Consider the following 57,523-nt stretch of genomic DNA (forward strand, 5'->3'; position numbering starts at 1 on the left):
GCGAGGAGGCCGAAAGTGACCATTGCCGGGTGTCCCCCGAAGCCAGCACCCACTGGCCGGTCTTGGCGATACCGATCGGGATCACATCGTACTTGTCGTAGTCGATCGCGCCGAGAACGCCCGCAGCCGTCACGCAGCTGACGGCGTGTTCGCTGGAACGGCCCCCGAACAACACGGCGACGCGGGGTTTGGCGTGGCCGGACCCGGCGATCTTGTTCACTTGTTCTTCCAACACAGTCAGTAATCGCCTTCGGATTTCAGGTCCCGGGCCAGCAGCAGCGGTCCCAGTTCGTCAACGGACAATTTTCCGGCCAGCACCGCGACCACCGCCGCCGTGATAGGCATTTCGACGCCTAGCTTTCCGGCGAGTTCATGCACGGCCTGGCCGGATTTGATGCCTTCGGCCGTCTGGGTCATTTCCGCGGTCACCTGTTCCAGGGTCAGCCCCTTGCCGAGCAGGCGTCCGGCGGTGTGGTTCCGGGACAGCGGCGAGGAGCAGGTGGCCACGAGGTCCCCCAGGCCGGCCAGTCCGGCCATTGTCTGCGCTTCCCCGCCGAGGGCCAGGGCGAGCCTGGATGTTTCCGCGAGGCCCCGGGTAATGACGGAGGCCTTCGTGTTGTCGCCCATGCTCTTGCCTTCGCAGATACCCACAGCGAGGGCGATGATGTTCTTCACGATGCCGCCGATTTCCACGCCGACGACGTCAGTGGTGGTGTACGGGCGGAAATACGGTGCAGTGCAGGTGCGGGCGATCCATGCCGACACTTCGGCGTCCGAACAGGCCACCACCGACGCGGTGGGCTCCTCACGGGCAATTTCCATGGCAAGGTTCGGTCCGGACACCACCGCAATCCGGTCCGCTTTGATGCCCAGTTCCTCGCAGATGACTTCGCTCATGCGGGCATCCGAACTAAGTTCCAGGCCCTTCATGAGGGAGACCACAAAGGCGTCCGGCGATATCAGGGGCCGCCACTCCCGCAGCTGCAGCCGCAGCGACTGCGCCGGAACTGCCAGCACCACCAGCTCGGCCCCCGCGAGCACTTCCGCCACGTCAGTGGAAGCCGTGATGCTGTGGGGCAGGTCGATGTCCTTGAGGTACTGCGGGTTCCTGTGGGCGGTGTTGATCTGCTCGACAACCTCGCTGCGCCGTCCCCAGAGCCGGATGCTCCGCTGGACACCGGAGGCCGTGGCCGCGTCCGCGAGGATCTTGGCAAAGGTGGTGCCCCAGGAGCCGGCGCCGAGGACGGCGACGGACGTCGCTGAGCCCGCTGCGGTCTGTTCAGGGGTCATGTGCCGGGCCGATCGATGTTGCGTCCGTGTGTGCTCTGGTTGTGGGCGGCCGGATCCCATCGCACCGCGGGAGGCTGTTCCGACCGCAGGGTCGCCAGCAGCCCGGTGATGGCATCCATGATGACGGCGGTGGCGGCCGTCAGCGTGGCCTTGTCCAGAGGCCGGCCTTCAAAGGCACTGAGGTCCACGGGATCGCCCACCAGGACCCTGGAGGTGCTTCGGGGGAAAAGATGGAAGCGCTTCGCATAGCGCGGGAATACATGGTGGGCTCCCCAGTGGGCCATGGGTACAACCGGGATGCCGCTTTCCAGGGCCATCCTGGCAGCGCCCGTGTGCCCCTTCATGGGCCACAGCCCGGGGTCCCGGGTCAGGGTGCCTTCGGGGTAGATGATGATGGCACCGCCTTCGTCCACCACTTCCCTGGCGACATTCAGCGAACGGTTGGCACCCGCCGTCGAGCGTTCCACTGGAATCTGCTTGGTGGCGCGCAGCACGAACCCAAGGACCGGAACCTTGAAGAGGCCGCCCTTGGCAAGGAAGTGCGGCATCCGCTTCTGGTTGTACAGCATGTGCCCGATGACCAGCGGGTCGATCTCCGTGCAGTGGTTGGGGGCGGCGATGAAGCCGCCCGCCGGAAGCTTTTCCAGCCCTTCCCACTTCTTGTTCATGAGCACGTTCATCACGGGCCTGACGATCCCGGCGACGATGACAAAGGTGATGCGGCTCTTGGCCGTTTCCTTCACTGGGACCCCGTTACTTGGCTGAGGTGATGTCGAAATCGGCGCCCAGGCCGGCGAGCTTCTCGGTGAAGCGCTCATAGCCGCGGTTAATGATGTCGATTCCGGTCACGCGGGACGTGCCGGTGGCGGCAAGTGCGGCGATGAGGTGGCTGAAACCGCCCCGGAGGTCCGGAACGTCGATGTCGGTGCCCTTGAGCTGCGTGGGACCCGAGATGACGGCCGAGTGCAGGAAGTTGCGCTGGCCGAAGCGGCACGGCACGCTGCCGAGGCATTCCCGGTGAACCTGGATGTTGGCGCCCATCCGGATGAGCGCGTCCGTGAAGCCGAAACGGTTCTCGTAGACGGTCTCGTGGACGATGGACACACCCTCGGCCTGGGTCAGTGCCACAACAAGGGGTTGCTGCCAGTCCGTCATGAACCCGGGGTGCACGTCGGTTTCCAGGACGAGCGGGTTCAGTTTGCCGCCGCGGTGGTAGAAACGGATGCCGTCCTCACCGATGTCCATTCCGCCGCCCACTTTGCGGTAGGTGTTCAGGAAGGTCATCATGTCGCGCTGGGAAGCGCCCTCGACGAAGATGTCTCCCCGGGTCACGAGCGCGGCTGATGCCCAGGAGGCGGATTCGTTGCGGTCCGAGAGGGCACGGTGGTTGTAGCCGCCCAGGTCCTTCACGCCTTCAATCCGGATGGTGCGGTCCGTCTGGACGCTGATGATCGCGCCCATCTTCTGCAGCACGGCAATGAGGTCGATGATTTCCGGTTCCGTGGCGGCACCGGAAAGCTCCGTGATGCCTTCGGCCCGTGTGGCGCTGAGGAGTACCTGCTCGGTGGCTCCCACTGACGGGTACGGCAGTGAGATCTTGGCGCCCTGAAGTCCCTTGGGCGCGGAAATGTGGATGCCGCCCGGACGCTTCTCGACGACGGCACCGAACTGGCGAAGGACGTTCAGGTGGTAGTCGATGGGGCGGTCGCCGATTTTGCAGCCGCCCAGGTCGGGAATGAACGCCTCGCCAATGGCGTGGATCAGCGGCCCGCACAGCAGGATGGGAATCCTGGAGTCGCCGGCGTGTGCATCGATCGCGGTGCTGGATGCGGTCTTGGCGCCCTTCGGATCCAGGGTCAGGTCCCCCGTAACCGGGTCCTTTTCAACAGTGACGCCGTGGAGCTGGAGCAGGCTGGTGACAACCTCGACGTCCTTGATTTCAGGGACGTTGCGCAGCACGGACGGCTCATTGCCCAGCAGGGCGGCCACCATGGCCTTGGGGACAAGGTTCTTGGCCCCGCGAACGGTGACACGTCCAGTCAGCGGGACGCCTCCGCGGATTGTCAAAACACTACTCATATACCGGTTTCCTCACGACTTCTCGCCCCCAAATCCTTACAAAGGCTCCAGCTAAGCATAGGAGCTTGCGTTACCGATCTGAAATACGGCACGCCCTTCGAAGGGGTCGGCGCGGCCCGGACGGGGCGCCGGGCGGGCCAGGAACGGCTCAGCGCCGACCCGGCCCGCGGCCGGCGGGCGCGCCCCGCCTAGGACAGCCGCGCAGGCAGCGTCTTCGGCTTGAAGGCGGGCCTGGTGGCCTCGTAGGCCGTGATGTCTTCCTCGTGCTGGAGCGTCAGCCCGATGTCGTCCAGGCCTTCCAGGAGGCGCCACCGCGTGTAGTCGTCGATCTCGAACGGCGCCACCACGTTGCCGCATGTCACGGTCTTCGAGACGAGGTCCACGGTCACTTCGGTGCCGGGCGCGTTCTCCAGGACCTTCCAGATGAGTTCAATGTCATCCTGGGCCACTTCGGCGGCCAGCAGACCCTGTTTGCCGGAGTTGCCGCGGAAGATGTCGGCGAACCGGGAGGACAGGACGGTCTTGAAGCCGTAGTCCTTCAAGGCCCACACAGCGTGCTCCCGGGACGACCCGGTGCCGAAGTCCGGTCCGGCCACCAGGACGGACCCCACGTTGAACGGTTCCTGGTTCAGGATGAATGCCGGGTCCTTGCGCCATGCCGCGAACAGTGCGTCTTCGAAGCCTGTGCGGGTGATGCGCTTGAGGTAGACGGCGGGGATGATCTGGTCGGTGTCCACGTTGCTTTGGCGCAGCGGTACGCCGATCCCGGTGTGGGTGCTGAACTTTTCCATGGCGGACTCCTAGGCTGCGTCGGTGCGAATGGCGGCGGTTTCGGGGGCCGGATCCAGGTCCGACGGCGAACTGAGCGTCCCGCGGACGGCCGTGGCTGCGGCCACCACCGGCGAGACGAGGTGCGTGCGGCCGCCCTTGCCCTGGCGCCCCTCGAAGTTGCGGTTGGATGTAGAGGCACAGCGTTCGCCCGGCTCCAGCTGGTCCGGGTTCATGCCCAGGCACATGGAGCAGCCGGCAAAACGCCATTCAGCGCCGAAGTCCTTGAAGACCTTGTCCAGGCCCTCCGCTTCCGCTTCGAGCCGCACGCGGGCCGAGCCCGGAACCACGAGCATGCGGATATTCGGGTCCTTGGTGCGCCCGCGGATGATGTCCGCAGCGGCACGCAGGTCCTCCATCCGCGAGTTGGTGCAGGAGCCCAGGAAGACGGTGTCCACCCGGATGTCCTTCATCGGGGTGCCGGCTTCCAGGCCCATGTACTGCAGCGCCCGTTCCGCCGCGGCCTTGGCGTTTTCATCACCGAAGTCCTCGGGTGAGGGCACCTTGGCGGACAGGGACACGCCCTGGCCGGGGTTGGTCCCCCAGGTCACGAACGGCTCCAGCGTATCGGCGTCGAGGTCCACCTCGACGTCGAATGTTGCGTCGTCCTCGGAGCGGAGCGTGTTCCAGTATTCGACGGCGGCGTCCCACTCGGCGCCCTGCGGTGCGTGCGGACGTCCGAACATGTAGTCGTAGGTGGTCTGGTCCGGGGCCACCAGGCCGGCGCGGGCTCCGGCCTCAATGGACATGTTGCAGATGGTCATCCGGGCTTCCATGGACAGCGCGCGGATCGCGGAGCCGCGGTATTCAAGGACGTAGCCCTGCCCGCCGCCGGTGCCGATCTTCGCGATGACCGCGAGGATGATGTCCTTCGCCGACACGCCGGGACGCAGCGTCCCTTCGACATTGATCGCCATGGTCTTGAACGGCTTCAGGGACAGTGTCTGGGTGGCCATGACATGCTCCACCTCGGACGTGCCGATTCCCATGGCCAGCGCGCCGAAGGCTCCGTGCGTGGAGGTGTGCGAGTCGCCGCACACCACCGTCATGCCGGGCTGCGTGAGCCCGAGTTGCGGGCCCACCACATGGACGATTCCCTGCTCTGCATCGCCCAGGGAATGCAGGCGGACGCCGAATTCCGCACAGTTGTTGCGGAGGGTCTGGATCTGGGTCCGGCTGGTGAGATCGGCGATAGGCTTGTCGATGTCCAGCGTGGGGGTGTTGTGGTCCTCGGTGGCGATGGTGAGGTCCGGGCGGCGCAGCGGGCGGCCGGCCAGGCGGAGCCCTTCGAAGGCCTGCGGCGACGTGACTTCGTGCACCAGGTGAAGGTCGATGTAGAGGAGGTCCGGCTGGGCGTTGGCACCTTCGCCGTCGCCTTTGCGCACCACGTGCGCGTCCCAGACCTTCTCGGCCAATGTCTTTGCCATGGCCATCTCCCTTCACTGCTGTTGGCTGTTTACATCCACTGAACCAGCACGCCCGCGTAATACGCCAGCCAAATGATTTGCATCTCAGATATTGAGACGGCAATATCATTACATGGACAATTCTAGTGGCGTCGGCGTCATCGATAAAGCGGCCCATGTGCTTGACGCACTCGAGGCCGGGCCCACCACCCTGGCGCAGCTGGTGGCGGCCACCGGACTGGCGCGGCCGACTGTGCACAGGCTCGCCCTCGCCCTGGTCCACCACCGGCTTGTCAGCCGCGATATCCAAGGCCGCTTCGTGCTGGGCAGCCGCTTGGTGGAACTCGCCTCCGCCGCCGGCGAGGACAGGCTGATCGCCTCGGCGGGACCGGTCCTGATGCAACTGCGCGACGCAACCGGGGAGAGCGCCCAGATCTTCCGGCGGCAGGGTGACTGGCGCGTATGCGTTGCGTCGGCCGAACGTCCCATCGGGCTCCGCGACACCATCCCCGTTGGTACGCAGCTTTCCATGAAGGCCGGCTCCGCCGCCCAGGTGCTGCTGGCGTGGGAGGACCACGACCGGCTGCTCGAAGGACTGCAGGCGGCGCGCTTCACGCCCACCGTCCTGGCAGGAGTACGACGCCGGGGCTGGGGCCAGAGCCTCGGCGAACGCGAGCCGGGGGTCGCCTCCGTATCGGCCCCTGTGCGGGGCCCGTCCGGGCGTGTCATCGCGGCTGTGTCGATTTCCGGCCCCATTGAGCGCCTGACCCGCCAGCCGGGCCGGCTGCACGCAGAAGTCGTCTGCAATGCTGCCCGGGTGCTGACTGAAGCGCTCCGCAAGAACAACGACTAGTACTCCCCGCGGGCCGAAACCCCTCCCCTGCGGCCGCGTTCGACGGCCCGTGCCGGCGGCGGGCACTAGGCTGTGCCCATGAAGAGCTATGCGGTGTTCCTCCGCGGCATCAACGTGGGCGGAATCAACATCAAGATGGCGGACCTCAAGACCGCCCTGGCGGCACACGGCTTCGAAGGCGTCACGACGCTCCTTGCCAGCGGCAACGTCGTAGTGGCCAGCAGCCTCGGAGCGGCCGCCGTCAAGACGGACGTCGAAGCATGCCTGCGGGAGGCCTTTGGCTACGACGCATGGGTGGTGGTGCTGACCGCCGCCAGGGTGGCCGCGCTGATCGAGGCCTGCCCGTACCCGGCAGAGGACAAGACGACCCACACCTACGTCACCCTCAGTTCGGACACGGCAGTGCTGGACGAGCTGTTCGAGGCCGGTTCCCGGCTGGACGGAACGCAGCAGCAGCGGCTGGGCCCGGAGGCCATGGCCTGGCTGGCACCGGCCGGCGGCACGCTGGACAGCCCGTTCAGCAAGCTGTCGGCAAAGGCCCGCTACAAATCCACCACCACCACGCGCAACCTCCGCACCATGATCAAGGTGCGCGACGCCGCGGCATCACTGGAAAACGGCTAGTCGCGGCGGGCGGATTTCAAGGCCGCATTAAAGGACTTCAGCCTGCTGACTTCCACTTCCACCGGCTCAACCACCAGCCGGTCCGCCACTGCAGCCACGGCAGCCCTCAGCTTCTTTCCTGCTGCGGCTGCCCGCAGCCGCGCGGCTGCAGCGGCGAGGAATTTCCCCGCCACGGCCAGCACAATGCCAAGCAACACTCCCCCGGCAATCATCAGGGTGGGTACCGGCCAGCCCTCCACCCGCGGCACCTCCGGAACCGGAAGCTGAAGATACCCGAGGCCGGCCAGGACCCCGAGCCAGCCCAGGCCGCCCAGCGCCGTCACGAGTGCAAGCCACTGAATGAGGTTGAACACTCCCCACCACCACGACCTCCGTCCGGCAAGCAGCTCGGTCCCGGCGATGGCCTGGTCCAGTGCGTCCGGCAGATGGTCCCGGCCTTCGCGCGCCGCACTGCGGATGGCCGCGCGCCATGGCCCCGGAGCTCCTGCACTCGCTGCATCCGCGAATTCCCGCACGGCAGCGTCCGTCCTGGCGTGTTCCGGAGCCCCCGCCGGCGGCAGCGACGTCCGGTTGACTTCGGATTGTGCGCCCTCGCGGCGCAGGTTCAGCCGCCGCAGCGGGTCCGGACGGAAGCGGACCAGCCAGCGGGTCAGGGGCCATCCGGTGCGCCGGGTGGCTTCATGCCGGTAGGACCGGGACACGGCGTCCACCACCACCGGGACATTGGCGGCAACCGCGAGCTCCTCCGCCAGCTGCGAGCGGGTGCCTGCCTTGACTCCGGCCGCCTCCCCTGTGCCGGATGCCTCTGCGAGTTCCGCCGAGGCTTTGGAAACATCCGCCGCCAGCCGCTGGGACAACGCCTGGCGCTGCACCACCACGTGCCGGATGGCCGCCCGGACCCTGTCCACGCCGGCCCCGGTCAGGGCAGAGGCGCCGAGGACCTGGACCTTGCCCAGGCCGTCCCGGGCGAGGATGGCTTTCAGGGATTCCAGCACCGGCGCGACGTCCGGTTCCGGAAGACGGTCGATCTGGTTGAGGACCACGAGCGTGACTGCCCCGTGCGTAGCAAGAGGCGCGAGAAAGTCGTTGTGCACCGCCGCATCGGCATATTTCTGCGGGTCCAGCACCCAGACCAGGACGTCGACCAGCCCGACCATCCGCTGGACAATCTCGCGGTTGGCCGCCTTCGTTGAGTCAAAGTCGGGCAGGTCCAGCAGGATCAGTCCGGTGGAGTCATCGGCGAATCCCGGCACGGCCGCGGGGTGGTGGCGCTTGCTGACCCCGAGCCAGTCCAGCAGCGGTTCACTGCCCTCCGCTCCCCAGACACCCGCCAACGGTTCCGACGTCGTGGGACGGCGGGCCGCCGCCGTCGCGATTCCGGCGCCGCTGACGGCATTGAAGAGCGAGGACTTGCCGCTGCCCGTCGCCCCGAAAAACCCCACCACGGTGTGGTCCGAAGAGAGCGAACGGCGGGAACTGGCGCGCTCAAGGACCGCGAGCACTTGGTCCAGCGCGTCGTCGGGCAGCACTCCGCCCGCGAGCTCCCGCGCCTCATTGAGGGCTTCCAGCCGGGCGCCAAGCCGTGTGGTTTCACGGGTCCCGCTGTGCCGGCTCATGCCGGCTCCCCAAGTCGCAGCAGTGCTCGGGCATGGCCCGAGAGGGCTTCGGGTGTCACCCCTGCATCGAAGTCAAGGCGGTCAAGGAAACGCTGCTGTTCGGCCTCCAGCAGCTTGCGGCACCGCGAGTTCAGGTCCTCGCGGGCAGTTTGCGCAAGCCGCCGCACTGCGTCCTCGCCGAAGACGGCCTCCAGGAGCCTTTGGCCGACGACGGCGGTACCGCCCGCCACGCCGATCTCCAGTCCGGTGAGCCCGGCAGTCATCGAGAAAACCACAATCATGAGGGCGGCCCCGAGCCCGTTGACCCCGAAGGACAGCCACCGGGCCTGCGTGCGCTTGCCCTGCCCCTCAGTGCGGATGAGCTCCAACAGGGCGCCCTGCCAAGCGCGGATCTCTGCCGCCACCCGGTCCGGGAAGCCTGCGCTGGTGCCTGAAAAGTCGTCCGTACCCAGCAGCTGGCGTCCGGCAGGGTCTGAGCGCCAGCGCCGGTCTGTATCCTCGGCCGCGTTGGCGGCTTCGTCCATGATCACCGCCTGCAGCCCCGTTTCAATGGCTGTTTCCACCTTGACCGCCGGAGCCGGCTCCCCGCGGAAAAACGCACCCATTCGGTCCCGCATACGCCCGATGTTCTGCTCCAGGATACGGAAGAACTCCCCGGTGCCTACGAAATCCTGCCACCGCGCAAGCACTTCGCCGCGCAGCAGGGCCCCGTCCCGCGTAGCGTCCAGAATCCGGGCAGCGGCGTCCCGGTAAGCGGCACGGGCATCTCCGGCCAGGACATCACGCGATTGCTGCTGCTCCAGGGAAGCCTGGGCGAGGGCGGCCACGCGGCCGCCCAGGGCCCGTACAGTGCCGTTCAGTGTCCGACGGGCAATGTCGGCCCTCCCTGCGGCGTCCGCCGCCAGCTCGCGCACCCAGCGCCCGAGGGGCTCCACAGCCGCTGAGGGCAGCATGCCAAGGCCGTCCAGGGTGACCTCCGGAATAATGAACAGGCGTGCTGCGCCGAGGCCCTCCCGCTGGAGCATCGTCCGGAGGTCCGTACTGACCTCCGCTTCGGCGGCCGGCGGCACGCGGTCCAGGACCACCGCCACCATGATGTCCCTGGACGCTGCGTCAAGGAGCAGCTTCCAGGGCACGGCGTCGGCGTAGCGGTTGGCCGTTGTCACGAACACCCAGAGGTCGGCTGCGGCGAGCAATTGACCCGCAAGCTTCCTGTTGTCATCCGAGACGGAGTCCACGTCGGGAGCGTCCAAAAGAGCGATTCCTTGCGGCACCGCCGGGTGGCCCACAAGCACCAGGGAGGAAATTGATGCGGCGTCCGGCGCGGCTCCGGCCCGGTTTGCGGGCAACGGCGTATCCACCACCGTGCCCCTGATGCGGCTCAGGTTCGGCAGCACGCGCTGGTCCTCGAACCACCCGGAGTCCGCCGGGTGGTGAAGCAGGATCGGCTGCCTGGTGGTGGGCCGGATCGCACCCGCCCTGGTGACAGGATGGCCCACAAGGGCGTTGACCAGGGTTGATTTTCCGGCACCGGTTGATCCCCCGACCACCGCCAGCAGCGGAGCGTCCAGGCTGCGGAAGCGCGGAAGGATGTAGTCGTCAAGCTGCGCCAGCGCATTCCTGACATCGAGGCGGGCCGCGTCCGCGCCGGGCAGTGCGAGCGGGAGAACCGCCGCACTAAGGTCGCGGCGGACAGCTTCGAGCAGTTCCACGGCCGCGGCCGCCCGCACATTCTGCGCGGCAGTGCCCGGGGGTGAACTCTCAGATGGGGACGTCACAGCTTCATCATGCCAGTTCGGCCCGGGTCCGGCTCAGGCAACGCCCCGGGAAATCCCCGCCAGGTGGTCATATCCCCCTCGCGGCTCCAGGGGAAAGGACCATTCGGCGGGGAAATGTTGCGGAAACTATCCGGGCAGACAAAAAAGGTCCCGGGCTGCTGCCCGGGACCTTTCTGATGGTGACCCCAGCGGGATTCGAACCCGCGTTACCGCCGTGAGAGGGCAGCGTACTAGGCCGCTATACGATGGGGCCGCGTACTTTCCAGATGGTATTTCGACCATCAAGCTCAGTGATTGTTTCATACACAGAGCCAGTGTTTCAAATCGGACAAGCCGCCTGAAACTCCCGATCCGCCGCATAGAAATGCGGTTTTCTCGGAGCTGGGATACCAGGACTCGAACCTAGAATGACGGTACCAGAAACCGTAGTGTTGCCAATTACACCATATCCCAATGGAACTTTCGGGCTGGATATTCAGGCCTAAACCTTCGCTCCCAGCGCCTCAGCACGAGTAATTACTTTACCCGAGAGTTTTGGCTGGCACAAATCGGGGCGCGCGCGCCCCTTTCGTGCATGGCCAACGGCCTGTGCCAGCCCGCCACCGTCGTCGATATACGCCAAAACCCTTGCAATCCCGGGCCAAATAAGTTTACCCTCGGTAAGTTACCGAAGAGTAACAACATGCCTTGAACGCCCTTGACCGGCAGCTCCACGCCCAAGTCCGGATGTTAGCTGCATCACGGCAGGTGCAGCGGAGCCCGCCCGCGTTCACCAAGATCCGTCGAGAGGAACCGTCCGTGCCACAGAGTCGTGCCACTGCTCCCCTGAAAGCCCGAACCCGCGGCCAGCAGATCGCCACTGCGGTCCTCGCCCTGCTGTTGATCGCCTTGCTGGGTTTCTACACGCTGGTCACCGGCCGCATCACGGACGGCTCCGCCCGGCTCAAGGACGGAGCGGGCCAGGCGTCCGCCGGGGCCGACCGGCTCAAGGACGGCACCGGGAAACTGTCCACAGGCGCCACCCTGGCAGACGCCGGGGCGGGCAGGCTCTCTGACGGGGCGCGGAAGATACACGCGGGTATCACCAACAAGCTCGCTCCCGGCGCAGATAAACTCCAGGCCGGCGCGGACAAACTCGCGGCGGGCGCGGCGAAAATAGAGGCGGACGTCGCCAACAAGCTCGCCCCGGGGGTATATGAAGTCGACGACGGCGCCAGCAAACTGGCTGCCGGTGCGGTGCAGCTCTCCGCGGCACTGACTCCTTCGGAGACCGGCGACGCGGAGAACAACCTGGCCGACGGCGCCGCACAGCTCAGCGGCGGGGCCTTGCGGTTGGAGGCCGGAGCCGGTCAGCTTGCGGCCGGGACAACCCGGCTCAAGGGCTACCGCGGACCCAACGGCAACCCGGAGTCGGGCACAGGCACTGCAGCGCTGGCGCAAGCCCTGGATCTGCTGCAGGCTGCCGCCGATGATCCCGTCCAGGGGCTCGCGCCGCTCGCGGTCGTCAGGGACAAAATTGCAAAAATAGCGGCGGGGGCCCGGCAGATCGACGACGGCGCAGCCCGGCTCCAGTCCGGTGCCACCCGGCTCCATGCAGGCACCGGGGAACTGCAGGCCGGGGCGGGCAGGCTGAACGCAGGCTTCACCACCCTGGGCGGGAAACTCAACAGCCAGGATCCGGCAAATCCCGGGGTTGTCCTCGGCACCAGGCTGCTTGCCGACGGGACCGCCAAAATCAGGGTTGGGATGGACGGCGTACCCGGGAACCCGGACCGGCCGGGCCTGCTGCGGGCCACCGCGAGCATGACTGAGGGCTCCGCCCGGCTTGCCACCGGAACCGCCGCATTAAACGCCGGCATCAAGGGCGATCCGGCCGATCCCGCGAACCCCGGGCTGCTGAGCGGTTCCGAGGCCCTGGCCGCCGGAGCCTCGGAACTCTCGGAGGGGAACACCAAGCTGGCTTCCGGTTCCGAGGCCCTGGCCACCGGGGCGGCCAGGCTTGCGGAAGGCAACGCCAAAATTGCCGCCGGAACAGAAACCCTGCACTCCAGTGCAGCCGCGGTGTCGCCGTCGAACGTCATTGAACAGCCCGACGCCGGAACCGCGGTAGGCCTGGTGGGAGCACTCAGCCTCGGCTCAGTGGGCGCCTTTGTGGCGCTGCGACACCGGCGGAAAGCTGCTGCGCCACAGGCGGAAGGTTGATCACGCCGCCGGCGCTGCTACCCCAGCAGCTCGGCGAGCGATCCAACCTGGTGACCTGAAAAGGCGGACTCGGTTTCGCCGCTTCGATTCAGCCACACACCCAGTAGGCCCGCCGCCGTCGAACCTTCCGCGTCCAGCAGGCGGTTGTCGCCCACATAGAGTGTCTCCGCGGCGCTGCTGCCGAGGAGGCGGACGCCCTCGAGGTAGATGGCCGGGTCCGGCTTGGGCACGCCCACCGTATCCGTCCCCACCAGCACCGTGATCCGTTGCAGGCCGGCAGTATCCAGCTTCACCCGCTGGTAGTCGTGTACGTTGTTGCTCACCGCTCCGTACGGGATTCCGGCGTCGTCAAGGGCGTCCAGGACCGGTGCTACGTCCTCGAAGGCACGGACGTAGCCGTGTTGCAGGGCCGCGTAGGAGGTAACCCAGGCATGGGATTCCTCCCCTTCTTCCAGTTCCACTCCGAAGTGCCCCAGGGCTGCCCGGCCGCGGAGGAGACGCTGCTCGTTGAAGGTCAGCTCACCGGCCAGGTAGCGGTCGTAGAAATGCGTGGTCTCGTGCGTAAAGATGCGCCCGAATTTCTCCCACCCGGCCTGGTCCAGGCCGGGCAGGAGATGTTCGCTGACATCACGCAGCGCCGTGGTCATGGCGTATTCGAGGTCAACCAGGGTGTCATCAATATCAAACAGGACACCCCGGACCACGCCGAAGCCCGTGTGCAGGACACGACCGCCGTCGCCGCGCATGGCCGTCATCAGCCGCGGAAAGCGTGCAGGCGGGCCAGTGAGGATTTCTTGCCCAGGATGACCATGGATTCAAACAACGGCGGGGAAATCCGGCGCCCGGAAATGGCTGTCCGGACGGGACCAAAGGCCAGCCTCGGCTTGATGCCAAGATCCTCCACAAGCGCCTGCTTCAGGGCGGCCTGAATGTTCTCGGCAGTCCAGTCGGCGACGGCGTCCAGGGCTGCGATCGCGGCGTCAAGCACCTCGGTGAGGTTTTCCGGAAGTCCCTTGCGGGCGTCATCCGCGACGTCGATGGCGTCGTCGTTCTTGAACAGGAAGGAAATCATCTCCGGCGCCTCGCCCAGCAAAGCGATGCGCTCCTGGATCAGCGGTGCCGCCTCAGCGAGGATCTCTTCTTCGCGCGCGGTCAGAGTGTCCCCTACCAGGTTGGCTGCGCGGAGGTACGGGACGAGGCGGCCCCTGAAGTCATCCGCTTCGAGCATCCGGATATGGGTGCCGTTGATCGCTTCGGCTTTCTTGATGTCGAAGCGTGCCGGGTTGGCCAGGACGTCGTGGACATCGAAGTGCTCGATGAGCTGTTCCACCGTGAAAATGTCTTCGTCAGCAGACAGGCTCCAGCCCAGCAGGGAAAGGTAGTTGAGCAGGCCCTCCGGAATAAATCCGCGGTCCCGGAGGAGGAACAGGTTGGACTGAGGGTCACGCTTGGACAGCTTCTTGTTGCCCTCCCCCATGACGTAGGGAAGGTGGCCGAACACCGGCATGTAGCTTGCGACGCCGATCTCCATCAGGGCGCGGATCAGCACCACCTGGCGGGGGGTGGAGGAGAGCAGGTCCTCGCCTCGCAGGACGTGGGTGATCCCCATGAGGGCGTCGTCCACGGGGTTCACCAGGGTGTACAGCGGCGAGCCGTCAGCGCGGACAATCACATAGTCCGGGATGCTTCCGGCCTTGAAAGTGATTTCGCCGCGCACCATGTCGGTGAAGGTGACGTCCTCATCGGGCATCCGGACACGGAGCACCGGTTCGCGGCCTTCAGCCTTGAACGCGGCAACCTGCTCGGCGCTCAGGTTGCGGTCAAAGTTGTCGTAGCCCAGCTTCGGGTCTCGGCCGGCAGCCCGGTGGCGTGCTTCCACTTCCTCCGGCGATGAGTAGCACTCGTAGGCGTAGCCGGCTTCCAGCAGTTTGGCCACTACGTCCTTGTAGAGGTCCAGGCGCTGTGACTGGCGGTACGGCTCGTGCGGTCCGCCCGTTTCCACGCCTTCTTCCCATGAAATGCCCAGCCACTTCAGGGCCTCGAGCAACTGCTCGTAGCTCTCCTCCGAATCCCGGGCCGCGTCCGTGTCCTCAATGCGGAAGACAAACGTGCCTTGGGTGTGCCGGGCGTAGGCCCAGTTGAATAGCGCCGTGCGGATCAGGCCCACGTGCGGGGTGCCGGTGGGTGACGGGCAGAACCGCACCCGGACCGGGGTCTCGGTGGTGGCGGCAGGACTGGAGACAGCGTGGGACACAGAAGGAGTAGTCATAGTGACTCCAACTTTACCGCCTGCCCGGAGGGCCTGGCCTCGCTGCTAGCGCCGGACCACCGGGTTGGACAGGCGCCCGATGCCTTCGATCTCGACGTCGAAACGATCGCCGGCCGCCACCAGTCCCACACCGGCAGGCGTGCCGGTCATAATCACGTCGCCGGGAAGCAACGTAAAGGCCTGCGACACCACCGAGACGAGCTCACGGACGCCGCGGATCATCTGGCTCGTGCTGCCGTCCTGGCGAAGTTCACCGTTGAGCCAGCCCTGGATCCGGAGGTCTTCGGTGTCGAGTTCAGTCTCGATCCACGGGCCGAGCGGCGCGGAAGTGTCGAAGCCTTTGGCGCGGGCCCACTGAAGGTCCGTCTTCTGGACATCGCGGGCCGTCAGGTCGTTTCCGCAGGTGTAGCCGAAGATGACGTCGTCGACACGGTCCTCGGGAACGTCCTTGCAGATCCGGCCGATCACCACGCACAGCTCGGCTTCGAAGGAGACCTCGTCCGAGAATTCCGGCAGCACGATGGGATCGTTGGGGCCCACCACCGAGGTATTCGGCTTGAGGAACAGCAGCGGGTGCTGCGGCACGTCGTTGCCGAGCTCCTTGGCGTGCTCAACGAAGTTGCGTCCGACGCCCACCACTTTGCTGCGCGGAATGATGGGGGCAAGCAGCCGCACGTCCTCGAGCTTGTACTTTACGGTGCTGCGTTCAACGCCGTTGAAGAAGGGGTCGCCCTTGATGACAGTGACTTCCTCACTGCCGGACTCGCCTTCGACAACGCCGTAAAGGGGATCAGAATCAGCTACAAAACGGGCGATACGCATGGTTCCAAGCGTACCGTCTCGGGTAGGCGCCCCGGACTCCGGGACTCCCGGACGTATCGCGCGTCGCAGGCCAGCGCCGACGGCGCCGACGGCGCCCGGCCGCGCGGCACAGCCTGTGCCGTTATCCCGGCGGTTCGTGCAGCGTGCTGCTGCCGAGGCGCAGGTAATGCAGCTGCGCGGCCACGGACAGTTCCGCCGCGGGCCGGACGGAAGGATCGACGGCGGCATACACGGCGTCGGCCACCTCGGCCACCTCGGCGCCTGGTCCCAGGTTCTCGAGTGCCGAGCGTATTTGCCCGAGGCGGTCCTCGCGGTGGTCCCGGTAAGCACGGACGATGGTATCCAGGGCGGGCAGCATCGGTCCGTGGGCCGGGAGGACGGTGGCAGGGCCCAGCCGCTCCAGCCTGTCCAGTGAAGCAAGGTAGTCACCCAGCGTGCCGTCGGGATAGTCAAGGACAGTGGTTCCCATGCCCAGGATCGTGTCGCCGGTGAGGACCGAACCGCGCGGACCGTCCTGCGGGAGATGGAAGCAGACCGAATCCGACGTATGGCCGGGGGTCGCCAGCACCCGGATCTCGGTGCCGGCGGCGTGGATGACTTCACCGTCCACCAGCGGGCTTCCTCCGTGGCAGTGCGCAGGATCCTTCGCCCGCACCGGCGCCCCGGTCAGTTCGGCGAAGCGGGCGGCCGCGGCTGTGTGGTCCGCGTGGCGGTGCGTGATCAGGATAAGCTCGACGGCGCCGGCCCGCGCCAGTTCCTGCAGGTGCGGCTCATCCAGCGGTCCCGGATCCACCACAACAGTGCCTGCCGCCCCGGGAGCCGCGATGACATAGGAGTTGGTCCCGTGCAGGCTCATCGGCCCGGGGTTGGGGGCCAGCCTGAAGCGGGCAAGTTCTGTGCTGCTTACCATGGCGCGGGGGTCGTCCGGGATCACAGTTCCATCTTCCCACCGAAGCAGCAACCGCACGAGCGGGGCCTCACGCGAACAGTAGTACCGCGATGACCGCCGGCAGCACGGCTTCGGCAATGGCGCTCGCCCACAGCCGCCGCTCCGACAGCACCAAAATGATGCCCAGCAGTACATGGCCCAGGCTCGTGAAGAGCAACAGCGCCCGTCCGGCGGCGGCATCCGGGCCGGCCAGCATGACGGCGCCAACGATTGCGCCCACTCCCCAGGTCATGTTGTAAAACCCCAGATTGAACGTCCACATGCGAACGGCGTCCATGTCCTCCGGATTGATAAGGAAGAGCCGGTAAAAGCGTTGGTCCCGGAAGAAGAAGGACTCCAGGATTCCCACGAGGATCAGCAGAACTCCGAAGACGACACCCAGAACCTGAAGAAACCCGGTCATGCGCAACATTGTGCCGCTGCGTCCTCGAATCGGCTAGGGTCTTCCGGCCGTCCGGCGCTGGTCCGCCGCCCGGGCCGTGCTTGCCTGGCTGCAACGCCCCTGGCCATCACCCACGACGGCGGCCCCACCCGAAGATGGGGCCGACGTCGAACGCTGCCGGTGACTGAGCGTTGCCGCCTAGACGAGCCGGGTCAGCCAGCCGTGGGTGTCCTCGACGGTTCCGGTCTGGATGCCGAGGAGCTGCTCGCGGATGGCCATGGTGGTCTCCCCCGCCTTCGCGTCCTCGGAGCCGATGAACTCGGTGTCGTCCTTGAGCACGCCGATGGGGGTGATGACGGCGGCGGTGCCACAGGCGAAGACCTCGGTGATCTCACCGGAGGCGACGCCATCGCGCCATTCGTCCAGGGTGATCTTGCGCTCGGTGACGGTGCGGCCCATGTCCTTGGCCACCTGCATGACAGACATCCGGGTGACGCCTTCCAGGATGGTTCCCGTCAGGGCGGGCGTCACCAGCGAACCGTCCTTCATCACGAAGAACACGTTCATGCCACCGAGTTCCTCAACGGCGTTGTCATTGAACTGGTCGAGAAAGAGGACCTGCTTGCAGCCGTGGGCCTCGGCCTCCTGCTGGGCGATGAGGGATGCGGCATAGTTGCCGCCGCACTTGGCTGCGCCGGTTCCGCCGCGGCCTGCACGCGCGTACTCCCGGGAGATCCAGATGGACACGGGCTTGAGTTCGCCGCCGAAGTAGTTGCCTGCCGGTGAGGCGATGACGCGGAAGGAGACTTCCCTGGCCGCGCGGACGCCGAGGAACGCCTCGGTGGCGATCATGAACGGGCGGAGGTAGAGCGCTTCGCCGTCCCCTGCCGGAACCCACTCGCGGTCGGCCTGCACGAGTTCGCGGATGGCGCCGAGGAAGTACTCCTCCGGAAGCTCCGGCAACGCCAGCCTGCGGGCTGACTTGTTGAGGCGGGCGGCGTTGGCTTCCGGGCGGAAGGTCCAGACCGAACCGTCTGCATGGCGGTAGGCCTTGAGTCCCTCAAAGATTTCCTGGCCGTAGTGCAGCACGGCTGCCGACGGGTCAAGCGAGATGGGACCGTATGCCTCAATGCGCGCGTCATGCCAGCCGCCCTTGCCGTTCTCGTCGACGCTGTAGTCGACGATCGCAGTGTGGTCGGTGAAAAAGTTGCCGAAACCTGGGTTCGCCAGGATGGCTGCACGCTCTTCAGCAGACTTCGGGGTTACCGAGGGCTGATGGGTGAATTCGACGCCATGGGCAGTCTGAGTCATGGTTCCTCCACGGTCGGCTGCCTGGTGTGTGAACGTGGTTCAGCGTCGGACCACGGCAGCATGTTGGTGATTCGAAACAAGCTTACGCCCGATGCGGACGCCTAAAGGGCGGCGGCGATTGCGTCGCCGACCTCGCTGGTGGCGCGCTCCCGGCCATCGCGGCTTTCGACGTCGGCAATGACTGCCGCCTCGATCTTCTTCGCTGCATCGGCATAGCCGAGGTGGTCCAGGAGCAGGGCAGCGGACAGGATCGCCGCCGTCGGATCAGCCTTCTGCTGGCCGGCGATGTCAGGGGCGGATCCGTGGACCGGCTCGAACATGGACGGCGCGGTGCGTTCCATGTTGATGTTGCCCGAGGCCGCGAGGCCGATGCCGCCCGTGACGGCCGCGGCGAGGTCGGTGATGATGTCACCAAAAAGGTTGTCCGTGACGATGACGTCGAAGCGGGCAGGGTCGGTGACCATGAAGATGGTGGCGGCGTCAATGTGCAGGTAGTCATGCGTGACGTCAGGGAACTCCTGCGCCACGGCTTCCACGGTGCGCTTCCACAGGTGGCCGGCGAACACCAGCACATTGTGCTTGTGGACGAGGGTGACATGCTTGCGCGGGCGTTCGCTGGCCCGGCGGAACGCGTCGCGGACCACACGCTCGACGCCGTGGGCGGTATTCAGCGATACTTCCGTGGCGACCTCGTGCTTGGTCCCGGCACGCAGCGTGCCACCGTTGCCGACGTAGGGACCTTCGGTGCCTTCGCGGACCACAATGAAGTCAATCTCGCCGGGATTGGCAAGCGGGCTGCCCACGCTGCCGAACAGGCGGGACGGGCGAAGATTGACGAAGTGGTCAAGGCTGAAGCGAAGCTTCAGCAGCATCTCACGCTCGATGATGCCGGACGGGATCCGGGTGTCACCGGGGGCCGCACCGACGGCGCCGAACAGGATGGCGTCCCGGGTGCGGAGATCGCTGAGGACTTCCTCCGGGAGGGTTTCGCCCGTCTCGAGCCAGTGCTGGGCTCCGAGCTTATAGTGGGTCTGGTCCAGGGTGACGCCTTCGGCGGCCACAACTTTCTCCATCACCTTCAAGGCTTCGGCGATGACCTCGGGGCCGATGCCGTCGCCGGGGATGACTGCCAGATTAATCGTGGATGCGCTCATCTTTTCAGGGTAACGAAGCCATCCACATGATGGTCAAGTTGTCTCATCATCCGAACACCGCCACGGCGTCGGCAGGAACCCGCAGGTCATTGCCCCGATACTGGCGAGGCCACGACGGCAACATTCTTGCCCCACGGATCCTCGGTATAGCAGCTGATGAGCACCAGCCGGTTGGGCACCACCGCCCAGATGGGGCTGTCTTTCAGGGTCGCCTTGGTATAGGTGGTGACCGAGTCCACCCGGTAGGTCATGGCACCGGTCGACGTGGTGACCGTCAGCTCGTCTCCTGCCGCGGCGGCGGAACTCAGGTGGTTGAACGGCGCATCCAGCCCCTCCCAGCTGTGGCCGATGACGTAGCTCGTATTCACGGAGCCGTCCCCCGGCGTCCCGAGGTTCGCGAGCCAGTAACCGTCCATCGTCTCCGGCGGCACGATGCTGTGGCTCGCGGCGTCGACGGACTGCGGTTCCAGGGGGTGCACCACAACGTCCATGCCGGCGGCGGGGTACGTAATCCGTTGCGGTGCGGCTGCAGCGGGATACAAAGGAGCAGGCGGCGGCGCGGATGTCCCGCCGTCGGCCAGCGGGACGGGAGGCAGCGTGGCCTGTTCCGTGGCCGGTGCTGGCTCCCGTGCTGCGTCGTCCGGCTCCGGCCGGCTCTCCGACAGGACTACCGCCGCCGGTTCCCCGGCAGCAGGTGCCCCCTGGCTGCCGGGGCCGGTTACGCCGTACACCAGCCAGGCTCCCAGTAGCCCGGCAATGCAGACGGCGAGCACCAAAAGGTCCCTCAAGCTCAGGACGGGGCCGCGGACGACGGCGGAATGCTTGCGCCGGTTCCAGTGGTCACGGACCATGGCGGGGCTCCTCGGGGTGCTGGAATGGATTGGCGGAATAGCGGGAACCGGCCGGGGCGGGCGCCGTAACCTCTCGGCGCCCGCCCCGGCTTGGCTCTCCTAGCCGTCCGCGCCGCGGGACCGCAGGCCGCTCTTCACGAGCACCCAGCCGCCCACCGCGGTGAAGAGGCCGGTCAGAACGGCCAGCCAGGCGGGAATCCCGTTGCCGGAGCTGCCAACGGCAGTCTGGACGTTATAACCCGCGTTGTTGGCTGCCGGAACGGCCGCTGCGGCGGCCCCCCGGGGCGTTGCCGCAACCGGCGTTACCGCGGCGCCCGCCGCAGGAACCGCAGCAGGAACCGCAGCCGGGACGGCCGCCGGAGCCGGTGTGGCAGAGCCCGGAGTGAGCGCCGGCGGTACCGCCAGGTCCTCGTTGGCCGGAGGTGGAACCACCGGGTCAACAGGAACCACCGGGTCAACCGGGTCAACCGGGTCAACCGGGTCAACCGGGTCAACCGGATCCACCGGATCCACCGGATCCACCGGATCCACCGGATCAACCGGATCAACCGGATCAACCGGATCAACCGGATCCACCGGATCAACCGGTGCGGCAACGCATCCGTTGGCCAGCAAAGCGATGTTTTCTGGCGTCAGGTTCTGCCCGTTCGGAATGTCGTTCCCAAGGTTCGCCGGCACGATGTCGCCGGTATCACCGACGTGCGCGGCCAAAGCACTCAGGCTGATGGTTTCAAACAGATAGGGGTTGGTTGCCGAGCCTGTGGCATGGCAAATGGTGATCTTTTCAGGTGGTGCGGCGTAGGCCGCGACTGTGGCCCCCATGAGTCCCAGTCCCACCACCCCCAGAGTGGCGATTGTTCGTTTCATGTTCGGTTCCTCCATACCAAATCCGATTCGAACTGACCAGACTGTGCGGAGTAACCGTCTTCGAGACCAGGAAAAGCAAAACCTGTGTGAGACCTCAAACAGCGAAATGAAGGTGACAGTTACTCCCCAGACAGTGTCATCAGTTCGCTTGCCTTTTCAGGCTAGGTTCGCGGCGAAGGTTAAACCCGAGTAACTGGTACGCGTTTACTCATGCGGGCGCAGGTGGCAATTACTTGCTTTACGGAGGTGTTCACTCGAACGCATGGGGCGGACTACTTGGAACGGCTTTCCCGGGCGGCCGCACACTGCCGGCAGCTGAGGCGGACACGGCCGTCCCCAGGGCAAAAGATGGCTCCCCCACCTGCCTGGGCACGTGAGGGAGCATCGGGTGAAATGACCGGGGCTGACCCTGGATCGTCAGGGCGCCCGGCGGCGTTTGGGCCGCGGAGTTTACGCCTCGGCCGGCTCCTCATACTTCGGGAAGATCGGCGCCGGGGCGGGAAGCTCCGTGCCGGGAACCAGCGGCGTGGCGATCGCATCGAAGCGGCGGGCGTCGCCGTCGGGCTGGCCGAGTGTCCCCAGAAGCGCGGCAGACGCCGTCGGCATGACCGGCTGGACCAGGATGGCCACGATCCGGAGCACCTCGAGGGTCACGTAGAGCACGGTGTTCATGCGCTCGACGTCGGTCTTCCGCAGGACCCACGGCGCCTGCTCGGCGAAGTACGCGTTGGTGTCGCCCAGGACGCCCCAGATCGCCTCCAGGGCACGGCTGAATTCCTGTTTCTCGAACGCTGCCCGGGCGGCATCCAGCAACCCGTTGGCCTGGGCCAGCAGGGCTGTGTCCTCCGCCGTGAAGGCGCCGGGGACCGGGACCCTGCCCTCGCAGTTCTTGGCGACCATGGACAAAGAACGCTGTGCCAGGTTGCCGAAATTGTTGGCGAGGTCCGAGTTCATCCGGCCCACGATGGCTTCATGGCTGTAGCTGCCGTCGGCACCGAAGGGCACCTCACGCAGGAAGAAGAAACGCACCTGGTCCAGGCCGTACTGGGCCACGAAATCCGACGGCGCCACCACGTTGCCCAGCGACTTGGACATCTTGACGCCGTTGTTGTTCAGGAAGCCGTGGATCATGATCCGCCTGGGCAGCTCCAGACCGGCGCTCATCAGGAAAGCCGGCCAGTAGATGGCGTGGAACCGGGAAATGTCTTTGCCGATCACGTGGACATCTGCCGGCCAGAACTTCCTGAACGACTCCGAGTCCGTGTCCGGGTAGCCCACGCCCGTGAGGTAGTTGGTCAGCGCATCCACCCACACGTACATCACGTGCTTGTCGTTGCCCGGAACCGGAACACCCCAGTCGAACGTCGTGCGGCTGATGGAGAGGTCCTCCAGTCCGCGCTTGACGAAGCTGATGACCTCGTTGAACCGGGACTGCGGGGCGCCGAATTCAGGATGTGCCTCGTAGAGCGCCAGCAGCTTGTCCTGGTAGGCCGAGAGCCGGAAGAAGTAGCTCTCCTCAGCCGTCCATGTCAGTTCGGTGTCCGTCTCCCGCGAGTAGCGCAGGCCGTCTTCCTTGACCACGGTCTCGTCTTCGACGTAGTACGCCTCGTCGCGGACCGAGTACCAGCCCTCGTATTTGGACAGGTAAATGTCACCGTTGGCCTCCATCTTCTTCCAGATGGCCTGGGACGCGGCGTAGTGGTCTTCGTCCGTGGTCCGGATGAAGCGGTCGTACGAGATGCCCAGGGCGGAATGGGCAGCCTTGTAGATTTCGGCGTTCCGGTCCACCAGTTCCTTGGGGGTGATCCCTTCCTTCTCGGCCGTCTGCGCGATCTTCATACCGTGCTCGTCCGTGCCCGTCAGGAAGAAGACGTCATAACCGTCCAGGCGCTTGAACCGGGCCATCGCATCGGTGGCGATGTACTCGTACGCGTGGCCGATGTGCGGCACGCCGTTGGGGTACGTGATGGCAGTGGTGATGTAGAACGGGGTCTGGGCTGAAGACGACACTCTGGGAAGTTACCTTTTTTCGGAAGCGGTGGCGGGACCGGCAGCGTGGGTTGCTACCCCTAAATCTAGATCAGTTCGGTCAGGGTATCGCTGAGACGGACAAGTTCGTGGTCATGTGACGCCACCAGCACGGCAATTCCGTCGGACGTGGTGTCCTTCAGGATGCTGATGATTCGGTTGGCCGAGGTGCGGTCCAGGCTCGCCGTAGGTTCGTCGACCACCAGCACGCGTGTGCCCAGGATCAGGGCACGCGCGATCGCCACCCGCTGACGCTCGCCGCCGGAGAGCTGGGCCGGGCGGTGGCGCATGCGGCGCCCCAGGCCAACGAGGTCAAGGAGGTCCTTGGCCATGTCCCGGCGCTGGTCAACTTCGCCGTCCGGAACGGCCGGCAGCAGCACGTTCTCGAGCGCGCTCATGCCGTCGATCAGGGCACCGCCCTGGTCGACGTAGCCGATCAGGGCCCGACGGCGGTCGGCGATCTCGTCGTCGCCCATGCTCTCGAGGGACTGGCCCTCCCAGAAGACCCGGCCCGACGTCGGCAGCGTGAGTCCCGCGCCGACGGTCAGGATGCTGGTCTTACCGGAACCGCTTCGGCCGGCAACGCAGTGCATTTCCCCGGCGTGGAGGGTCAGGTCAAAGCCCTCGACGACGTTGACGGCGTCGGCCCCGCCCTTCTGCCCGCCGTAGCGGATGGTGATGTTGCTCAGTTCCAGCGGGGTCCCGTGGTCTGCGGCCTTCAGGATGGTGTTGGCACGGGTCTGGAGCGAGCCGTCCCCGGCGTCATCCTGGGGAATCCGGTCGAGATTCAGGTCGTTGTTCATTGGACCACTTTCGTTGCAATTGGAATCCAGCAAAGTACAGCCACGAGTCCGGCCAGGGCGGCCCAGAGCGCAGCATAGGGGGCGAGCAGGAGCCCGATGCCGAGGGCGCCGACCACGCCCAGCGGCAAGGCCACCGTGCCCACGAGGGCGTTTTCGAACAGCCGGACCTGGCCCAGCATGTCCGGGTTCCAACCCATCGCTTCGAGCGTGCCGAGGTACTGGCGTTTGGCCTGGAGCTCAAAGCGCCCGGTCACGAGGGTCAATACCAGTCCCACTGCCACGCCGGACAAGGCCAGGATGATGCTGGGCAGTGCCACGCTGGCGGCAGCCAGCCCGCTCAGGGCACTCGCACCGGCGGCACGGGGGATGTCGATCAGCAGGGCGATCAGCCCGCCAACGGCTGCGCCAAAGACGCCCACCGCAACTGCCAGCGAGATGGTGTTGAACTTGTTGGTGCTCAGCTGGCGGTTGGCGAACGTGAGCGGGGAGTCGACGGCGATCAGCCGCTCGTCGTGCTGCGGTTCCTGGTCCACCTCGTCACGGTGCCTCAGCTGCCGCGCCGCGAAGTACGCTGCGGCGGCATAGAGCACCAGTACCGATGCGGAAACGATGACCGTTGCGAGGTTCCAGCTGACGAGGCTCAGGATGGTTCCTGCAATCGCCAGGAGGGCGGCTCCCACGGCAAATTCGGCAAGAACCCAGCTCCGGATCCTGTTCTGGGTCCAGCCCATGGCACGGAGGGTGCCGGCTTCGCGGCGGCGCTGGCGGATGTAGCTGACGGTGGAGGCGCCGGTGAGCAGGGCTGCGCCGCACAGGGTGAGGAACAACAGCGTGATGTTCGTTCCGGTCAGGGACCCGGACACCGCGTCGGCGGCGTCCTGGCGGACCCAGGACTGGGTGACGGTGCCAAGCGCGGATTCCTTGCCGGCGCCGTCCTTGGAGTAGCCCGGCACGAAGATGTTGGCGTCTTCACGCGCCGAGCCGGCAACGACGGTTGCTTCCAGGCCCATGTCACGGATTTCGTCCGCGAGCTGCTCAACCTCGGGCTGGGACTCCTTCCAGCTGCCCGGCGCCTTGGCCCGGACGCGGACGGCGTCGATGACCGAAGCGTTGTCTTCGTAACCGCGGGCGGCGGCGAGGCCGTAGTAGTCGGTGATCGCGCCGGCGGACTGGCTGACCAGGCCCGTGGCGCTCAACGACGGCTTGAGTTCGGTGTCCTCCACCTTGTTGCCCTGGGCATCCTCGGTCAGGGTCATCGGTGAGGGGTCGTAGCCGCCCAGGGGCAGCCGGTTGATGTCCCCCGCGGCTTCCTGGACCTTGTCGGCGTCGAACGTGCCGTAGACCATGGCCAGCGGCGCGGCGACCTTGGTACCGGTCTCCAGGCTTTCGCGGTAGGACCGCTCGTCGACGGGCTCGCGCTGGGTCTGGTCCACGGGCGCGTTGTTGGCACCCTTCTCCGGGAGCCGGTTGACGGTCACCCACTCCCCCGGCGTGGCGGTCTTGTCCACGGCGCCGTTGCCGGCGGTGGAGCCGTCCGTGTACTTGGGTGCCGACGCGAAGTCCGTGCTCCAGGTTGCCGGGTTGTACAGGCCCTGGCTGAAGTTTCCGGTGTTTCCCAGAAGCTGGGAGTAGTCCTGCGAGCCGGGCCACGAGAGCGCGAACGGTGACTTGGAAACGAACGGCAGGTAGTCCTTGTCCAGCGAACGGGTCACCGTGCCGACGTCCTTGACGACGTTTCCGGAGTCGTCGATCTCCTCGATCTTCACCGAGTATTTGAGGTCCAGCGAGGTGCCGGAGCGGACAATCAGCGGGATGGCCTGGGAGTCCGCAGTCAGCTGGCCGTTCCGCTTGGCCTGCTGGTACTGCGTCATCAGGGGCGCCCAGTACTTGAGTTTGACGCCGAGGAAGTCCGGCCCTTCCTCGAGCTCCTCCATGCTGATGCCGGTAGTGAAGAGGCTCTCGAAATGACGGCCGATGGCCCCGGCGTTCCGGGCGTCCGCCGGCGGCGCCTTTTCGAGGGGCGCCAGGAAGTCGCCTGCCGTGCCCAGCAGCGCGCGCTCGGACACGGGGTCGACGGCGACGACGGACTCAGTCACCTGCGGCGCCAGCGGAAGCGACACGGACAGGTTGAAGAGGTTGTGCTCGGAGCCTCCGGCCGGAGCCGGGAATTTGATGCCGGTTTCCCCTTCGGCGCCTGCGATGCGGATGCTCTTGCCGCCGGCCGTCTGCTCTTCGATGAGCCTGGCCTTGCCGAGGGATCCTTCGGCCATGGACTTGAACAGGGTCTGTTCGGACTGGCCGTCCGAACTAACGGCACTGGCCGTCATCCGGTACTTCTTCGCCTCGTCGGACAAGACCGATTCCGCCGCCGGCCACTTGCTGGGGTCCGTTCCGCCCGGCTCCCCGGCGGTCGCCGTGCCCACAAGGCCGGCGTTGAATCCGAGGTAGTCCATGGCGTCGAGCCGGGGGGACTCGAGGTTTTGCGAGACGCGTGACACCAGGCTGATCGGAGCGGCCACCGAGGTGCCCGAGAGCTTCCTGATGCCATCCAGCTGGTCGAAACTGATGCCACCCTGGCCGTTGGCGATTTCCGGCTGCATCAGCACTCCGCCGGAGCCTGCTTTGGCCTGGACCAGGATGTCATAGAGTCCGCGGGAATTCTGGTCAACTGTACGGTTGAGCGCAGCCTGTGACTGGCCCTGGACGAGGACGGACAAACACATGGCGACGATCAAAATGGCCGCGGTCAGCAAAAGCACTCGGCTTCTGATGAACCTCTGGACGGCGTTCATTGGGCTCCCTGAAAGCTGTATTGCGTGAGCGCACACCTCAGTCACTCCAAATGGATGTGAAGGCGTCCCCTGCCGGGTGTGCAAAAAATAATGGCCGGTCTGCCGGCCGGATCCGAAAATCGGACCCAGCCATTGTACGCAGACCGGCCAATCATACGTGGCAGAAGTTAACCTCTGTCACGAGATGTTCACCGAATAGGCGGAAGTCAGTCTTCGAGGTCGACTTCCCGGACCATCTCGGCACCGATGCCGGCCTTGATTGCGTCAAGGACCTGCTGCGGAACCGAACTGTCAATGGTGAGGAGGGCCAGGACCTGGCCGCCCTCGGCCTGGCGCGCAACCTGCATGCCGGCGATGTTGATGTTGTTCATGCCCAGGATGTGCCCGATGGTGCCAATCACGCCGGGACGGTCAGCGTAGGCCACCACCACGAGGTGCTCGCTGATGGGAATTTCCACCTCGTAGCCGTTGACACCCACGAGCTTCTGGATCTGCTTGGGACCCGTCAGCGTTCCGGCCACGGAGATCTGGCTGCCGTCGCTCAGGGCGCCGCGCAGGGTCAGGAGGTTCCGGTAGGACTCGGTGTCCGGCGTGGTGATGAGGCGGACGTTGATGCCGCGCTGCTCGGCAATCACCGGGGCGTTGACATAGGAAACCTGTTCGGTCACGACATCGGCGAAGATGCCCTTGAGCGCGGCCAGTTCCAGCACCTTGACGTCCAGGGAGGAGATCTCACCGGCAACTTCGACGTCGAACTGCGTCAGCGAGGCGTGGGTCAGCGCGGTGAAGATGCGGCCCAGCTTCTCGATCAGCGGGATGCCCGGGCGCACGTCCGGAGCGATGACGCCGCCGGCAACGTTGACTGCGTCGGGTACCAATTCGCCGGCCAGGGCAAGCCGCACGGACTTGGCGACGGAGACGCCTGCCTTTTCCTGGGCTTCATCCGTGGATGCACCAAGGTGCGGGGTGACCACCACGTTGTCCATCTCGAAGAACGGCAGGTCGGTGCTGGGTTCCTTGACGAAGACGTCAACGCCGGCACCGGCGATTTCGCCGTCCTTCAGGGCAGCGTGCAAGGCTTCCTCGTCCACGAGGCCGCCGCGGGCAACGTTGATGACGTAGGCGGTCTTCTTCATCTTCTTGAACGCCTCCGCGCCCAGCATGCCGACCGTTTCGGGCGTCTTGGGCATGTGGATAGTGATGAAGTCCGACTGCGCCAGCAGCTCGTCCAGGGTCACCAGCTGCACACCCAGCTGGGCGGCGCGGGCGGAAGTGATGTAGGGGTCGTACGCCAGGATCTTGGTGTCGAAGCCCTTCAGGCGGGCTGCCACAAGGGCGCCGATCCGGCCGAGGCCGATGATGCCGATCTTCTTCTCGTAAAGTTCAATGCCCGTGTACTTGGAGCGCTTCCATTCGCCGTCCTTGAGCGCGGCACTTGCCTGCGGGATGTGGCGGGCGAGGCTCAGGATGTGGCCCACCGTCAGTTCAGCGGCGGAGACAATGTTCGACGTCGGCGCGTTGACCACCATGACACCGGCCTGGGTTGCCGCTTTGATGTCGACGTTGTCCAGGCCGACGCCGGCGCGGGCAATGACCTTGAGGTTCTTGGCCGCGGCGATGGCTTCGGCGTCCACCTGCGTGGCAGAGCGGACCAGGATGGCGTCAACATCCGCGATGGCAGAGAGCAGCTGGGAACGGTCGGCGCCATCGGTCTGGCGGATTTCAAAGTCCGGGCCGAGGGCCTCGACTGTGGCGGGGGAAAGTTCTTCGGCGAGCAGTACTACGGGTTTTGACACGGCTGATCCTCTGCGTTGCAGTCCGGGGGATAAATCAAGTCTAGGCTGACGGAAAGGCCGGGCTCACATTGTTAAGTGTGAACCCGGCCTCACCGTTGGCTTCTGTAAGGCGCCTGGCAGGCGCCCGGCCGTTGGCCTTGGCTGCAGGCAGCCTTAGCGGGCGGCAGAACCTTCGACGTAGTCCTCGTCCTGCTGCTGCCAGGAGAACAGGGAGCGCAGCTCGCGGCCTACGGCCTCGATCGGGTGCTGCTCAGCCTTGGCACGCAGGGCTTTGAACTCAACGCCTCCGTTGTCCTGGTCCTCGATGAACCGCTTGGCGAAGGCGCCGGACTGGATGTCGGCGAGGACAGCCTTCATGTTGTCCTTCACCTCGGGGGTGATGACGCGCGGACCGGAGACGTAGTCGCCGTACTCGGCGGTGTCGGAAACGCTCCAGCGCTGCTTGGCGATCCCGCCTTCCCACATGAGGTCAACGATGAGCTTGAGCTCGTGAAGGACCTCGAAGTAGGCGATCTGCGGCTGGTAGCCGGCCTCGGTCAGGGTCTCGAAGCCGTACTGGACCAGCTGGGAGACACCGCCGCAGAGAACGGCCTGCTCGCCGAAGAGGTCCGTTTCGGTTTCCTCGGTGAAGGTGGTCTTGATGACACCGGCGCGGGTACCGCCGATGGCCTTGGCGTAGGACTTGGCGAGGTCCCAGGCAGCGCCGGTGGCGTCCTGCTCGACCGCAATGATGTCCGGGATGCCACGGCCGGCTTCGAATTCGCGGCGCACGGTGTGACCGGGAGCCTTCGGAGCGATGAGGATGACGTCAACGCCCTCCGGTGCCTCGATGTAGCCGAAGCGGATGTTGAAGCCGTGCGCAAAGGCCAGGGCCTTGCCCGGGGTCAGCTTGTCCTTGATGGAGTCGTTGTAGATCGAGCGCTGGTGCTGGTCCGGCGCCAGGATCATGATGACGTCGGCCCATTCGGCGGCGTCGGCGACGTTCTTGACCGTGAAGCCGGCATCCTGTGCCTTGGCGATCGAGGACGAGCCCTCCTTGAGGGCGATCGTAACGTCGACGCCGGAGTCGCGCAGGTTCAGGGCGTGGGCGTGGCCCTGCGAGCCATAGCCGACGATGGCTACCTTCCGGCCCTGGATGATGGACAGGTCTGCGTCGTCGTCGTAGAACATTTCAGTCACTTGCGTAACTCCTTTTGAGTGGTTTCTCTGGTGTAAATAATTCGTGGTGCTGCGTTACGCTGTGCCTTTAAGCGCTGCGCAGGGCCCTGTCACTCATGGAGCGGGATCCCCGTCCAACGGCCAGGGTGCCGGACTGCACAATTTCGCGGATGCCGAAGGGCTCGAGCACTGACAGCAGTGCGGCGAGCTTTTCGGGGTGGCCGGTTGCTTCAATGACCACCGAGTCTGTGGAGACGTCAACCACTGAAGCGCGGAACAGGTCTGCAGCCTGGGTCACCTGCAGGCGTGTTGCGGCATCCGCACGTACCTTGACCAGGATGTGGTCTCGCTGTACGGAAGATTCTGAGGTCAGTTCAACAATCTTGATCACGTTGACAAGTTTGTTCAACTGCTTGGTGACCTGTTCGATCAGGTCACCGTCTGCGTCGACGACGACGGTCATCCGGGACATGCCCGGAACTTCCGTCGGGCCGACGGCAAGGGAGTTGATGTTGAAGGCCCGGCGCGCGAAGAGGCTCGCGACGCGGGTCAGCACACCGGGTTTGTCTTCGACCAGAACGGACAGTGTGTGGCGGGTCATGTTCAGTCCTCCTCTTCCCATTCCGGGGTCATGTTGCGGGCAACCTGGATCTGGTCGTTGCTGACTCCGGCGGGCACCATCGGCCACACCATGGAGTCGGGGCTCACGACGAAGTCGATGACCACGGGGCGGTCATTGATCTCCAGGGCCTTCTGGATAGTGGCGTCGATGTCCTCGGCGCGCTCACACCGGAAGGACGCGCAGCCGTAGGCCTCGCCCAGCTTCACGAAGTCCGGGATACGGACCGTTTCGTGCCCGGTGTTCAGGTCGGTGTTCGAGTAGCGGCCCTCGTAGAAGAGGGTCTGCCACTGGCGCACCATGCCCAGCGAGGAGTTGTTGATGACCGCAACCTTGATGGGGATCTTGTTGATGGCGCAGGTGGCCAGTTCCTGGTTGGTCATCTGGAAGCAGCCGTCGCCGTCGATGGCCCAGACCACGCGATCTGGTGCGCCAACCTTGGCGCCCATGGCCGCGGGAACCGCATAGCCCATGGTGCCTGCTCCGCCGGAGTTCAGCCAGGCGTGGGGCCGCTCGTACTTGATGAACTGGGCGGCCCACATCTGGTGCTGGCCAACGCCTGCGACGTAGATGCCTTCGGGACCGGTCAGGGCACCGATGCGTTCGATGACGCGCTGCGGTGCAGTCAAGCCGTCCTCCGGCTCAGTCCAGCCCAGCGGGTAGGTTTCCTTCAGGTTGTTCAGGAACGCCCACCAGTTTTCCAGGTCCGGCTTGCCCGAGGCAGCGAACTGCGTCTTCACGGCGTCGGTGAGTTCCGGAATGATCTCCTTGACGGAACCCACGATCGGAACGTCCGCCGTGCGGTTCTTGGAGATCTCGGCCGGATCGATGTCCGCGTGGATCACCTTGGCGTTCGGTGCGAACGTCTTCAGGACTCCGGTCACCCGGTCGTCAAAACGGGCACCCAGGGTAATGAGCAGGTCCGACTGCTGCAGCGCGGTGACGGCGGACACCGTGCCGTGCATGCCGGGCATGCCGACGTGCTGCGGGTGCGAGTCCGGGAAGACGCCTCGGGCCATCAGGGTGGTGACGACGGGGGCGCCGGTGATTTCAGCGAGTTCCCGCAGCTCCGCGGAAGCATGCGCCTTGACCACGCCGCCGCCGACGTAAAGCACGGGCTTGCTGGCCGCAGCGATCAGTTTCGCTGCTTCGCGAACCTGCTTGTTGTGGCCGCGGGTGACGGGACGGTAGCCCGGCAGGTCGATCTTCGGCGGCCAGGAGAAGGTCATCTGGCCCTGCTGGGCATCCTTGGCAACATCCACCAGCACCGGACCGGGCCGGCCCGTGGACGCAAGGTAGAACGCTTCGGCCATGACATGCGGGATGTCATTGGGGTCCGTCACCAGGAACGAGTGCTTCGTGATCGGCATGGTGATGCCCACGATGTCAGCTTCCTGGAAAGCGTCCGTTCCGATGACTCCGCTGGACACCTGGCCGGTAATGGCTACGAGAGGCACGGAGTCCATGTGCGCATCCATGATGGCGGTAACGAGGTTGGTGGCTCCGGGACCCGAGGTGGCGATACACACGCCCACCCGCCCGGTAACCATGGCGTAGCCTTGCGCGGCGTGGCCGGCTCCCTGTTCGTGACGGACCAGCACGTGATTCATGCGGGAAGCCATCAAGGGGTCGTAGGTGGGCAGGATCGCGCCACCGGGCAAACCAAAAATATCGTCCACGCCGAGTTCTTCGAGCGAGCGGACAATAGCTTGCGAACCGGTCATCACCGTCGGGGGTACGACGTTGTTCGGTCCAAGGACAGGAGAGACAGCAGCAACGTGGTCGACGCCGGCGTCGGCCGTGCGGTCGGCGCGTTCCGGAGCCTTGGGGGCTCCAGCGGACTTTGTAGCCATCAGCGAGGGGCTGATCGGCGATCCTTTGCTCATCGGACTCTTCCTTTGTGGATCTTTATTAGCGGGTAGTTCTCATGACGGGTTCAATATGTGCAACAAATAAAAAAACCCCTCAGCCGTGAGGCTCTTCGAGGGGTTGCGCGTGACGGTTCGTTACCAGTCGGGCTATTGAGCCACGCGCTTGGTAAGGACGACGACTGCCTCTGCAGCGGCGCAGCTAGTAACGAATGCGATCATGCGTTCAGTTTTCCCTCTGGTGGGAAGCGTGTCAACGACGACGATACGCATCTCACCATGTGGACGCCATTGTCCACTGGTTGATCCCCCTGCCGGGATCAGTCAGCCGAAGCGGGTTTGACAGGCTCAACCACCGTCCGGTGGTTGAGCCTGTCGAAACCTGGCTAACCGCAGTATGCGCCGGTGGATGCGCTGTGCACCAGCTTGGCGTACTTGGCGAGCACGCCCTTGGTGAACTTGGCCGGAAGCGGCTCCCAGCCGATCTTGCGGGATTCCAGCTCGGCCTCGTCGACCAGGAGGTCGAACGTGCGGGCGGCGATGTCGACCCGGATCTTGTCGCCGTCCTTGACGAAGGCGATGGGGCCGCCGTCGACCGCTTCAGGGGCAACGTGGCCGATGCAAAGCCCGGTGGTGCCGCCCGAGAACCGGCCGTCCGTCAGGAGGAGGACGTCCTTGCCGAGTCCCGCGCCCTTGATGGCGCCGGTGATGGCGAGCATTTCGCGCATGCCCGGGCCGCCCTTGGGGCCTTCGTAGCGGATGACCACGACGTCGCCGGCCTTGATCTTGCCGTTGTCCAGAGCATCCAGGGCGCCCTGTTCGCGCTCGAAGACGCGGGCGGTGCCCTCGAAGACGTCGGCGTCGAAGCCTGCGCTCTTGACGACGGCGCCTTCCGGCGCCATGGAGCCGTGCAGGATGGTGATGCCGCCGGTCTTGTGGATCGGGTTGTCCAGCGCACGAAGGATCTTGCCGTCGAGGTCCGGCGGGTTGATGGACTCGAGGTTCTCGGCAAGGGTCTTGCCGGTAACGGTGAGGCAGTCGCCGTGCAGCAGTCCGGCGTCGAGCAGTGCCTTCATGATGACCGGTACGCCGCCGATCTTGTCCACGTCCGTCATGACGTAGCGGCCGAAGGGCTTCAGGTCACCGAGGTGCGGGATCTTGTCGCCGATGCGGTTGAAGTCATCGAGGGTGAGCTCAACCTCGGCTTCACGGGCGATGGCCAGCAGGTGCAGCACGGCGTTGGTGGATCCGCCGAAGGCCATGGTCACGGCAATGGCGTTTTCGAACGCCTTTTTGGTCATGATGTCCCGGGCGGTGATGCCCTTGCGCAGGAGGTTCACCACGGCTTCGCCGGACTTGCGGGCAAACTCGTCACGACGGCGGTCTGCCGAGGGCGGTGCAGCGGAGCCGGGCAGGGACATGCCCAGGGCTTCGCCGATGCAGGCCATGGTGTTGGCCGTGTACATGCCGCCGCAGGCGCCCTCGCCAGGGCAGATGGCCTTTTCGATCCGGGTCAGGTCCTCCATGCTCATCTTGCCGGCCGCGCACGCGCCGACGGCTTCGAAGGCGTCGATGAGGGTGACTTCCTTTTCGGAGCCGTCCTCGAGCTTGACCCAGCCGGGCATGATGGAACCGGCGTAGAGGAACACGCTGGCGAGGTCCAGGCGGGCCGCTGCCATCAGCATGCCGGGCAGGGACTTGTCGCAGCCGGCCAGCAGGACCGAGCCGTCGATCCGCTCGGCCTGCATGACGGTTTCCACGGAGTCGGCGATGACTTCGCGGGACACCAGGGAGAAGTGCATGCCCTCGTGGCCCATGGAAATGCCGTCCGAGACGGAGATGGTGCCGAACTGCATGGGGAACCCGCCGCCGGCGTGGACGCCTTCCTTGGCGCCCTGGGCGAGCCGGTTCAGAGAGAGGTTGCAGGGAGTGATTTCGTTCCAGGAACTCGCAACGCCGATCTGGGGCTTCACGAAGTCGTCATCGCCCATGCCGACTGCCCGGAACATACCGCGCGCGGGGGCGGCATGGATCCCGTCGGTGACGACCCGGCTGCGGGGCTTGATGTCAATCTTGTTTTCGGCTGCTGTTTGGGTGTCCTCACTCATGGGTCAAAGTCTATGACTCCGATCGGGACGCCAACGACCTCACGGAGAGCGTTAAGCCGAAAACCGGGAATATTTCGATCAAATAGTGGACTCTCGTCTCACATAATGAGATTCGCCGCTCACGGCCGGTCAAACTGTGTCAGTCGTCACGCACGCCGGCGGCGTCGATGGAGGCGGCTTCGGCCTCGAGCATGGACAGAACCTGCGCAATGGTGGTCCGGGCGGCCACGTCCGGCCGGGCGAGCGCCACAATGCTGCGGCGGGCTGTGACGCCGAGCAGGGGACGCAGGACGAAGCCGCGCTCCTGGTTTCTCAGCGACGTGTATCTCGGCAGCAGGCTCAGCCCGTGGCCGGCGCTGACGAGGGCCTCCAGGACCCGCAGGTCGGGAAAAAGCTGCGCACGCACCGCCGGAGAGCCGGCCTGGACCTCGATCTGGCGCAGCACCGTATCAAACGGAAAGCCGTCGGGGACGCCCATCCACGGAAAGCCCACCACATCACTGGCTGTCAACGAAGGCTTGGCCGCCAGGACGTGGCCGGCCGGTATGGCCACGTCCAGCGGCTCATTGAGCAGCGGAACCACCACCAGCCCCTGCCGGGCAAAAACGTCGGCACCATCGACGCTGTGGGCCAGTACGATGTCGTAGTCGGCGGCCAGGGCGGTGAATCCCGCCACGCCGGGGTCTTCGAAGCACGCCTCGAACCGCAGTCCCTCCACTGCCTTGACTCGGTGCAGGAGGCCGGGGAGGAACATTTCCGCTGCGCTCGGAAAGAATGCCGCCCTAACATGCGTCTGCCAGCCCTGCCGGTAGGTGTCGATGGTGGCTTCAGCGCGCGCCATGGCAGTGGACACCTCCGCCGCGGCCGCTGCCATGGCGCGGCCCGCCTCGGTGAGGCGCACTCCCCTGCCGGACTTTTCAACCAGGACGACGCCCAGTTCGTCCTGGAGGGTCTTCAGTTGCTGGGAGACGGCCGACGGCGTCACCTCCATTGCCTCGGCGGTGGCACCCACCGTGCCCCGGTCCGAGAGTTCACGGAGTATCCGGAGCCGTTTTAGATCCATGAGGTGAGGCTACCGGACGGCACGCGGACTGCCGCCCTGAACCTTTACAGCCGTAATCACACCGACGTAACGTCAAGCAACGGCAACCTTGCCTTGTGGACAGAAGGGCTCTGCTATGGACTGGATTATCTGGGTCATTGTCATCGTGGTCATCGTAGGAGTGGTGTGGTGGCTCCTGAACCGCAACAGTTCAGGAACTGCTACGGGCACATCAACGGCCTCCGACTCCGGCGCGCCCGCTCCACGGGTAGAGGAAACCGGCACCTCCCGCCTTGAATCCACCGGTAACGCAGCCCCCGCCGGAGGCGGAGCAGCAGCGTCGGCTGACGCAGCCGCAACAACCGGAATGCCGGCCGCTGCAGGATTCGGTTCCGCCGGGACGGCCAGGACCGCCGGCGGAGACGTGGACGACTGGGACGAAGACACGGCGGCTGAAAGGGATGTTCCCCCAGCAGGCACCGCCCGCTCCACAGATACCCGCCGGGTTTCAGATACCGGCGGCACAGCCGAACCTGAACGCACGGCCGTGGCCGGAAAGGCAGAGGAAAAGGCAGAGTGGGAAGCACAGTGGTCAGAGGCGGGGAGCACCCCGCACGCGGCGCAGGCACATGCGGCGGAAGCACAAGCCACGCACGCTCCGGCCGAGGGACACGCGGCCGAGGCCCCGGCTCACCACCCTGAGTACACGGAACCGCACGCACGCACCCTGCCCGGCGCTGAATCCGCCGCGGCGGAGGACGTCCAGGAGCCCGCAACAGAGGCGGACCAGCGCCCGGCCACCGCAACGGCGCCCACCACCGCAACGGCGCCCACCACCGCGACGGCGCCCACCACCGCAACGGCGCCGGCCGCAGCAACCGCTCAGGCCAGCGGGAGCAGCGGCGTCGTGACCGGCGGCGGAGCACTTTCCGAAGGGGATGCCGAAACCATGCAGGCTGCCGCCTCCTCGGCTGCTACGGAAGCGGCCGCAAGCCACACCGCAGAGCCCGCCGGTCACCTCGCCGCCGAGCAGCCGTACGGTGAAGGATCCGCAGCACCCGGCCCGGACGGCAGGGGGCCGGAAGGTTACACCGTCAAGGGCGATGCCCAGTCGATGACCTACCACGACGAAACCAGCCCCGCCTTTGAGGAAACGACAGCGGACGTCTGGTTCGAGTCGGAGGCCCACGCTGAGGCAGCCGGTTTCCGGGCTCCGCGGCGTAGCCGGCGCTAGGCACGCAGGCGGGGAGGCCGGCGTCGACATGAGGCGGGAAAGGGCGGGGCACAGACGCACGGCTGCTCTCCCCCTTATGCCTGCCGCCGCCCTGGTGTCAGCGCTGGCACTGGCGCTGTCCGCTTGTACCGGAGGAGGCAGCGCGCCCCCCACAGGCAACGCGGGTTCAGTCACCGGCGGTGACCGGGCGGCCCGGGAACCACAGGTGCTTGAGACCGTCGAAGGACTGCGGCTGCCATGGTCAACCGTGTTCCTGCCCGACGGCACGGCCGTGATCTCCGAACGTGACAGTGGAGAACTCAAATCCGTCAAGGACGGTTCAACCACTGTTCTGGGCAGCATCCCCGGGGTTGTGCCCGGCGGAGAAGGCGGCCTCCTGGGGCTGGCCGTCTCTCCGAACTACGACTCCGACAAGTCCCTGTTCGCGTACTTCACGGCCCAGGCGGACAACAGGATTGCCCGGTTCACACTGTCAGAGCCGGAAACGGGGGGTGCGTTGAGACTCGGCGGGCCTGAGACCATCTTCTCCGGCATCCCGAAGGCCTCAACCCACAACGGCGGGCGTATCCGTTTCGGACCGGACGGGCACCTTTACGTTGGAACCGGCGATTCACAACGCCGCGACCAGCCACAGGATCCGAACGCGCTGGGCGGGAAGATCCTCAGGATCACCGCCGAGGGCAAGCCCGCCCCGGGTAACCCGTTCGGCGACAACCCCGTCTACAGCCTCGGCCACCGGAATGTTCAGGGCCTCGACTGGGATGACGCGGGCAGGCTCTGGTCCAGCGAATTCGGACCGACCGTGGATGACGAGCTGAACTTGATCCAGCCGGGTGGAAACTACGGCTGGCCGGAGGTTACGGGCGCGCCGGGCAGGCAGGGCTTCATTGACGCCAAGGTGGTCTGGCCGTCCACCGCTGAATCTTCCCCCAGCGGCCTCGAGATCGTGGGGACCACGGCATATCTCGGAGCGCTCCGGGGCCAGCGGCTGTGGGCCGTTCCGCTCGATGGTGAAAATGCCGGGAATCCTGTGAGCCATTTCACAACCAGATACGGGCGCATCCGGGACGTTTCCTTGGCCCCGGACGGCACTTTATGGATGCTCACCAACAACCAAAACCCTGATTCTGCGCTGATTTTGGCGCTTCCTCGCTAGTCAGGCAGTCCAGTCAGGCGTCGATTTCACACTGCGCCAAAACTCGTGTAGAGTTTCATGTCGTTGCGGAGATGAACGAGGGAAACAAAAGCCCCCGGGAAGAACCAAAACACCAGCTGCACCTCTAGCTCAACTGGCAGAGCAATTGACTCTTAATCAATGGGTTCCGGGTTCGAGTCCCGGGGGGTGCACCACAGAAACCCCGTCTTCACTGGCTACAGGCCATGAAGGCGGGGTTTCGCTTTACCCGGGCCAGCGCCAAACCACGGCTGTCTTGAGGTTTTCACATTCACTCCCGGTATTCGAAAGCAGCCTCGAGTTCAGCGAAAGCCGGGGCGCAGCCTTAACAGGGCAGGGTTGGAGACGGCGTCCTTCAGTTGACGCTTAGTTGACGCTGTTAGCGTCCACGGCGAGCCCGGGCTCGGCACTGGCCACGATGGCCTTGGTCTCCGGAGACGAGAAGCGGCTGGCCAGGACGGTGACGACGGCCTGGAGTTCCTGGCGAAGGACGTCCGGATCGATTGAAGCAGCCGCCAGCACAGTGCGTTCCATGTCCGCTGCCGCGGCCACGGCCTCAACTCCGCGCTCGGTAAGGGACACCACATGGCTTCGACGGTCAGAGGTGCTGCGTTCGCGGCGGATGTGTCCGTGAACCTCGAGCCGGCTCAGGGTTTTCCCCATGGTCTGGGCCTGAACACGGACCAACTGGGCAAGCTGTGCCTGGGTCATGGGTCCGTTGACGGAGAGGACTTCCATGGCTATCACCCCCGCGTGGGTCAGCCCGATGGCTCCCAGCTTCTCGTTCCAGGAGTGTTCCACGAGACGTGCCGCGGTGGACAAAAGGCGCCCAGTGGGCCAGCGATCCATATCAGGCATACAACTTAGTATAGCCAGCGTGGGATTCGTCCCCGGTTCCCGCGCTTACTAAGCTTGCATGTCCAGAACATTCCTAAGGAGAAAATCTTGGCTGAACGACTCATTCCCGGCACTCCGGCACCGGACTTTACGCTGAAGGATTCCGCAGGGAATGACGTCAGCCTGAAGGACTATCGCGGACGAAACACCATTGTGTATTTCTACCCGGCCGCCTCCACGCCGGGGTGCACCAAGGAAGCCTGCGACTTCCGCGACACGCTCGCCTCCCTTCAGACGCATGGCTACGACGTCCTTGGCGTCTCCCCTGATCCCGCCGGAAAGCTCGTGAAATTCGCGGAGCAGGAAGCTCTGACCTTCCCGCTTCTGTCCGATGAAGACCACGCCGTGGCTGAGGCCTATGGCGCCTGGGGTGAGAAGAAGAACTACGGGCGGACCTACGAAGGCCTCATCCGGTCCACGATCGTGGTGGATCCGGACGGCAATGTCGCCGTGGCGCAGTACAACGTGCGGGCCACCGGACACGTGGCAAAGCTCCGCCGGGACCTCGGGCTGGCCTAGGGCATTTCGCCGGGACCGAGTGAGCAGGGCCTGTCCTTCCGCCGCGCGGAAGGCGCCGCCCGGAAGGTACACTGGACCCTGGCACCGCCGTCGGACGTTTCCTGCTTTTCGCAGGATCAGCCGGAAGCCCCGTACGACGGCGCCGCGCGCGAGTGGTGAAATTGGCAGACACGCAGGATTTAGGTTCCTGTGCCTTCGGGCGTGGGGGTTCAAGTCCCCCCTTGCGCACAATTGCATAAACCTCGGAATCCCGGGCCTCACGGTCCGGGATTCCGGCGTTTAACGTCGCCCCCCCCGGCGCCCGAAAGCTCCGCGAAAAAAGATTCTCCCGCTTCACCCATCCATTGCTGCCGAACTGCCGAATACCCATTGAGACACCAACCAAGGGTCGGTGCCCACAGTCGTAATTCAGCCGGCGCAGTGTTCGCAAAAGTCGTTCGCCGCAGGCAATGATCGGCACTAACAAGGAGAATCGAAATGCAGTCATTCAAGCGCACAACTTTCACCGTTGCAGGTGTTGCAGCTGCAGCACTGCTGAGCCTGACGGCATGCGGCGGCTCATCAACGACCGCTACCAGTTCCTCGGCGCCGGCTTCCACGCCGTCCGCTTCGAGCATGGCGCCGTCACCGTCGGCCAGCTCCTCGGCCGCCATGGACCCGGCCGCCAACTTGGTTGGCCCGGGCTGTGCAGGCTACGCCGAGCAGGTACCCGACGGCGCCGGTTCGGTTGCCGGCATGGCCCTCGACCCCGTCGCGGTGGCCGCCTCCAACAACCCGTTGCTGAAGACCCTGACGGCTGCGGTGTCCGGCAAGCTCAACCCGAAGGTTGACCTGGTGGACACCCTGAACGGCAGCGAATTCACGGTCTTCGCACCGGTGGATGATGCGTTCGCCAAAATCGACGCCGCCACCATCGAAACGCTCAAGACCGACGACGCCCTCCTGAGCAAGATCCTGACCTACCACGTGGTTCCGGGCCAGATCACCCCCGACAACATTGTGGGCACCCACAAGACCGTCCAGGGCGGCTCGGTCACCGTGACCGGAACGAAGGATGCGCTGAAGGCCGATGACGCCAGCGTCATCTGCGGCGGCGTCCAGACGGCCAACGCCACGGTCTACCTGGTGGACTCCGTCCTGATGCCGAAATAATCACCCCTGAACGCTCCTGATACGGCTCCAGCCTGACTCCCTGGACCGACCTGGAGAAATGGAGGCCCGCACCGTCCGGTGCGGGCCTCCATTTTGTTCCTGCTCCCAAAGTCGGGCGTTTTCGCCTTCGGCAGACGTTCAGGATCGGTCAATTAGACTGGGGACCGGCCCGCTGTCCGCGGGCCTCCCTGCCGTCCAGAGGTGATCATCGAGTGCCCAGCAGTAAATCGCGCCGCATTGCAGTCAGTATCGGTGCAGGGGTCCTGTCGCTGCTTCTGGCCTCATGCACAGGCACGCCCGCTCCTGCGCCGGCGTCGTCTTCTGCGGCAACTGCCAGCACGCCTGCCACGCCGACGGCGACGTTCACCTTCGGCACCGCGGCCCAGCCACTGGGCCTCGATCCTGCCCTGGCCTCCGACACGGAGTCCTACCGGATCACCCGGCAAATCCTTGAAGGCCTCGTCGGAGTGGACCAGACCACAGGACTGCCCACTCCCCTGCTCGCCACCGAGTGGGCCGAGTCAAACGAGGGCCGAGCCTACACCTTCAAGCTCCGTGAGGGCGTCACCTTCCAGGACGGCTCGACCTTCGATGCCGCAGCCGTCTGCACCAACTTCAACCGATGGTTCAATTTCCCGGAGAGCCTCCGGAAGCAGGCCCCCGGCACATCGTTCAAGGGCGTCTTCAAGGCCCACGCCGACCAGGCATCCCTGTCCATTTACAAGGGCTGCACGGCCCTCTCCGCGGGGAATGTCCGGATCGACCTCACGCAGCCGTTCACCGGATTCCTCCAGGCGCTGACGCTCCCGGCCTTCGCCATGTCCTCCCCGACGGCCATGGCCGCGCAGGAAGCGGACAGCCTCAGCCTGGCCCGCGACGGCCAGCCCGTGTCTGCCTACGCCCTGCACCCCGTCGGCACGGGCCCCTACCGCTTCGCCGCGTGGGAAGACTCCAGCGTCAAGCTGGTCAGCAACGAGGACTACTGGGGTGACAAGGGCCAGATCGGCACCATTAACTTCGTCACCTACGATCATCCGCAGTCCAGGCTCCAGGCCCTCCTCGACGGAAAGATCGACGGCTACGACGCCGTCACCGTGGGCAACTTCGATCAGCTCGTCAAACGCGGACAGCAAATCATCCAGCGCGACCCGTTCTCTGTGATGTATCTCGGCATGAACCAGGAAGTGCCCATCCTGCAGAACATCAAGGTGCGCCAGGCGATCGAGCTGGCCGTGGACAAGGACACGCTGATCCGGCGGTTCTTCATCGACAACACCGCCCAGGCAACGCAGTTCGTCCCGCCCAAGCTCAGCGGGTTCAACAACAATGCCCCGTCCCTGGGCCACGATCCGGCCAAAGCCAAAGCGCTGCTGGAGGAGGCAGGGTACAAGGGCGAGGAACTCAAGTTCTACTACCCCCTCAACGTCACCAGGCCGTACCTCCCCACGCCTGAAAAGGTGTATGCGGAGCTCAGTAAGCAACTGACCGCCGTCGGCCTTAACATCAAGCCGGTTCCGGTGGACTGGTCGGACGGGTACCTGCAGAAAGTGCAGACCCCCGGGGACCATGCCCTGCACCTGCTGGGCTGGAACGGTTCCTACTCTGATCCGGACAACTTCGTGGGCCCCCTCTTCGGCGAGAAAACCGGCGAATTCGGCTACCAGGACCCGCAGGTCTTTTCGAAGATCGCGCGGGCACGGGGCCTGCCGGAGGGCGAAGAACGGACCGAGCAGTACCGCACCATCAATGCCCAGATTGCCGAATCCGTACCTGCCGTGCCGATCGCCTACCCCATCTCCGCCCTCGCGCTCTCCGACCGGGTGCTGAAGTACCCGGCGTCACCGGTATTAAACGAGGTTTTCACAAAAGTGGAGCTAAGACCTTGACGGACTGCCCCAATTTCAGTTAGTAGGGTGCTCGGGGATATTCTGTGACAGCCAGAGCCGCTGCTATCGGAGACTGATTGTGACTTTCATATCCAAGACCCAACATGCCGACGTCGTCCTGATTGGCGGCGGCATCATGAGCGCCACGCTGGGTGCGTTCATCAAGCAGCTCGAACCGAACTGGACCATCTCGCTGTTCGAACGGCTCGACGAAGCCGGCCTGGAAAGCTCAGGCCCGTGGAACAACGCAGGAACCGGCCACGCCGCCCTGTGCGAACTTAACTACTCTCCCGCAGCCAAAGACGGCTCGGTTGATCCTTCCAAGGCACTGCACATCAATGAGCAGTTCCAGCTGTCCCGCCAGTTCTGGTCCCACCTGGTCAGCCATTCCCTCATCGGCTCCCCCAAGGGCTTCATCAACACAGTCCCGCACATGAGCTTCGTGATCGGGGATGCCAACGCGGACTTCCTGAAGACCCGGTATGAGGCGCTGAAGCCGAACACCCTCTTCCGCTCCATGGAGTACTCCGAAGACCACGCCCAGATCGCCAAGTGGGCGCCCCTGATCGTCAAAGGCCGCGATCCCAAGCAGAGGATTGCCGCCACCCGTGCGGCCGAGGGAACCGACGTCGACTTCGGCGCCCTGACCCGCGAGCTGACCGGTTACCTCGGCAACAACGGCGTGGAGATCAACTACGGCCACGACGTCAACGGCATCCGCCGCGCCCCGGGCGGCGGATGGGACCTCACGCTCAAGCACAAGAAGTCCGGAGAACACGGCAACATCCGCGCGAAGTTCGTGTTCGTCGGCGCCGGCGGCGGTGCGCTGCATCTGCTGCAGGCCTCCGGAATTCCGGAGAGCAAGGGCTATGGAGGGTTCCCGGTCTCCGGGCAGTTCTTCCGCTGCACCGACGAGGCCCTCGCCGCCCAGCACAGTGCCAAGGTCTACGGCCAGGCTTCCGTGGGCGCTCCGCCCATGTCAGTTCCGCACCTCGACACCCGTTACGTCGACGGCAAGCGTTCGCTGCTGTTCGGCCCGTACGCCGGATTCTCCACGAACTTCCTGAAGAACGGCTCGTACCTGGACCTGCCGCTGTCGATCCGGCCAAGCAACATCATCCCGATGCTGGCCGTCGCGAAGGACAACATGGACCTGACCGCTTACCTGGTCAAGGAAGTGGCCAAGCGCCATGGCGACAAGGTGGAGGCCCTGCGCGAGTACTACCCCGAAGCAAAAGACGGCGATTGGGAACTCATCACGGCCGGCCAGCGTGTTCAGATCATCAAGAAGGATCCGAAGAAGGGCGGTGTGCTCCAGTTCGGCACCGAGGTGATCGCCGCCCGCGACGGTTCCATCGGTGCGCTGCTTGGCGCTTCCCCCGGAGCTTCCACCGCAGTTCCCATCATGATCGAGCTCCTGCAGAAGTCCTTCCCCAAGGACTTCAAGGGCTGGCAGTCCAAGCTCAAGGAAATGATGCCCGGCTACGGCGTCAAGCTCAACGACAACCCGGAGCTGGCCGCCCGGCTGGAAGCGGAAACTGCCAGGACGCTCCAACTGGAAGCAGTGGACGCACCCTCCAGCTGACGCCCTGATCGGGTTACGGCAGGTCCACCCCCAACCACAAGACCGTCAACCCATCAGGAGACAATGAGATGTACCGGCTGGCAAAGCTTTCGCTGGCAAACAGGGCCCTGATCGCGCTGATCACCGTCTTCGCGTCGGTGTTCGGCGTGATCACCATGTCCTCCCTGAAGCAGGAACTCATTCCCTCCATTGAGTTTCCGCAAATCACGGTCATCTCGGCCATGCCCGGGGCGTCGCCGGAGGTGGTGGACAAGCAGGTGAGCGGGCCCCTCGAGACCGCACTGAACGGCGTCGAGGGGCTCGAGTCGACGTCGTCCACCTCCCGCACGGGCGTTTCGCAGATCACCATGGTGTTCACATACGGTTCCAACCTGGACCGGGCACGGAACCAGATCGACCGCGCCATCTCCAACGCCAAGCGGACACTGCCCGACGACGTCCAGCCGCAGGCCATCGCTGGCAGCATCAGCGATTTCCCCATCGTGTTCCTGGCGGTCTCCTCCGACAAGCCGCTCAGTGAGCTGAACGCCGACCTGCAGCGGCTCAGTGTTCCCCGCCTGCAGAAGCTCGACGGCGTGAGGGGCGCCGACGTCACCGGCGGCGCCACCCAGCACATCCAGATCCTTCCCCGCCCCGAGGCCATGGCCGCCAAGGGTGCCACCATCCAGTCCATCAGCAACGCGTTGAAAAACAATGGTGCGCTGGTTCCGGCCGGCACCATCGAGGAGCAGGGCAAAACGCTCTCGCTGCAGATCGGCAGCCCGATGGACTCCCTGGACGCCGTCAAGGCCCTGCCACTCGGCGGCGCCAAGGACGCCGCAACCATAGGCAGCGTGGCCGATGTCAGCATCAAGGACGACGCGCGGACGTCCATCACCCGGACGAACGGCAAGGAAACACTGGCCCTCTCCGTGACGAAGAAGCCTGAAGGCGACACGGTAGCCATCTCGCATGCGGTGAAGGATTCCATCGGCCAGCTCGAGGCGGAGCTTGGGTCCAATGCGAAGTTTACGCCGGTGTTTGACCAGGCCCCGTTTATCGAGAAGTCCATCAAGGACCTCACCACGGAGGGCCTGCTGGGCCTTGGCTTCGCCGTCGCCGTGATCCTGGTGTTCCTGATGTCCGTGCGGTCCACGCTGGTAACCGCGGTCTCCATCCCGCTGTCCCTGCTCATTACCTTCATCGGGCTCTCCGCCACGGGGTACTCGCTGAACATTCTGACCCTCGGAGCACTCACCATCGCGATCGGACGCGTGGTGGACGACTCGATTGTGGTCATCGAGAACATTAAGCGCCACCTCAGCTACGGCGAGACCAAGCTCTCAGCCATCCTCACGTCCATCCGCGAAGTGGCCGGGGCCATCACGGCGTCCACCCTGACAACCGTCGCTGTGTTCCTTCCGATCGCCTTTGTCGGGGAGCTGGCCGGCGAGCTGTTTAGGCCGTTCGCCCTGACGGTGACCATTGCCCTGCTTTCGTCGCTGCTGGTGTCCCTCACCATCGTTCCCGTCCTGGCCTACTGGTTCCTGAAAACGCCGGCCGGCAGCGCGGGCGCCGCGCTGCCGGCGGAGGCCGCCCGGGAAGCCGCCGCCACGGCCCATGAGAAGGAGCAGCGGAGCCTGCTCCAGCGCGGCTACCTGCCCATCCTCAACAAAACACAGAAGCATCCGGTGGTGACGCTCATCGCGGCTGTCCTGGTGCTGGGCGGGACGGCGGCGATGACACCGTTGCTCGCCACCGACCTCCTGGGCCGCTCCGGCGAGAACAGCATGACGGTCCGCCAGGTCCTGCCGGCCGGAACCAGCCTTGCGGACACCAGCGCGGCAGCAGTGAAGGTCGAGGAAGTCCTGAGGGAGATCGACGGCGTCAAGGACGTCCAGGTCACTTCGGGGAACGCGCAGACGGGGTTCACTGCCCTGACCTCCAGCGGCGCCTCCAACTCCTCGTTCACCGTGGTCACCGAGGAGAAGGCCAACCAGGCACGGCTCCAGGAAACCGTCCGCGGCGAACTGGCCAAAATCAGTGACGCCGGCAAGATCTCCGTAGGCTCCCAGCAGGGCGGGTTCGGCACCACGTCCACCGTGGACATCACCCTGAAGGCGGCCAACTCCGCAGACCTCAGGGCCGCGAGCGATGCCATGGTCAAGGCCATGGAGGGCGTGCCCGGCAGCACCGAAGTTGCCACCAACCTGGCAGCAAGCCAGCCCGTGGTGCAGGTCAAGGTGGACCGCGCCAAGGCCGTCGCCGCCGGCCTGAACGAAGAGCAGGTGGCAGGCGTCCTGGCGTCCACCATCAGCCCGGTGCCGGCAGGAACAGTGCGGATCGACACCAATGACTTCCCGGTCCAGATCGGCGAGGGCACCCGCTTCACCAGCGTCAGCGCCGTGCGGAACATCCCGCTGCCGACGACGGGCGGTGCCGTGACGCTCGGCAGCATCGCCTCCGTGGAGCAGGTGGACATCCCGGTTTCCATCACCGCCAGCAACGGGCAGCGGACCGCGCGCGTCTCAGTGACGCCGTCGGGCGCCAACCTGGGCGCCGTGAGCACCGAGGTACAGAACCGGCTCAAGGCGGTAGAACTCCCGGCCGGCGTCACGGCGGAGATCGGCGGTGCCACCACGCAGCAGACCGAGTCGTTCCAGCAGCTGGGCCTGGCGCTGCTGGCCGCCATCGCCATTGTGTACGTGATCATGGTGGCGGCATTCAAGTCCCTCATCCAGCCGCTCATCCTGCTGGTGTCCGTCCCGTTCGCCGCCACGGGGGCCATCGCGTTGCTCCTGGTAACCCGGGTGCCGCTGGGCCTGCCGTCGCTGATCGGCATGCTGATGCTGGTGGGCATCGTGGTGACCAACGCCATCGTCCTGATAGACCTCATCAACCAGTACCGGACGCCGCGGGCGGGCATCCCTGGGGTGAACCCGGCCGGAATGAACGTTGCCGACGCCATCACCCACGGTGCGCGGCAGCGCCTCCGCCCGATCCTGATGACCGCCCTCGCCACCGTGTTCGCGCTGACGCCCATGGCCCTGGGCCTGACCGGCGGCGGCGGGTTCATCTCCCAGCCGCTGGCCATCGTGGTGATCGGCGGCCTGATCTCCTCGACGGCGCTGACGCTGGTCCTGGTGCCGGTCCTCTACCGGCTGGTGGAAGGGCGCCGGGAGAAGAAAGCCCTGCTCCGTGCCATGCATGAACGTCCCGACTTCGGTCCGCCAGACGACGTCGACGCAGAATTCCGTGACTGGACAACGGGCATGGTGCCCAAGGTGTCCGGCCGCCGGGCTGCGGCCGGCGAGCCTGAATAGCACGAGCACCCGGACACCTGCAGTGCCCGTGCCACCCGGTGGCACGGGCACTGCTGTCTTAACCCGCCGCCTGACCGGACGGGAATATCCGGGCGTGCCGAACGTTACATCCACTGATAGATGCAAATGCATGTAAATCGGCTATAGTGGAACAAGACCCGGAGAAGTTCGGACAACGGAAAGGCACATCATGCAAATCGGCGTATTCAGTGTCAGCGACATCACGACTGACCCCACCACAGGCCGGACCCCCACGGAGCACGAGCGCATCAAAGCCTCCGTGGCCATCGCCAAGAAGGTCGAAGAGATCGGCATGGACGTCTACGCCATCGGCGAGCACCACAACCGCCCCTTCTTCTCTTCCTCCCCCACCACCACACTGGCCTATATCGCGGCGCAGACGGAACGCATCATCCTGTCCACCGCCACCACGCTGATCACTACCAACGACCCCGTAAAGATCGCCGAAGACTTCGCGATGCTCCAGCACCTGGCGGACGGCCGCGTGGACCTGGTGATGGGCCGCGGCAACACGGCACCGGTCTACCCCTGGTTCGGCAAGAACATCCAGGACGGCATTGAACTGGCAATCGAGAACTACAGCCTGCTTCGCCGGCTCTGGGACGAAGACACGGTGAATTGGTCCGGCAAGCACCGCACGCCGCTGCAGAACTTCACCTCCACCCCGCGTCCGCTCGACGGCGTGGCCCCCTTCGTCTGGCACGGTTCCATCCGTTCCCCGCAGATTGCCGAAGTGGCCGCGTACTACGGCGACGGCTTCTTTGCGAACAACATCTTCTGGCCCAAGGAGCACTACCAGCAGCTGATCGGCCTCTACCGCGAACGCTACGAGCACTACGGCCACGGCAAGGCCGACCAGGCGATCGTGGGCCTCGGCGGACAGTTCTTCATGCGCAAGAATTCCCAGGACGCCGTCAAGGAGTTCCGTCCCTACTTCGACAACGCGCCCGTCTACGGCCACGGCCCGTCGCTGGAGGACTTCACCTCGCAGACGCCGCTGACGGTCGGCAGCCCGCAGGAGGTCATCGAGAAGACGCTTACCTTCCGCGAGTACTTCGGCGACTACCAGCGCCAGCTGTTCCTGATCGACCACGCCGGCCTGCCGCTGAAGACCGTGCTGGAACAGCTCGACCTGTTCGGCGAGGAGGTCCTGCCGGTGCTCCGGAAGGAATACGCCGAGAAGACGCCCGCCCATATCCCGGAACCCCCGACGCACGCCGGACGGGTGGCAACCCGGCTGGCTGCCCAGGCCCAGGAGGACTCACTGAGCAAGCCGACAGCGCAGGACGCCTGATGGCAGCGCAGCCCGGCGAGTCGCCCGTGCGGCTCGCCGCCGAAACCTGGGAATCGCTGTTCCGCGCGCAAGTGGCGGTGATGCGCAGGCTCCAATCCGGCCCTGCCTTCAAGGCACTTGCCGTCAACGAATACGACGTCCTGTTCACGCTCTCGCGCTGCCCGTCCGGCTGGCTGCGCCTGAACGAATTGAACGACAACGTCCTCCTCAGCCAGTCCAGCCTCAGCAGGCTTGTGGAACGGCTGGAGAAGCGGGGCCTGGTGGAGCGCATGCCGGCGCCCCAGGACGGACGCGGGGTCCTCCTGAAGCTGACGGACGCCGGGCGGGAGCTGCAGAAGCAGATCGGGCGGGAGCACGTACGCGACATCTCCGCCCTGATCACCCCGGCCCTCACCGCCAGCGAACAGCGCGAGCTCCTGCGGCTTACCGAGAAGCTCCGCGGGTCCGTGTCCGGGCGCTAGCGTCCCGGCCTCAGGCCAGCACGACGAGTTTCGCCGGGTCCTCCTCGGGCAGCTGCCCGTCCACCACGGCGGTGACGCGAAGCTCCCGCAGGGACAGGCTTCCGCCCACCGTGGACAGGAAGGCCGTGTCCGAGGAGTCCCGGCCCGCGGTGATCCTCAGCATGCTCTCCCGCGGGGCAAGCCCGGTGGGATCGACGACGTGCCAGGCTCCGTTGATATACGCCTCCGCCACGGCGTGGAAATCCATCGGGCTGAGGCCCGGCGCATAGACCGCCACGAGCCGGGCCGGAATGTCCTTTGCGCGCAGCAGGGAAATGGCCAGGTGCGCAAAATCCCGGCACACTCCGCGGCGGTTGAGGAGCGTCTCAACGGCGCCGTCCGTCCCGCGGGAAGAACCGCTGACATAACGGAGTTCGCTGAAGACCCAGTTGCGGACGGCGTGCAGGAGCTCTTCGCCCTGGAGGCCGCCGAATTCGGCATAGGCCGTGGGCAGCAGGCGGTCGGACTCCGCATACCGGCTGGGCCGGACGTACCGGATGAGTTCCATGCGGTTGGGCTCTTCCGGAACCGCCAGCCCGGAAACTGTGGCCGTGTAGTCCACGGTCACCTCGGTGGGCTCCGCGAACTCCATGTAGTGGAAGCGGCCGCCGTGATGGTCGGACAGCTCCGTCACCGGCACCGGGTCCGCCCCGGAAGTCACCGACAGCGTTTCCGCCAGTGACGAATAACCCTCATTCCTGGCGACGGCAACAGCCAATGCGACTTTGGTTTCAGCTGCGGTCTTGAAGACGAGGCGGGCGGCCACGCTGCGTTCCATGTATCTCCGGGGTGTGGGGTGGTTGCAGAACAGTCCACGCTGCCGGCCGGTTGGGTTTACGGGCCGGGCGCGGGACTAACTTTTGATCTCCAGAGACATTAGCATCCGCTGGACGTTCGCAAATTCAGACCCTTCGTTGACATACTTTGCCGCCTGGTCCAAGGTGTCGAAGGCCTTGGCGGGAGCCACTTTCTCATCCGGGGCAAAGGCCTTGAGCGCAGCCAGGTCGCCGAAGGAGACATCGCCCTTGCCTTCGGGGCCGCGGATGATGTTCTGCAGGGAGCAGGCCCTGCCGTCGCTTCCGCCCACCACGTTGGTGATGCCGTAGGAGCCGAAGTACCTGTAGCCCTGGATTACGCGGAACACCACGTGCGGGGTGATCAGGCCGTCGCCCTCACGGTGCGGCAGGTCGACGGGAACGCTGCTGACCACCACGTACGGCTTTCGGGCAGCCTCTGCACAGGCTGCAGCCGAGGGCGAAGGCAGTCCGGTCTGCAGCGTCGCGACGTAGGCACCCTTGGCATCCTTCACTTCGACCTTGAGGGCGCCCGGAAGCGTCCCCTGGTCCGGGCTGACAGACTGGGCGATCCAGTCCCGGGGCAGCTCAAAGCTGACGTTCTTAGTCGAGTCCGAATAGACCTTCCACGCCGCTGCCGTGGACCCGGCTGACGGGGATTCAGTTCCCGTTCCACCAGGCCGGGTTCCGCTGGCGGAGGATCCGGGGGTCGCCTCTGGTGCGGAGGTCGACTGCCCGCCCGCCGTCGAACTGTCCGACGGGCTGCTGCCCGCCGTCCAGGCTGGCTGGCCCTTGCCGTCGCCGCTGCAACCTGACAACGCTGCCACCGCCACGATGAACGCCGCGCCCAGCCGTGCCCTGCGGGCCATTGCCTTCCCTGTCATGGGGCAAGCGTAGCCGCGCCGCCGCTGCGGCCGCCGCGTTCCGGCCGGAGTGTTGGCATACGGGGTTTCCCTTCCGTAAAGAGGGCTACGCTGGGGACATGGCGGAACAGCACTTTGACATGGAGCAGGACAGCGTCGCGGACATCTCGGCCCTGGACATTGCCGACTGGCGGATCCGGACCTTCGCCATGTACCAAAACGTCCGAAGGATTGCCGTGGACAGCCCCGCGGAGGCCCACTCGTACTGGCGCCAGGAACGCGACCGGATGTTCGGCACCCACCCGGCTTCCGCGCTCACCCCGGCCGCCAAAGCCACGTTCAGCGGCCTGCGCACGGCCGACTACGACCCCATCTACCGTTTCCACGTTCCCCTGACGAAAGAAGGCGCCGGCCGGGAAATGAACGTCGAAACCGGAACCGACGGCGTTGTCCGGTTCGTTCGCCTGGGCACTTTCGACCTGCCCGAGATGGGGCAGCTTGCCGTCTGGAAGCTGCACGGGTACGGCGGCGGCATCTTCGTGCCGTTCCGGGATGCGACGGCGGGACAGCCCGGCGGCAGCTACGGCGCCGGACGCTACCTGCTGGACACGATCAAAGGAGCCTTCCACGGCGTGCTCGGATCGGGACCCGACGCCGAGTTCATCCTCGACTTCAACTTCGCCTACAACCCCTCCTGCGCCTACAACGAAGCCTGGGCCTGCCCGCTGGCGGGCCCGTCCAACCGGCTCGCAGTGGAGATCCCGGCGGGCGAACGGTACTGACGCGCGCTGGCAGCCGGGAGCCGCGCGCTGGCAGCCGGGAGCCGCGCGCTGGCAGCCGGGACGTAGGATGTCATGATGACACCATCGCACCCCCGCCGGATCGCCCGGGTCCGTCCGCACTCCCCTGCTTCGAAGCAGGAACAGTTCTTCGTAGCCAATGACGCCCGGGACTTCGGCTGCGACGCGGGAAGGCTCTGGACAGTCATCGATACCCCGTTCCCAGGCTCCTGGGCAAATGCCTGCAGTGCACCCCGGACCGGCTGGCAGCCCGGCTCGGTGGTCGGCGAAGACGCTTTTGCTTTCCTCGCGCCCAGCGTCCCGGCCAATGTCCTGGGCATGGCGCACAACACCGGCCAGGCCGGCCGGGACCTTCCTCCCCAGGCATTCCACAAGGCAGCCACCAGCGTGGTGGGACCGGGGGACGCCATCGAACTCCCGCCGGGAGTGGGCCAGGTGGACCCGGAAGCGGAACTGACTATCGTCGTCGGACGCAGGTCCCGCGGACTGACGCCGGAGAATGCCCGGGAGGCCATCCTCGGCTTCACTGTCGGCAACGACGTCACGGCACGCGAACTCCAGAAATCGGATGACCTGTGGATCAGCGCCAAGAGCCAGGACACCTTCACACCGGCCGGACCGTGGATCGTGACCGGCCTGGACAGTGCCGCCCTGTCCATCCGCATCGTGCACAACGGCACCGAGCTCCGGGCGGCCAGCTCCGCGGACCTCGGCTGGGGGGTGGACGAAATCCTGGTGTACCTCACGTCCTTCATGACTCTCCACCCCGGCGACCTCGTCCTGACGGGGTTCCCCGCCGAAAGCGTACAGCTGCACCCCGGAGACACCGTTACCTGCCGGGTTGAGGGAATAGGGGAACTGACGAACCCGGTCCGGGAGCCCGCCTGACGGGTTCGGGCGGCACAGTGTGGCAGGCTGGAACGATGGAATCACCTGCTGCGCCCGCCATCCTGCTGCCGCAACAGTCCGAGCCGCAGTCCGGGCCCCGACAGTCCGGGCCCCGAAACGCCGAACGGCGCCCGCCGGCCACAAAGCACCACCGAGGCATCCTTCGCTTCCCCGCCATCCGGCAGCTCCTGCGGTTCACCGGCGTGGGCATTGTGTGCACGCTGACCTCGCTGGCCCTCTACGCGCTGCTCCGGCCCTGGCTGGGGTCCCAGCTGGCGAACGCCGCAGCGCTCATTATGACCTCGGTGATGAACACGGCCCTGAACCGGCGGCTCACGTTCAAGATCGCCGGACGCGCGAAGGCCGGCAGGGACCACCTGAGCGGCATGGTGGTCATTGTCATCGCGCTGGTGATCACCGGAGGCAGCCTGGGGGTGCTGCACTGGGTCAATCCCGACGCCACCATGTCCGACGAGCTGTGGACCACCACGCTCTCCGGGTTCCTGGCCACTGCCGTGCGCTTTGCGCTGCTGCGGCACTGGATCTTCCGCCGCGCGCGGCACCGTTGACCCTTGGCTGCTGATCCCGACGGCGGGACGCCGACGGTCGAGGCCGGGCGACCCACGCCGGGATGCGGTTAGCGGATGCCGAGCGCCAGCACGCTTCCCACGGCGCTCCGAACGGCTGCTGCCGCCTCGTGCAGTTCCGCCGCGGTCACCGATGCATCAAAGCTGAACCTGACCGCGGTCTGGGCGACGTCTGCGGGAATGCCCATCGCCAGCAACACCGGCGAGGCGGCATCCGATCCGGCTGCGCACGCGGAGCCGCTGGAGCACACCACCCCCTGCCGCTCCAGCTCCAGGAGCACCGATTCCCCGCTGGTTCCCGGGAAGCAGAACGAAGCCACCGAAGGCAGCCGCTCCGCAGGGTGTCCCGTCAGCTGCGCGCCGGGCACTCCGGAAAGCACCTCGCGGATGAAGTCGCCCCGGAGCGCAGCGACGTGCTCCTGACCGGGGCGGACCAGCGCCAGTGCCGTGGCCAGGGCCACGGCGCCTGCAACATTCTCTGTTCCGGAGCGGCGTCCGCGTTCCTGCCCGCCGCCATGAAGCAGCGGTTCAATGCGGGTGCGGCTCCGCACGTACAGCGCCCCGTTGCCTTTCGGCGCGCCCAGTTTGTGACCCGAGATGCTCATGGCGTCCACGCCAAGGACCTTCGTGTCCAGCGGCAGCCAGCCCGCGGCCTGGACTGCATCTGTATGGAACGGGATGCCCCGTTCACGGCTGAGGGCGGCGAGCTCCCGGATTGGCTGGACCGTTCCCACTTCGTTGTTCGCGTACATCACGCTGACCAGTGCGGTTTCCGGGCGGAGGGCAGCCGCGAGTGCTGCGGTGGTGACCTGTCCGAAGCCGTCCACCGGGACGATGTCCACGGCAAAGCCGTGGAACCGTTCGAGGTACCGGGCCGATTCCTCCACGGCGGGGTGTTCGACGGCGCTGATCACCACGCGGTTGAGGACAGGGTCCGCGGCCTGCCGGGCCAGGGCGATGCCTTTCACAGCGAGGTTGTCAGCTTCGGTGCCGCCGGAGGTGAAGGTGATCTCCGCGGGTCGGCAGTTCAGCGCCCTGGCGGTGGCAGTCCGGGCGCCCGCGAGCGCCGTGGCCGCGGACTCCCCCAGCGAGTGGTGGCTCGACGGGTTTCCGAAGTCGCCGGTGAGGTACGGCCACATGGCCTCCAGCACTTCGCGGCGGACCGGCGTGGTGGCCGCTGCATCCAGGAAGATCATGGCCGGTTCAGCCCACCGTCAGTTCAATGTCCGTCGGTTCAATGTCCAGCAGTTCAATGTCAAGGCCCAGGTCGAGGGCGATGACGCTGTGGGTGAGGCCGCCGATGGAAATGACGTCCACTCCGGTGGCGGCGATCGCTGCCACCGTTTCAAGGTTGACGTTGCCGCTGGCTTCCACCCTGGCGCGCCCGTCCACCAGGGCCACGCCGGCGGCCAGGTCCTCGAGCGTGAAGTTGTCCAGCATGATGGTGTCCACTCCGGCGGCAAGAACGGGTTCCACCTGGTCCATCCGGTCCACTTCGACTTCGAAGTGAGTGGTGTGGCCGAGCTGCGCTTTGGCCGCCCTGAGCACCGCGGTGAGTTTAGCCGGGTCTCCGCCGGTGATCACCGCGAGGTGGTTGTCCTTGGCCAGCACGGCGTCGGACAGGCTGAAACGGTGGTTGGCGCCGCCGCCGCAGCGGACCGCGTAGCGCTCCAGCACGCGCAGGCCGGGCGTCGTCTTCCGGGTGTCGGTGATCCGGGCTTTGGTTCCCTGGACGAGGTCCACGAATTCGGCTGTCCTGGTGGCGATCGCGCTCATCCGCTGGACCAGGTTCAGTGCCACGCGCTCCGCCAGCAGGACTGCCCGGCCGTTGCCGGTCACCCTGGCCAGCGGCGTACCCGGGCCGAACCTCTGACCGTCTGCCACCAGCAGTTCGACGACGGCGTCCGGGTCGGTGAGCTTCATGGCGGCGGCAAACACGGCTCCCCCGCTGAGGACGCCGGGAACGCGGGCGTTGAGAACCGCCGTCGCCCGCGCGTCCGCCGGGATGAGGACCTGGGAGGTGATGTCGCCGTAGGGGGCGTCCTCGGCGAGCGCAGCACGCAGCACCCCCAGTACGGCGGCGTCGGGAAGGCTGCCGACAAGTTCGACGGCGGCCACGGCCGGCTTTTCCTGGGCGGTGGTGGTCATGAGGAAATCCTTTGCATCGAATGGGTTGGGGCTGGCGCCGGGTCCGTGTCGGCCCGGTAATGGGCGCCCACGGATACGGTCCGGCTCCGGGCGGCCGCCACGAGCAGCCGCGCTGCCAGCAACAAATTGCGGTCCTCGTGCTCGCGCGGGTCCCCAGGCTCAGGCGGATTCATGGACCCGGCCCACTCAGCCAGCTGGGCGGCAGCAGCATCAAGTTCCGCCCCGGTCCGCAACACCCCGGCGGCACCGGTCATCAACCGCCCAAGGGCTTCGCGGGAAAACGCCCCGGGATCAGGCACAGAATTAACAACACCTTCGGGCGCCGCTGCTGGGGCTGCTCCCCCGGCGAAGTCGCGCGACAGGGCTGTGGAAGCGTGCGTCAAGGGGAGGCCGCCCGCGGCCGAGACAGCACGCGGAGCAGTGCTGTCGTGCGACACCCAGCCCGGCCCGGGTGAAAGGAAGGACTCCACGGCGCGCCGCCCGAAGACCAGCCCTTCGAGCAGCGAGTTGCTGGCCAGCCTGTTGGCGCCCTGGGCCCCGGTGCAGGCCACCTCACCGGCTGCGTAGAGTCCCGGCACAGAAGTCCGTCCGGCCAGGTCCGTCACCACCCCGCCCATCCAGTAGTGGGCCGCCGGGGACACCGGAAGCGGTTCCGCGGTCCAGTCGTAGCCTGCCGCCTTCGTGGCGGCATTGATGGTGGGAAAGCGGCGTGCCAGGAAGCCGGAGCCGTTGGCCGCTTCAATCCCCCGGGCGTCCAGGTACACCGGGGTGTCTGCCGGTGCCCCCGTCCGGGCCAGGTGCAGCGCGATGCTGCGGGAGACGACGTCGCGCGGTGCCAGTTCGGCGTCCGGATGGTAGTCCGGCATGAAGCGGCGGCCGTCGGCATCGAGCAGCAGTGCTCCTTCGCCGCGGACGGCTTCGGAGACCAGCAGGGGCGGCGGACCGCCTGCCGTTTCGGGCATGGCCATGGTGGTGGGGTGGAACTGGAAGAACTCCAGATCGCTCACCGCGGCGCCTGCGCGCCAGGCCAGCGCCAGGCCGTCCGCAGTGGCAACCGAGGGATTGCTGGTGCGGGCGAAAATCCTGCCCGCCCCGCCGGTGGCGAGCAGCACGCCGTCGGCAGGCATGTTCCGGGGTTCGCCGTTCTGCAGGTACTCCACACCGGTCACCCGGCCGTCCGCCGTCGTCAGTTCCGTGACAAATGCGCCGGTTTCCAGGCGCAGGTGGCCGGACACCGCCCGTTCCAGGACGGCGGCAATCAGTCCGCGGGCAATCCGGGCGCCGGTGGCGTCCCCGCCGGCGTGCAGGATGCGCGGCGCTGAGTGGGCAGCTTCCAGCCCCAGCGAGGTGCCCCCCTGGGCATTCGCGTCGAAGGTGACTCCGAAGCGCCGCAGCCCGGCGATGTCCTGTGCTGCTTCCGTGCAGAGGACCCGAACGGCGTCGGGGTTGTTCAGTCCCGCGCCGGCTGCCAGCGTGTCAGCGATATGGGCCTCCACGGAGTCGCCGGGGGCGGCCTCGCCGGGTTCCAGCACGGCGGATATGCCGCCCTGCGCGTAGAAGGTGTTGCTGTGTTCCAGCTGCCCTTTGCTCAGCAGCACAACCTCAGCCGCGCCGCCCCCTTCCGCGTCTGCCGCCTGGAGCGCTGCGTAGAGTCCCGCGATGCCGCTGCCCACCACCACGAGGCGGCGGAGCGGCCGGCGGCCAGTGCCGCCGGATACCGTACCGGGCCTGGTCACGGCCGCGCCGCCAGCATCCGCTCCAGGGCCACCCGTGCCGGTGCAGCGACGTCGTCGTCCACGGTGATGCGGTTGAGGACTTCGCCGTTGACCAGCGCTTCCAGAACCCACGCGAGGTAGCCGGGGTGGATCCGGTACATGGTGGAGCAGGGGCAGATCACCGGGTCCAGGCAGAAGATGGTGTGCTGCGGGTACTCTGCCGCCAGCCGGTTGACCATATTGATCTCCGTGCCGATGGCAAAGGTGGTGGGCTCGGTGGCGGCGGCGATGGCCTTCTTGATGAAGTCGGTGGACCCGGCGGAGTCTGCGGCGTCCACAACCTCCATGGGGCACTCGGGGTGGACGATCACGTTGACGCCGGGGAAGTCGGCGCGGGCCTTTTCGATCTGCCCCACGTTGAAGCGCTTGTGCACCGAGCAGAAGCCGTGCCAGAGGATGACGCGGGAATCGAGCAGGGTCTGTTCGTCGTTGCCGCCGAGGTCCTTGCGCGGGTTCCACATGGGCATCTGCTCCATCGGCACACCCATGGCCTTGGCGGTGTTGCGGCCCAGGTGCTGGTCCGGGAAGAACAGGACCCGCTGGCCCCGCTGAAAGGCCCACTCGAGGACCGTGGCGGCGTTGGAGGATGTGCAGACGATGCCGCCATGC

The 57,523-nt window shown here is 65.9% G+C and carries 48 protein-coding genes and 4 tRNA genes (2 of these 52 cut by a window edge); 17 read left to right on the forward strand and 35 right to left on the reverse strand.

Going from position 1 to position 57,523, the window contains the following annotated elements; genetic code table 11:
• The 6 genes from Q8Z05_RS20710 to leuC form a co-directional block, all read right to left on the reverse strand.
• Window positions 1–235: the start of a D-alanine--D-alanine ligase family protein gene (locus Q8Z05_RS20710; protein ID WP_305941393.1), read on the reverse strand. The gene continues 914 nt to the left of window position 1, outside the view; the window shows 235 of its 1,149 coding nt (coding positions 1–235); it begins with the start codon at window positions 233–235; its stop codon lies beyond the left edge, outside the window.
• A 2-nt stretch (window positions 236–237) separates the two neighbouring features.
• Window positions 238–1,290, reverse strand: a complete 1,053-nt coding sequence (locus tag Q8Z05_RS20715; protein WP_305941394.1) for an NAD(P)H-dependent glycerol-3-phosphate dehydrogenase — start codon at window positions 1,288–1,290, stop codon at window positions 238–240.
• Window positions 1,287–2,033, reverse strand: a complete 747-nt coding sequence (locus Q8Z05_RS20720) for a lysophospholipid acyltransferase family protein (RefSeq protein WP_305941395.1) — start codon at window positions 2,031–2,033, stop codon at window positions 1,287–1,289. Before Q8Z05_RS20720 ends, Q8Z05_RS20715 begins: the two co-directional genes overlap by 4 nt.
• 10 nt (window positions 2,034–2,043) lie before the next feature.
• Window positions 2,044–3,369 carry a UDP-N-acetylglucosamine 1-carboxyvinyltransferase gene (murA, locus tag Q8Z05_RS20725; protein ID WP_028271630.1) on the reverse strand — a complete coding sequence of 442 codons (1,326 nt, stop codon included), beginning with the start codon at window positions 3,367–3,369 and terminating at the stop codon, window positions 2,044–2,046.
• A 188-nt stretch (window positions 3,370–3,557) separates the two neighbouring features.
• The gene (gene leuD / locus Q8Z05_RS20730; RefSeq protein ID WP_305941396.1) at window positions 3,558–4,160 is read right to left on the reverse strand and encodes a 3-isopropylmalate dehydratase small subunit; all 603 of its coding nucleotides are present in this window, start codon (window positions 4,158–4,160) and stop codon (window positions 3,558–3,560) included.
• Between the two features lie 9 nt (window positions 4,161–4,169).
• Window positions 4,170–5,624: a 3-isopropylmalate dehydratase large subunit gene (leuC, locus tag Q8Z05_RS20735; RefSeq protein ID WP_305941397.1), complete on the reverse strand. Its 1,455-nt coding sequence runs from the start codon at window positions 5,622–5,624 to the stop codon at window positions 4,170–4,172.
• A 112-nt stretch (window positions 5,625–5,736) separates the two neighbouring features.
• Here leuC and Q8Z05_RS20740 point away from each other — a divergent pair, with 112 nt between their 5' ends.
• A complete protein-coding gene (locus Q8Z05_RS20740; protein ID WP_011692361.1) occupies window positions 5,737–6,456 on the forward strand; it encodes an IclR family transcriptional regulator in 720 nt (239 codons plus the stop codon).
• A gap of 78 nt (window positions 6,457–6,534) precedes the next feature.
• Window positions 6,535–7,080 carry a DUF1697 domain-containing protein gene (locus Q8Z05_RS20745; RefSeq protein WP_305941398.1) on the forward strand — a complete coding sequence of 182 codons (546 nt, stop codon included), beginning with the start codon at window positions 6,535–6,537 and terminating at the stop codon, window positions 7,078–7,080.
• Here Q8Z05_RS20745 and Q8Z05_RS20750 read toward each other — a convergent pair.
• The 4 genes from Q8Z05_RS20750 to Q8Z05_RS20765 form a co-directional block, all read right to left on the reverse strand.
• Window positions 7,077–8,696, reverse strand: a complete 1,620-nt coding sequence (locus tag Q8Z05_RS20750; protein ID WP_305941399.1) for a GTPase — start codon at window positions 8,694–8,696, stop codon at window positions 7,077–7,079. The genes Q8Z05_RS20745 and Q8Z05_RS20750 overlap by 4 nt on opposite strands.
• On the reverse strand, window positions 8,693–10,474 hold the full coding sequence (locus tag Q8Z05_RS20755; RefSeq protein WP_305941400.1) for a dynamin family protein: 1,782 nt from the start codon (window positions 10,472–10,474) through the stop codon (window positions 8,693–8,695). The genes Q8Z05_RS20750 and Q8Z05_RS20755 overlap by 4 nt, the downstream gene beginning before the upstream one ends.
• 177 nt (window positions 10,475–10,651) lie before the next feature.
• Window positions 10,652–10,727: transfer RNA gene (locus Q8Z05_RS20760), tRNA-Glu, on the reverse strand.
• Between the two features lie 128 nt (window positions 10,728–10,855).
• Window positions 10,856–10,927: transfer RNA gene (locus tag Q8Z05_RS20765), tRNA-Gln, on the reverse strand.
• 345 nt (window positions 10,928–11,272) lie between these two features.
• On the opposite strand from Q8Z05_RS20765, the gene Q8Z05_RS20770 reads away from it, so the two are divergent.
• Complete coding sequence (locus Q8Z05_RS20770; protein WP_305941401.1) at window positions 11,273–12,676, forward strand: hypothetical protein; 1,404 nt, start codon at window positions 11,273–11,275, stop codon at window positions 12,674–12,676.
• Between the two features lie 17 nt (window positions 12,677–12,693).
• Here Q8Z05_RS20770 and Q8Z05_RS20775 read toward each other — a convergent pair whose 3' ends face one another.
• From Q8Z05_RS20775 to Q8Z05_RS20860, 18 genes are all read right to left on the reverse strand, one after another.
• The gene (locus Q8Z05_RS20775; protein ID WP_305941402.1) at window positions 12,694–13,431 is read right to left on the reverse strand and encodes an HAD family hydrolase; all 738 of its coding nucleotides are present in this window, start codon (window positions 13,429–13,431) and stop codon (window positions 12,694–12,696) included.
• On the reverse strand, window positions 13,431–14,945 hold the full coding sequence (gene gltX / locus Q8Z05_RS20780) for a glutamate--tRNA ligase (RefSeq protein WP_305941403.1): 1,515 nt from the start codon (window positions 14,943–14,945) through the stop codon (window positions 13,431–13,433). The genes Q8Z05_RS20775 and gltX overlap by 1 nt, the downstream gene beginning before the upstream one ends.
• 45 nt (window positions 14,946–14,990) lie before the next feature.
• Complete coding sequence (locus Q8Z05_RS20785; protein WP_305941404.1) at window positions 14,991–15,767, reverse strand: fumarylacetoacetate hydrolase family protein; 777 nt, start codon at window positions 15,765–15,767, stop codon at window positions 14,991–14,993.
• Window positions 15,768–15,888: 121 nt separating this feature from the next.
• Window positions 15,889–16,677: an MBL fold metallo-hydrolase gene (locus Q8Z05_RS20790; protein WP_305941405.1), complete on the reverse strand. Its 789-nt coding sequence runs from the start codon at window positions 16,675–16,677 to the stop codon at window positions 15,889–15,891.
• A gap of 67 nt (window positions 16,678–16,744) precedes the next feature.
• Complete coding sequence (locus Q8Z05_RS20795) at window positions 16,745–17,119, reverse strand: DUF1304 family protein (RefSeq protein WP_305941406.1); 375 nt, start codon at window positions 17,117–17,119, stop codon at window positions 16,745–16,747.
• A gap of 177 nt (window positions 17,120–17,296) precedes the next feature.
• Window positions 17,297–18,409 carry a branched-chain amino acid aminotransferase gene (locus Q8Z05_RS20800; protein ID WP_305941407.1) on the reverse strand — a complete coding sequence of 371 codons (1,113 nt, stop codon included), beginning with the start codon at window positions 18,407–18,409 and terminating at the stop codon, window positions 17,297–17,299.
• A gap of 101 nt (window positions 18,410–18,510) precedes the next feature.
• A complete protein-coding gene (locus tag Q8Z05_RS20805) occupies window positions 18,511–19,563 on the reverse strand; it encodes a 3-isopropylmalate dehydrogenase (RefSeq protein ID WP_305941408.1) in 1,053 nt (350 codons plus the stop codon).
• A gap of 86 nt (window positions 19,564–19,649) precedes the next feature.
• Window positions 19,650–20,414, reverse strand: coding sequence for a class F sortase (locus tag Q8Z05_RS20810; protein ID WP_305941409.1), 765 nt, complete (start codon window positions 20,412–20,414; stop codon window positions 19,650–19,652).
• 99 nt (window positions 20,415–20,513) lie between these two features.
• Window positions 20,514–21,281, reverse strand: coding sequence for a hypothetical protein (locus Q8Z05_RS20815; protein WP_305941410.1), 768 nt, complete (start codon window positions 21,279–21,281; stop codon window positions 20,514–20,516).
• Window positions 21,282–21,731: 450 nt separating this feature from the next.
• Complete coding sequence (metG, locus tag Q8Z05_RS20820; protein WP_305941411.1) at window positions 21,732–23,291, reverse strand: methionine--tRNA ligase; 1,560 nt, start codon at window positions 23,289–23,291, stop codon at window positions 21,732–21,734.
• Between the two features lie 65 nt (window positions 23,292–23,356).
• The gene (locus Q8Z05_RS20825) at window positions 23,357–24,112 is read right to left on the reverse strand and encodes an ABC transporter ATP-binding protein (RefSeq protein WP_011692375.1); all 756 of its coding nucleotides are present in this window, start codon (window positions 24,110–24,112) and stop codon (window positions 23,357–23,359) included.
• Entirely contained in the window at window positions 24,109–26,904 is a 2,796-nt protein-coding gene (locus Q8Z05_RS20830; RefSeq protein ID WP_305941412.1) for an ABC transporter permease, read from the reverse strand. Before Q8Z05_RS20830 ends, Q8Z05_RS20825 begins: the two co-directional genes overlap by 4 nt.
• Before the next feature lie 206 nt (window positions 26,905–27,110).
• Window positions 27,111–28,700, reverse strand: coding sequence for a phosphoglycerate dehydrogenase (gene serA, locus Q8Z05_RS20835; RefSeq protein ID WP_305941413.1), 1,590 nt, complete (start codon window positions 28,698–28,700; stop codon window positions 27,111–27,113).
• 153 nt (window positions 28,701–28,853) lie between these two features.
• Window positions 28,854–29,879 carry a ketol-acid reductoisomerase gene (gene ilvC / locus Q8Z05_RS20840; protein ID WP_305941414.1) on the reverse strand — a complete coding sequence of 342 codons (1,026 nt, stop codon included), beginning with the start codon at window positions 29,877–29,879 and terminating at the stop codon, window positions 28,854–28,856.
• A gap of 67 nt (window positions 29,880–29,946) precedes the next feature.
• The gene (ilvN, locus tag Q8Z05_RS20845; RefSeq protein WP_305941415.1) at window positions 29,947–30,459 is read right to left on the reverse strand and encodes an acetolactate synthase small subunit; all 513 of its coding nucleotides are present in this window, start codon (window positions 30,457–30,459) and stop codon (window positions 29,947–29,949) included.
• A gap of 2 nt (window positions 30,460–30,461) precedes the next feature.
• Window positions 30,462–32,363, reverse strand: a complete 1,902-nt coding sequence (locus Q8Z05_RS20850; RefSeq protein WP_305941416.1) for an acetolactate synthase large subunit — start codon at window positions 32,361–32,363, stop codon at window positions 30,462–30,464.
• 368 nt (window positions 32,364–32,731) lie between these two features.
• A complete protein-coding gene (ilvD, locus tag Q8Z05_RS20855) occupies window positions 32,732–34,453 on the reverse strand; it encodes a dihydroxy-acid dehydratase (RefSeq protein ID WP_305941417.1) in 1,722 nt (573 codons plus the stop codon).
• A gap of 139 nt (window positions 34,454–34,592) precedes the next feature.
• Window positions 34,593–35,516 carry a LysR family transcriptional regulator gene (locus Q8Z05_RS20860; protein ID WP_305941418.1) on the reverse strand — a complete coding sequence of 308 codons (924 nt, stop codon included), beginning with the start codon at window positions 35,514–35,516 and terminating at the stop codon, window positions 34,593–34,595.
• Between the two features lie 115 nt (window positions 35,517–35,631).
• Here Q8Z05_RS20860 and Q8Z05_RS20865 point away from each other — a divergent pair, with 115 nt between their 5' ends.
• From Q8Z05_RS20865 to Q8Z05_RS20875, 3 genes are all read left to right on the forward strand, one after another.
• Window positions 35,632–36,729 (forward strand): sunset domain-containing protein, encoded by a 1,098-nt coding sequence (locus tag Q8Z05_RS20865; RefSeq protein WP_305941419.1) that lies wholly within the window; start codon window positions 35,632–35,634, stop codon window positions 36,727–36,729.
• 76 nt (window positions 36,730–36,805) lie between these two features.
• Window positions 36,806–37,885 (forward strand): PQQ-dependent sugar dehydrogenase, encoded by a 1,080-nt coding sequence (locus Q8Z05_RS20870; protein WP_305941420.1) that lies wholly within the window; start codon window positions 36,806–36,808, stop codon window positions 37,883–37,885.
• Window positions 37,886–38,003: 118 nt separating this feature from the next.
• Window positions 38,004–38,079: transfer RNA gene (locus Q8Z05_RS20875), tRNA-Lys, on the forward strand.
• Between the two features lie 190 nt (window positions 38,080–38,269).
• On the opposite strand, the gene Q8Z05_RS20880 is transcribed toward Q8Z05_RS20875, so the two are convergent.
• Entirely contained in the window at window positions 38,270–38,752 is a 483-nt protein-coding gene (locus Q8Z05_RS20880) for a MarR family winged helix-turn-helix transcriptional regulator (protein WP_305943652.1), read from the reverse strand.
• A gap of 96 nt (window positions 38,753–38,848) precedes the next feature.
• Here Q8Z05_RS20880 and bcp point away from each other — a divergent pair, with 96 nt between their 5' ends.
• From bcp to Q8Z05_RS20920, 8 genes are all read left to right on the forward strand, one after another.
• Window positions 38,849–39,319, forward strand: a complete 471-nt coding sequence (gene bcp / locus Q8Z05_RS20885; protein ID WP_305941421.1) for a thioredoxin-dependent thiol peroxidase — start codon at window positions 38,849–38,851, stop codon at window positions 39,317–39,319.
• A gap of 146 nt (window positions 39,320–39,465) precedes the next feature.
• A tRNA-Leu gene (locus tag Q8Z05_RS20890) sits at window positions 39,466–39,547 on the forward strand.
• Window positions 39,548–39,796: 249 nt separating this feature from the next.
• A complete protein-coding gene (locus Q8Z05_RS20895; protein WP_305941422.1) occupies window positions 39,797–40,471 on the forward strand; it encodes a fasciclin domain-containing protein in 675 nt (224 codons plus the stop codon).
• Between the two features lie 212 nt (window positions 40,472–40,683).
• Window positions 40,684–42,357: an ABC transporter substrate-binding protein gene (locus tag Q8Z05_RS20900; RefSeq protein ID WP_305941423.1), complete on the forward strand. Its 1,674-nt coding sequence runs from the start codon at window positions 40,684–40,686 to the stop codon at window positions 42,355–42,357.
• A gap of 79 nt (window positions 42,358–42,436) precedes the next feature.
• Complete coding sequence (locus Q8Z05_RS20905) at window positions 42,437–43,942, forward strand: malate:quinone oxidoreductase (protein WP_305941424.1); 1,506 nt, start codon at window positions 42,437–42,439, stop codon at window positions 43,940–43,942.
• Between the two features lie 68 nt (window positions 43,943–44,010).
• Window positions 44,011–47,244, forward strand: a complete 3,234-nt coding sequence (locus Q8Z05_RS20910) for an efflux RND transporter permease subunit (protein WP_305941425.1) — start codon at window positions 44,011–44,013, stop codon at window positions 47,242–47,244.
• A gap of 190 nt (window positions 47,245–47,434) precedes the next feature.
• A complete protein-coding gene (locus tag Q8Z05_RS20915) occupies window positions 47,435–48,559 on the forward strand; it encodes an LLM class flavin-dependent oxidoreductase (RefSeq protein ID WP_305941426.1) in 1,125 nt (374 codons plus the stop codon).
• Window positions 48,559–49,020: a MarR family winged helix-turn-helix transcriptional regulator gene (locus Q8Z05_RS20920; protein ID WP_305941427.1), complete on the forward strand. Its 462-nt coding sequence runs from the start codon at window positions 48,559–48,561 to the stop codon at window positions 49,018–49,020. The genes Q8Z05_RS20915 and Q8Z05_RS20920 overlap by 1 nt, the downstream gene beginning before the upstream one ends.
• A 10-nt stretch (window positions 49,021–49,030) precedes the next feature.
• Here the strand turns inward: Q8Z05_RS20920 and Q8Z05_RS20925 are convergent, their stop codons facing one another.
• Both Q8Z05_RS20925 and Q8Z05_RS20930 read right to left on the reverse strand, forming a co-directional pair.
• Complete coding sequence (locus tag Q8Z05_RS20925; protein ID WP_305941428.1) at window positions 49,031–49,837, reverse strand: transglutaminase-like domain-containing protein; 807 nt, start codon at window positions 49,835–49,837, stop codon at window positions 49,031–49,033.
• 75 nt (window positions 49,838–49,912) lie between these two features.
• Window positions 49,913–50,737 (reverse strand): hypothetical protein, encoded by an 825-nt coding sequence (locus tag Q8Z05_RS20930; protein WP_305941429.1) that lies wholly within the window; start codon window positions 50,735–50,737, stop codon window positions 49,913–49,915.
• A 98-nt stretch (window positions 50,738–50,835) separates the two neighbouring features.
• Here Q8Z05_RS20930 and Q8Z05_RS20935 point away from each other — a divergent pair, with 98 nt between their 5' ends.
• From Q8Z05_RS20935 to Q8Z05_RS20945, 3 genes are all read left to right on the forward strand, one after another.
• Complete coding sequence (locus Q8Z05_RS20935; protein WP_305941430.1) at window positions 50,836–51,498, forward strand: DUF1684 domain-containing protein; 663 nt, start codon at window positions 50,836–50,838, stop codon at window positions 51,496–51,498.
• 75 nt (window positions 51,499–51,573) lie between these two features.
• Window positions 51,574–52,404, forward strand: a complete 831-nt coding sequence (locus Q8Z05_RS20940; protein ID WP_305943653.1) for a fumarylacetoacetate hydrolase family protein — start codon at window positions 51,574–51,576, stop codon at window positions 52,402–52,404.
• A 35-nt stretch (window positions 52,405–52,439) separates the two neighbouring features.
• On the forward strand, window positions 52,440–52,973 hold the full coding sequence (locus tag Q8Z05_RS20945; RefSeq protein WP_305941431.1) for a GtrA family protein: 534 nt from the start codon (window positions 52,440–52,442) through the stop codon (window positions 52,971–52,973).
• Between the two features lie 68 nt (window positions 52,974–53,041).
• Here the strand turns inward: Q8Z05_RS20945 and Q8Z05_RS20950 are convergent, their stop codons facing one another.
• The 4 genes in view from Q8Z05_RS20950 to nadA are tightly spaced (at most 7 nt apart) and all read right to left on the reverse strand, a layout consistent with a single transcriptional unit that may run on beyond the window.
• Window positions 53,042–54,187: a cysteine desulfurase family protein gene (locus Q8Z05_RS20950; RefSeq protein WP_305941432.1), complete on the reverse strand. Its 1,146-nt coding sequence runs from the start codon at window positions 54,185–54,187 to the stop codon at window positions 53,042–53,044.
• A 7-nt stretch (window positions 54,188–54,194) separates the two neighbouring features.
• Window positions 54,195–55,139 (reverse strand): carboxylating nicotinate-nucleotide diphosphorylase, encoded by a 945-nt coding sequence (nadC, locus tag Q8Z05_RS20955; RefSeq protein ID WP_305941433.1) that lies wholly within the window; start codon window positions 55,137–55,139, stop codon window positions 54,195–54,197.
• Window positions 55,136–56,875 (reverse strand): L-aspartate oxidase, encoded by a 1,740-nt coding sequence (gene nadB, locus Q8Z05_RS20960; RefSeq protein ID WP_305941434.1) that lies wholly within the window; start codon window positions 56,873–56,875, stop codon window positions 55,136–55,138. The genes nadC and nadB overlap by 4 nt, the downstream gene beginning before the upstream one ends.
• Window positions 56,872–57,523, reverse strand: the end of a protein-coding gene (gene nadA, locus Q8Z05_RS20965; RefSeq protein ID WP_305941435.1) for a quinolinate synthase NadA. Its footprint extends 662 nt past the window's final position; 652 of the gene's 1,314 nt are visible here — the last part of the coding sequence; its start codon lies beyond the right edge, outside the window; the stop codon is at window positions 56,872–56,874. Before nadA ends, nadB begins: the two co-directional genes overlap by 4 nt.

Source organism: Arthrobacter oryzae (assembly GCF_030718995.1).
Taxonomy (GTDB): Bacteria; Actinomycetota; Actinomycetes; order Actinomycetales; family Micrococcaceae; genus Arthrobacter; species Arthrobacter oryzae_C.

Excerpts from the sequence above, each read along its gene's own strand:
- Q8Z05_RS20715 (WP_305941394.1), bottom strand. The coding sequence starts at position 1,290 with ATGACCCCTGAACAGACCGCAGCGGGCTCAGCGACGTCCGTCGCCGTC.
- murA (WP_028271630.1), bottom strand. The coding sequence starts at position 3,369 with ATGAGTAGTGTTTTGACAATCCGCGGAGGCGTCCCGCTGACTGGACGT.
- leuD (WP_305941396.1), bottom strand. The coding sequence starts at position 4,160 with ATGGAAAAGTTCAGCACCCACACCGGGATCGGCGTACCGCTGCGCCAA.
- leuC (WP_305941397.1), bottom strand. The coding sequence starts at position 5,624 with ATGGCAAAGACATTGGCCGAGAAGGTCTGGGACGCGCACGTGGTGCGC.
- Q8Z05_RS20740 (WP_011692361.1), top strand. The coding sequence starts at position 5,737 with ATGGACAATTCTAGTGGCGTCGGCGTCATCGATAAAGCGGCCCATGTG.
- Q8Z05_RS20745 (WP_305941398.1), top strand. The coding sequence starts at position 6,535 with ATGAAGAGCTATGCGGTGTTCCTCCGCGGCATCAACGTGGGCGGAATC.
- Q8Z05_RS20750 (WP_305941399.1), bottom strand. The coding sequence starts at position 8,696 with ATGAGCCGGCACAGCGGGACCCGTGAAACCACACGGCTTGGCGCCCGG.
- Q8Z05_RS20775 (WP_305941402.1), bottom strand. The coding sequence starts at position 13,431 with ATGACGGCCATGCGCGGCGACGGCGGTCGTGTCCTGCACACGGGCTTC.
- gltX (WP_305941403.1), bottom strand. The coding sequence starts at position 14,945 with ATGACTACTCCTTCTGTGTCCCACGCTGTCTCCAGTCCTGCCGCCACC.
- Q8Z05_RS20785 (WP_305941404.1), bottom strand. The coding sequence starts at position 15,767 with ATGCGTATCGCCCGTTTTGTAGCTGATTCTGATCCCCTTTACGGCGTT.
- Q8Z05_RS20790 (WP_305941405.1), bottom strand. The coding sequence starts at position 16,677 with ATGGTAAGCAGCACAGAACTTGCCCGCTTCAGGCTGGCCCCCAACCCC.
- Q8Z05_RS20795 (WP_305941406.1), bottom strand. The coding sequence starts at position 17,119 with ATGACCGGGTTTCTTCAGGTTCTGGGTGTCGTCTTCGGAGTTCTGCTG.
- Q8Z05_RS20800 (WP_305941407.1), bottom strand. The coding sequence starts at position 18,409 with ATGACTCAGACTGCCCATGGCGTCGAATTCACCCATCAGCCCTCGGTA.
- Q8Z05_RS20805 (WP_305941408.1), bottom strand. The coding sequence starts at position 19,563 with ATGAGCGCATCCACGATTAATCTGGCAGTCATCCCCGGCGACGGCATC.
- Q8Z05_RS20810 (WP_305941409.1), bottom strand. The coding sequence starts at position 20,414 with ATGGTCCGTGACCACTGGAACCGGCGCAAGCATTCCGCCGTCGTCCGC.
- Q8Z05_RS20815 (WP_305941410.1), bottom strand. The coding sequence starts at position 21,281 with ATGAAACGAACAATCGCCACTCTGGGGGTGGTGGGACTGGGACTCATG.
- Q8Z05_RS20825 (WP_011692375.1), bottom strand. The coding sequence starts at position 24,112 with ATGAACAACGACCTGAATCTCGACCGGATTCCCCAGGATGACGCCGGG.
- Q8Z05_RS20830 (WP_305941412.1), bottom strand. The coding sequence starts at position 26,904 with ATGAACGCCGTCCAGAGGTTCATCAGAAGCCGAGTGCTTTTGCTGACC.
- ilvN (WP_305941415.1), bottom strand. The coding sequence starts at position 30,459 with ATGACCCGCCACACACTGTCCGTTCTGGTCGAAGACAAACCCGGTGTG.
- Q8Z05_RS20850 (WP_305941416.1), bottom strand. The coding sequence starts at position 32,363 with ATGAGCAAAGGATCGCCGATCAGCCCCTCGCTGATGGCTACAAAGTCC.
- ilvD (WP_305941417.1), bottom strand. The coding sequence starts at position 34,453 with ATGAGTGAGGACACCCAAACAGCAGCCGAAAACAAGATTGACATCAAG.
- Q8Z05_RS20860 (WP_305941418.1), bottom strand. The coding sequence starts at position 35,516 with ATGGATCTAAAACGGCTCCGGATACTCCGTGAACTCTCGGACCGGGGC.
- Q8Z05_RS20865 (WP_305941419.1), top strand. The coding sequence starts at position 35,632 with ATGGACTGGATTATCTGGGTCATTGTCATCGTGGTCATCGTAGGAGTG.
- Q8Z05_RS20870 (WP_305941420.1), top strand. The coding sequence starts at position 36,806 with ATGCCTGCCGCCGCCCTGGTGTCAGCGCTGGCACTGGCGCTGTCCGCT.
- Q8Z05_RS20880 (WP_305943652.1), bottom strand. The coding sequence starts at position 38,752 with ATGGATCGCTGGCCCACTGGGCGCCTTTTGTCCACCGCGGCACGTCTC.
- Q8Z05_RS20895 (WP_305941422.1), top strand. The coding sequence starts at position 39,797 with ATGCAGTCATTCAAGCGCACAACTTTCACCGTTGCAGGTGTTGCAGCT.
- Q8Z05_RS20910 (WP_305941425.1), top strand. The coding sequence starts at position 44,011 with ATGTACCGGCTGGCAAAGCTTTCGCTGGCAAACAGGGCCCTGATCGCG.
- Q8Z05_RS20915 (WP_305941426.1), top strand. The coding sequence starts at position 47,435 with ATGCAAATCGGCGTATTCAGTGTCAGCGACATCACGACTGACCCCACC.
- Q8Z05_RS20920 (WP_305941427.1), top strand. The coding sequence starts at position 48,559 with ATGGCAGCGCAGCCCGGCGAGTCGCCCGTGCGGCTCGCCGCCGAAACC.
- Q8Z05_RS20925 (WP_305941428.1), bottom strand. The coding sequence starts at position 49,837 with ATGGAACGCAGCGTGGCCGCCCGCCTCGTCTTCAAGACCGCAGCTGAA.
- Q8Z05_RS20930 (WP_305941429.1), bottom strand. The coding sequence starts at position 50,737 with ATGACAGGGAAGGCAATGGCCCGCAGGGCACGGCTGGGCGCGGCGTTC.
- Q8Z05_RS20935 (WP_305941430.1), top strand. The coding sequence starts at position 50,836 with ATGGCGGAACAGCACTTTGACATGGAGCAGGACAGCGTCGCGGACATC.
- Q8Z05_RS20940 (WP_305943653.1), top strand. The coding sequence starts at position 51,574 with ATGACACCATCGCACCCCCGCCGGATCGCCCGGGTCCGTCCGCACTCC.
- Q8Z05_RS20945 (WP_305941431.1), top strand. The coding sequence starts at position 52,440 with ATGGAATCACCTGCTGCGCCCGCCATCCTGCTGCCGCAACAGTCCGAG.
- Q8Z05_RS20950 (WP_305941432.1), bottom strand. The coding sequence starts at position 54,187 with ATGATCTTCCTGGATGCAGCGGCCACCACGCCGGTCCGCCGCGAAGTG.
- nadC (WP_305941433.1), bottom strand. The coding sequence starts at position 55,139 with ATGACCACCACCGCCCAGGAAAAGCCGGCCGTGGCCGCCGTCGAACTT.